The sequence below is a fragment of the Flavobacterium sp. UBA5153 genome (assembly GCA_002413745.1).
Taxonomy (GTDB): Bacteria; Bacteroidota; Bacteroidia; order Flavobacteriales; family Flavobacteriaceae; genus Flavobacterium.
In genome coordinates, this window is record DHXP01000073.1 from 21204 (window position 1) to 70500 (window position 49297).

General features: G+C 35.0%; 32 protein-coding genes. 18 read left to right on the forward strand and 14 right to left on the reverse strand.

Annotated features, from left to right (window positions below):
* Positions 1-189: 189 nt before the first annotated feature.
* The 4 genes from B2145_RS14595 (at position 190) to B2145_RS14610 (ending at position 8511) form a co-directional block, all read left to right on the forward strand.
* Positions 190-900 carry an NUDIX hydrolase gene (locus B2145_RS14595; RefSeq protein ID WP_291103753.1) on the forward strand — a complete coding sequence of 237 codons (711 nt, stop codon included), beginning with the start codon at positions 190-192 and terminating at the stop codon, positions 898-900.
* Between the two features lie 959 nt (positions 901-1859).
* A complete protein-coding gene (locus B2145_RS14600) occupies positions 1860-4937 on the forward strand; it encodes a SusC/RagA family TonB-linked outer membrane protein (protein WP_291103756.1) in 3078 nt (1025 codons plus the stop codon).
* An 11-nt stretch (positions 4938-4948) separates the two neighbouring features.
* A complete protein-coding gene (locus tag B2145_RS14605; protein WP_291103759.1) occupies positions 4949-6880 on the forward strand; it encodes a RagB/SusD family nutrient uptake outer membrane protein in 1932 nt (643 codons plus the stop codon).
* Between the two features lie 332 nt (positions 6881-7212).
* A complete protein-coding gene (locus B2145_RS14610) occupies positions 7213-8511 on the forward strand; it encodes a glycoside hydrolase family 88/105 protein (protein ID WP_291103761.1) in 1299 nt (432 codons plus the stop codon).
* A gap of 434 nt (positions 8512-8945) precedes the next feature.
* Here the strand turns inward: B2145_RS14610 and galB are convergent, their stop codons facing one another.
* From galB to B2145_RS14660, 10 genes are all read right to left on the reverse strand, one after another.
* The gene (gene galB / locus B2145_RS14615; RefSeq protein WP_291103763.1) at positions 8946-11720 is read right to left on the reverse strand and encodes a beta-galactosidase GalB; all 2775 of its coding nucleotides are present in this window, start codon (positions 11718-11720) and stop codon (positions 8946-8948) included.
* A 354-nt stretch (positions 11721-12074) separates the two neighbouring features.
* On the reverse strand, positions 12075-13301 hold the full coding sequence (locus tag B2145_RS14620) for a glycoside hydrolase family 30 beta sandwich domain-containing protein (RefSeq protein WP_291103765.1): 1227 nt from the start codon (positions 13299-13301) through the stop codon (positions 12075-12077).
* A gap of 103 nt (positions 13302-13404) precedes the next feature.
* Entirely contained in the window at positions 13405-14424 is a 1020-nt protein-coding gene (locus B2145_RS14625) for a glycoside hydrolase family 43 protein (protein ID WP_291103768.1), read from the reverse strand.
* Positions 14425-14458: 34 nt separating this feature from the next.
* Entirely contained in the window at positions 14459-15940 is a 1482-nt protein-coding gene (locus tag B2145_RS14630) for an MFS transporter (RefSeq protein ID WP_291103771.1), read from the reverse strand.
* 270 nt (positions 15941-16210) lie between these two features.
* Entirely contained in the window at positions 16211-17338 is a 1128-nt protein-coding gene (locus B2145_RS14635; RefSeq protein WP_291103774.1) for an endo-1,4-beta-xylanase, read from the reverse strand.
* A 53-nt stretch (positions 17339-17391) separates the two neighbouring features.
* Entirely contained in the window at positions 17392-18498 is a 1107-nt protein-coding gene (locus B2145_RS14640; protein ID WP_291103777.1) for an endo-1,4-beta-xylanase, read from the reverse strand.
* Between the two features lie 33 nt (positions 18499-18531).
* A complete protein-coding gene (locus B2145_RS14645; protein WP_291103780.1) occupies positions 18532-21411 on the reverse strand; it encodes a glycosyl hydrolase 115 family protein in 2880 nt (959 codons plus the stop codon).
* A gap of 83 nt (positions 21412-21494) precedes the next feature.
* Positions 21495-22661 carry a mannonate dehydratase gene (gene uxuA, locus B2145_RS14650; protein ID WP_291104498.1) on the reverse strand — a complete coding sequence of 389 codons (1167 nt, stop codon included), beginning with the start codon at positions 22659-22661 and terminating at the stop codon, positions 21495-21497.
* 21 nt (positions 22662-22682) lie between these two features.
* Entirely contained in the window at positions 22683-23420 is a 738-nt protein-coding gene (locus B2145_RS14655) for an SDR family NAD(P)-dependent oxidoreductase (protein WP_291103783.1), read from the reverse strand.
* A 29-nt stretch (positions 23421-23449) separates the two neighbouring features.
* The gene (locus tag B2145_RS14660; protein ID WP_291103786.1) at positions 23450-25615 is read right to left on the reverse strand and encodes an alpha-glucuronidase family glycosyl hydrolase; all 2166 of its coding nucleotides are present in this window, start codon (positions 25613-25615) and stop codon (positions 23450-23452) included.
* Between the two features lie 236 nt (positions 25616-25851).
* Between B2145_RS14660 and B2145_RS14665 the strand changes: the two genes are divergently transcribed.
* From B2145_RS14665 to B2145_RS14675, 3 genes are all read left to right on the forward strand, one after another.
* A complete protein-coding gene (locus tag B2145_RS14665; protein ID WP_291103789.1) occupies positions 25852-28089 on the forward strand; it encodes a glycoside hydrolase family 3 N-terminal domain-containing protein in 2238 nt (745 codons plus the stop codon).
* 22 nt (positions 28090-28111) lie between these two features.
* Positions 28112-29521 (forward strand): glucuronate isomerase, encoded by a 1410-nt coding sequence (gene uxaC, locus B2145_RS14670; protein WP_291103793.1) that lies wholly within the window; start codon positions 28112-28114, stop codon positions 29519-29521.
* Positions 29522-29889: 368 nt separating this feature from the next.
* Complete coding sequence (locus B2145_RS14675) at positions 29890-31827, forward strand: sialate O-acetylesterase (protein WP_291103796.1); 1938 nt, start codon at positions 29890-29892, stop codon at positions 31825-31827.
* Between the two features lie 34 nt (positions 31828-31861).
* On the opposite strand, the gene B2145_RS14680 is transcribed toward B2145_RS14675, so the two are convergent.
* Entirely contained in the window at positions 31862-32890 is a 1029-nt protein-coding gene (locus B2145_RS14680) for a LacI family DNA-binding transcriptional regulator (protein WP_291103799.1), read from the reverse strand.
* 201 nt (positions 32891-33091) lie between these two features.
* Here B2145_RS14680 and B2145_RS14685 point away from each other — a divergent pair, with 201 nt between their 5' ends.
* The 6 genes from B2145_RS14685 to kdsB all read left to right on the forward strand — a co-directional run bounded on the left by B2145_RS14685 (position 33092) and on the right by kdsB (position 41399).
* Positions 33092-34840, forward strand: a complete 1749-nt coding sequence (locus tag B2145_RS14685) for a glycoside hydrolase family 43 protein (protein WP_291103802.1) — start codon at positions 33092-33094, stop codon at positions 34838-34840.
* 98 nt (positions 34841-34938) lie between these two features.
* Positions 34939-35940 (forward strand): GntR family transcriptional regulator, encoded by a 1002-nt coding sequence (locus B2145_RS14690; RefSeq protein ID WP_291103805.1) that lies wholly within the window; start codon positions 34939-34941, stop codon positions 35938-35940.
* A gap of 3 nt (positions 35941-35943) precedes the next feature.
* Positions 35944-37428, forward strand: a complete 1485-nt coding sequence (locus B2145_RS14695; RefSeq protein WP_291103809.1) for a xylulokinase — start codon at positions 35944-35946, stop codon at positions 37426-37428.
* A gap of 7 nt (positions 37429-37435) precedes the next feature.
* Positions 37436-38761 (forward strand): xylose isomerase, encoded by a 1326-nt coding sequence (gene xylA, locus B2145_RS14700; protein WP_291103811.1) that lies wholly within the window; start codon positions 37436-37438, stop codon positions 38759-38761.
* A gap of 1018 nt (positions 38762-39779) precedes the next feature.
* A complete protein-coding gene (locus tag B2145_RS14705) occupies positions 39780-40280 on the forward strand; it encodes a CAP domain-containing protein (RefSeq protein ID WP_291103814.1) in 501 nt (166 codons plus the stop codon).
* A gap of 393 nt (positions 40281-40673) precedes the next feature.
* Complete coding sequence (gene kdsB / locus B2145_RS14710; protein ID WP_291103817.1) at positions 40674-41399, forward strand: 3-deoxy-manno-octulosonate cytidylyltransferase; 726 nt, start codon at positions 40674-40676, stop codon at positions 41397-41399.
* 2 nt (positions 41400-41401) lie between these two features.
* Here kdsB and B2145_RS14715 read toward each other — a convergent pair whose 3' ends face one another.
* Together B2145_RS14715 and B2145_RS14720 are read right to left on the reverse strand one after the other, a co-directional pair.
* Positions 41402-42112, reverse strand: coding sequence for a potassium channel family protein (locus tag B2145_RS14715; RefSeq protein ID WP_291103820.1), 711 nt, complete (start codon positions 42110-42112; stop codon positions 41402-41404).
* A gap of 79 nt (positions 42113-42191) precedes the next feature.
* Complete coding sequence (locus B2145_RS14720) at positions 42192-42857, reverse strand: spermidine synthase (protein WP_291103823.1); 666 nt, start codon at positions 42855-42857, stop codon at positions 42192-42194.
* A 61-nt stretch (positions 42858-42918) separates the two neighbouring features.
* Here B2145_RS14720 and B2145_RS14725 point away from each other — a divergent pair, with 61 nt between their 5' ends.
* Entirely contained in the window at positions 42919-43476 is a 558-nt protein-coding gene (locus B2145_RS14725; RefSeq protein WP_291103825.1) for a 1-acyl-sn-glycerol-3-phosphate acyltransferase, read from the forward strand.
* Here the strand turns inward: B2145_RS14725 and B2145_RS14730 are convergent, their stop codons facing one another.
* Positions 43477-43956, reverse strand: a complete 480-nt coding sequence (locus tag B2145_RS14730) for a helix-turn-helix domain-containing protein (RefSeq protein WP_291103827.1) — start codon at positions 43954-43956, stop codon at positions 43477-43479.
* 311 nt (positions 43957-44267) lie between these two features.
* Here B2145_RS14730 and B2145_RS14735 point away from each other — a divergent pair, with 311 nt between their 5' ends.
* The 4 genes from B2145_RS14735 to B2145_RS14750 all read left to right on the forward strand — a co-directional run bounded on the left by B2145_RS14735 (position 44268) and on the right by B2145_RS14750 (position 49175).
* Positions 44268-45422, forward strand: coding sequence for a M14 family metallopeptidase (locus B2145_RS14735; protein WP_291103830.1), 1155 nt, complete (start codon positions 44268-44270; stop codon positions 45420-45422).
* A gap of 63 nt (positions 45423-45485) precedes the next feature.
* Entirely contained in the window at positions 45486-45965 is a 480-nt protein-coding gene (locus B2145_RS14740; protein ID WP_073371425.1) for an Lrp/AsnC family transcriptional regulator, read from the forward strand.
* 98 nt (positions 45966-46063) lie between these two features.
* Positions 46064-48649 carry a phosphoenolpyruvate carboxylase gene (locus B2145_RS14745; protein WP_291103835.1) on the forward strand — a complete coding sequence of 862 codons (2586 nt, stop codon included), beginning with the start codon at positions 46064-46066 and terminating at the stop codon, positions 48647-48649.
* A gap of 10 nt (positions 48650-48659) precedes the next feature.
* Entirely contained in the window at positions 48660-49175 is a 516-nt protein-coding gene (locus B2145_RS14750) for a DinB family protein (protein ID WP_291103838.1), read from the forward strand.
* The last annotated feature ends 122 nt before the right edge of the window (positions 49176-49297 follow it).

Here is a 49297-nt window from a genome sequence, read left to right on the forward strand (position 1 = left end):
AAACATATTAACCAATGGTATTATTTAATTGGCAATCAATTGCTTGAATTCGTTAAAATTTTAAAATTCAAATTTTTTCAAAAAAAAATGTAATTACCTGATTGTTATAGTTGTGTTTAAAAATATCGTGATTTAGTTACAGAGTCGTTTTTAAAAATTTGTCTATTTTTGTCCAAATTTTGTGTTGTTATGATTAATAAAGAATCAGTTAAAATAGTAGAGGACACATCAGTCATGGATGCGTTTAGTATTGACTGTGTAGTATTTGGTTTTGATAACGGAATTCTTGAAGTGCTTTTAGTGCAGCATGGCGAAGGAATAAGTGAAGGAAAATGGGCACTTCCTGGTGGTTGGATTAAAAAAACGGAAAGTGCAGATAATGCTGCACATCGACTATTAGGGGAGCTTACGGGATTGGATAACATATATTTAGAGCAGTTGAAAGCTTTTGGAGAACCTGATCGTTTCCCATTGAGGAGGGTTATTACCATTGGTTATTATGCTTTATTGAAACGAGAAGACTTTAATGTAAAAGCCGGTTTCACAGCTTCGGATGCAAAGTGGTATAAAATTAATGATATCCCTAATTTAATTTACGATCACAATGAAATTTTAGCGTTTAGCATAAAACAATTACGCAACCGTGTTCGTCAGGCTCCTGTAGGTTTCAATCTTTTACCTGAAAAGTTTACGTTGTTACAGTTAATGCATCTCTATGAAGAGATTTTAGGTATAGAGATGGATAAATCAAATTTCCGTAGAAAGATATTGCACATGAAGTTATTGCTTGCCCTGAATGAAAAACAACAGGATGTTTCCCATAGAGCCGCAAAGTTGTATAAATTTGATTCTAAAATTTATGAAAAACTTACTCAAAAAGGATTTAATTTTGAGTTTTGACATCCCCGAGGTTTTTACATTTTGATGAATAAAAAAGCGCTATTAGGCTATTAAATGGATTTATGCGGTGGTGCAAATTGTTTAAAACGCTTTTTTTTGGATTTTGCCCTGAAGACCTCCCATCAGAAAAAAGTGCGCAATCGATTGTTATTTCATTAGGTTATTTACGTAAACAAAGTCTTTTCTTTTCCTTTATTATATTTAGATGAATATGCTTTTCATAGAGCAAGTCACATCGAGAAAGTATCTAGTATGGTTGTAAGAGAATCTTTCACTAGGATTTATTGCTCTCAAAAATAGTTTAAAACTATGCGCTTTAGCGCATTTACCTTCCAGGTTCTAAAAATTTAAACACGAATTTCACTAATTCTCACGAATTGATTTGTGTAAATGGGTGAAATTTGTGTTAAACGTATAGCACCTTGCAGACTCTTAGTCTGCAAAACTAAATCTATGAACTTTTATTCCATAGTGGTTTAGTTCTCCATATACGGTGTCAGTCAAAGCTCTTGCTGCTTAATTATGAAAAACAACAAAATAGCTAGAACTAACTTCGTATTTGTTTACCCGCTTTAATTTAAATTTTACATTCTTTTATTGGCTCTACATTTATATTAGCTTCATTATAATTGTTAGTGGAGTAATCATCGTGTTTTTGAAAGAAAAACAATAAAGAATGGAAATTTACATAAAAACCATAAAAAAACGAACTCTTATTAGTTTGAATTGTAGATTTAGTAACGAATTACATATTTGACATTTATATATAATGCAATATAAATTCAATATTTTTTTTGATTTAAAAAAAAAATACGCAACCGATTGTGTATTGTGTTATTTTTTATATATTTGTGATATTAAATTATTGATAAAACCATTATCATCTATTCGAGCGGTGGATTAAAAATTTTTAAACATAATTTAATACAAAACTAATTAACCAATTAAATCAATTATTTATGACTAACTTTTTCTTTGTTAAAAGTAAATCAAAACATTTTAAGCATTTAGGATTTCTGATACTGATGTTTATGTTTTCTGCGGGGGCAAATGCCCAAATAACAGTTTCTGGAACTGTTTCTGATGCGTCTGGGCCAATTCCTGGAGCCAATGTGTCTTTAAAAGGCGCAAAGAATGGAATAACTACAAATATGGATGGCGGTTATTCAATTAGTAATGTGCCATCGAAGGGTGGCGTATTAGTGTATAGCTTCATAGGTTATGCAACTAAAGAAGTGGCCGTAAACGGTCAAACTAAAATAAATGTAAAACTTGAAGACGAATCAAGTGCTTTGAAAGAAGTAGTGGTAATTGGTTACGGTACCCAACGAAAAGAAGCTGTGACAGGTTCAGTTGCTTCAATTAAAGGGGACGTGATGCGCGAGGTGCCATCATCTAATATTACACAGGCCTTACAAGGACGTGTGGCAGGGGTGCAGATGTCACAAACATCATCCAAGCCGGGTGCCACAATGCAAATCCGTATTCGTGGTACTCGCTCATTATCGGCAAGTAATGACCCGTTGGTGGTTCTAGATGGTGTGCCTTTTGCGGGGTCAATCGGCGACATCAGCCCCGACAATATCAAAAGTGTTGATATATTAAAAGATGCCTCATCAACAGCTATTTACGGATCGCGTGGTGCCAATGGTGTAATATTAATAACAACAAACAAGGGACAAAAAGGACAAAAAGCAAAATTCACTTACAATGCATATAATGGATTGAAAAATATTTTTGCCCAATACCCAATGATGAACGGACCTGAATTTGTTGCGCTACGTAAAGCAGCCGGTCAGTACACAAACGGTATTGATGAAGCGGATAATGTAAATACTAATTGGCAAGATTTGTTTTATAGAGCCGGTGTGGTAACAAGCCATGACATAGGTGTTTCCAATGGTACCGAAAATGGCAACTACAACTTCGGCGTTAGTTACTATAAAGAAGAAGCGGTGGTACCTGGACAGGACTTTACCCGTGTGTCGTTGCGTGGTGCTGTTGACCAGGCAGTAGGGGAGTATTTTCGATTCGGCTTCACTTCAAATAACAATTACTCCATTAATAACGGTAATAATATGGGGCTGTATGGTAGTTTAAGCAGTTCGCCTATAGCTAATCCGTATAATGCAGATGGCACGTTGAAAAGAACAGTGAAAATGCCATTAGATGAAAACTGGGTGTATACAAGAGAGTCTGTAAATGGTTTGGGCGATAAATGGATAGATAAAACGAAGGCTTATGGTTCCTATAACACCCTGTATGGCGAGGTAAAAATACCAGGTGTAGAGGGCTTAAAGTATCGCATGAACCTTGGAGGTAACTTCCGTACTAGTACTGGTGGTAGTTACACAGGAGAGGGAGTATTTAATATTAATCCTACAACAGTTTCAACAGCTTCTATCAGCAACTCGCTTTCTACCAACTGGACAATTGAAAACTTGTTGACCTATGACCACAGCTTTGGTAAACATCAGGTAAATGCAGTAGCAATGTACTCTGCAGAGGAATCCAAATACAATAGTTCATATATTTCAGCAAAAGATATCCCTGCCGATGCCTTCCAATTCTACAATCTAGGTACCGCAGCTGGAGAAATCAATGTAAATCCAGCATACCAGGGGTATTCTGTAAGCGGGTTGGTGTCGTATATGGCACGCGCAATGTATTCTTATGACAACCGTTATATGCTGACAGCTACTGTGCGTTCTGACGCCTCTTCAAGGCTGGCAGTTGGACATCAATGGCATACCTATCCTGCTGTATCGGCTGGATGGAATGTTAAAAATGAATCATTTATGAAAGACGTTAACTGGCTAGATCAGTTGAAGCTACGTGTGGGTTATGGAGAAACTTCTAATCAAGCTGTTGCTCCTTATTCAACACTTGGAAGTTTGGCTACAAGACCATACAATTTTGGGACTACATACGCCACGGGTTACTATGTTTCTACATTGCCTAATCCTAATTTAGGTTGGGAATACTCTAGCACAGTCAACTACGGTATAGACTTCGCTTTGTTGAAAAATCGTTTATCAGGTTCCGTAGAATATTATGTTACAGATACGAAAGATATTCTACTAGGAGTAGGTTTACCTGCAACTTCAGGAGTGGGCAGTTACACGGCAAATATTGGACAGACTCAAAATAAAGGGATGGAAATTTCGCTAAATGGTACTATAATAGACAATCCTAATGGATGGTCATGGGATGTAGGTGCTAACTTTTATTCCAACAAAAACAAGTTGGTAGCACTTGATTCGGGACAGCAAAGGGACGTAAATAACTGGTGGTTTGTAGGTCATCCAATTGATGCAATCTTTGACTATAAAAAAATTGGACTTTGGCAAGAGGGAGACGCGAATCTACAAAAATATGAAGTGGGTGGAAATGTCGGTATGATTAAGGTACAATATACTGGTGATTTCAACGCAGATGGAACACCGACAAGAGCGATAGGAGCTGACGATAGACAAATTATAGATGTAAATCCCGATTTTCAAGGGGGATTCAATACACGCTTAGCCTATAAAGACTTTGACTTGAGTGCTGTAGGTGCCTTTCAAAGCGGAGGAGTCCTTATTAGTACTCTATATTCATCAGCAGGTTACCTCAATATGTTGAGCGGACGTAGAGGGAACGTAAAGGTAGACTACTGGACACCAGAAAACACGGACGCCAATTATCCAAAACCAGGTGGTTTAGCTAGCGGCGACAATCCAAAATATGGTTCTACCTTGGGGTACTTCGATGCATCCTATGTGAAAATTCGTGCCATTACACTGGGCTATAATGTAAACCAAAAATTTATGAAAGATGCCGGTATTGATAAATTTCGTCTTTACTGCACCGTACAGAACCCATTTGTAATTTACTCTCCATACTACAAGCAAACAGGTATGGATCCTGAAACCAACTCATATGGTAACGAAAATGCAGCAGTACCATATTCTTCAAACTTAAAACGTTTGCTGACTTTGGGTACTAACACACCTTCAACGCGCAGCTTCCTGATTGGTCTTAATTTAACATTTTAAAAAAGATAAAAATGAAACGTATACAAATAAAAACTTTTATAGTGACAGCTTTGATAATGCTGTTCTTGGGGTCGTGTTCTAATGTTTTAGAAGAACAGCCACGTAGTACTTTTACTCCCGAATATTTTAAAACCGAAAAAGGGGTAATTGGAGGAGTAACGTCAATGTATGCTCATTTGAGATATATTTATGGAAATGCCTACTACTATAATACATGTCTTACAGGAACTGATGAAGTGACCTATGCACAGAGTGCGGACGGAAACTTTAAGGACATGGATCTTTCCGGCGTGGGATCGGTTACTCCTACCTCAAGCCGTACCGATGCTTTGTGGGGAACAGCTTTCATTAATATTAACACCGCCAGCGGTGTTATTGAAAATGCAAGCGCAGTAAAAACTATACCAAATTCAATGATTGCAGAAGCTAGATTCTTCCGTGCTTTTGATTACTTTTTACTGGTTCAAACTTTCGGCGGAGTACCTTTGGATTTGGGTTCGGGAGAACTTAAATTCAACACCACTCCCATCAGATTCTCTGTGCGGAATACCGTACCGCAAGTATATACTAAGGGAGTATTCCCAGACCTGTTAGCGGCTGTAAATGATTTACCAGATGGAGGACGAGTAAAAGGAGGGGTAACCAAAACGGCTGCCAGACTTTTTTTAGCAAAAGCATACCTGACCTATGCTTGGTGGCTAAAAAACCCAAACAACATTCCAACTTATCCAGAAAGTACTCGTGTAGATCCAGACGGACATGATGCAGCATGGTATTTTCAGCAAGCCTATAACGTGGCCGCAACAGGAATTGACAGTCACGGATCTTTTGCCTTACAACCCTCTTTCTATGATGTTAGCCTAGGTCAAAATGACCGCAATAGTGAAATATTATTGTATGCCGACCACACTGAGACAAGCGAATTTTATAATGCAGGTAGCCTTACTTATGGTGGTGGTGGTTCCCCGGATAATTTTGCTGGTTGGATGATGCAATGGAACTATACAAACATTAGAAGTTCTGGTGTAAGTTCAGTACAACGTGAAGCAGAACAACACTTGGGACGTCCATGGACCCGTATGTGTCCAACTATCGGTGCAATTGTAAACACCTTTGCAGACAAAACGAATGATTCTCGATATGATGGTACCTTTGTATCCGTTTACCGTGCTAACTGGCCTAAAGGATACAACCCACCGTCAAGTGCGCCTGCGTCTCTGAATAATGCAAACGGCTTGCCAGTTGCTCCAGGGGGGGCGATACTTACTTTCTTGAATGATGAAAATTCATCTATTGTTTACGCTTCTTCAACTGCAAATATTGGTGCAGGAGTATTAGCAGGAAGATCGGATTTTGTGATAGCACCAAGTGGTATAAGTAGAATAGTATATCCAGGGCTTTGGAAACTTGGTACTTACCGCACGGATAATGGTACAGGATTGGGTCAACCAAATGCGGCCAGCACCCGACCTTTTAATATTGCCAAATTATCGGAACTTTATTTTATAGCCGCAGAAGCAGCTGTAATGGGAGCAACTATACAAGGAGGTAAAAGTGCTAGAGAATTAATTAATGTTATTCGTGCTCGTGCCGGAAAATGGCGCTTTGACAACAACGGAAATGTAGCCAAAGTTGCAGATAATAGTGCTGCTATGATCGCTGCCACTCCAGCAACTATAGATATTAACTATATTTTAGCAGAACGTTCACGTGAATATTATGGTGAAGGTTATCGTTGGTTCGATTTAGTGCGTACCCAAAAATGGGCAGAATTGTCAAGCTCTTATCAAATTGGTGGTAGTAACTATGGAAACCATACTCCGATAACGGTATCTAGAGATGTTAAACCATATCTCTATCTGCGCCCGATTCCTCAAGGACAACTAGACGCTATGGTAATGACCAGCGATGAAAAAGCTACTTATCAGAATCCTGGTTATTAATTAAATATTAAACACCCATAAATAATTAGTTTTAGCTATGGGTGTTCTTAAAGCTAATTATTTTGTTGATCTTATTATATTAATTGCCCAATAGGGCACCAAAAGAAATAAAATTCTGGTGAAAAGATTGACCTTTTGAATTTATTAATTAATTCAAAATTTTTACCATTATTGTTTTGGTTAGTAGTTTGTTTTACATAAAAAAGTCGAGAGCTGGTTACTCTCGGCTTTTTTGGTTTTAAAATCTACTCAAGATAATTAGAAATCTATTAAACTTCAAAGGCATTATATCGGTTTTAAATATCTCTTTGAATTAAATAAAGTAAATAGAAATGAATATTTCACCAAAAACAGTAGTTCTTTCAATTGCATTATTTACAATACAATTTGGCTTTTGTCGAAATCAAATTCCTGCTCTTCAAAAAAAAGGAAATACAACACAATTAGTTGTGGAAGGCAAGCCTTTTTTTATTTTTGGCGGAGAATTGGGGAATTATTCAACAACAACTATGGAGAATAAGCAACCAATTTGGCCAAAAACCTGTCAAACGAATGAGCAAAAATATCCCAGAGACAATAATGTTGAATTTCTAACCAAATCCCAAAAAGATAAACTAGTTAAAGAACTAAACCAAACTGCTCTGAAACTATCCAACCATCTTTTAAGCAGTCCTAAATACATGAAATATGAAACCAGTTTTTTAAATTCGATTCATTACGCAGAGGTATGTGCGGCTTACGGAGTGTCAAAATTTGCTCAACAAACATATAATACATCACTAATGCTTAAATTATTGGAGCGTTATAAACCGTTGCAAAAAGACTCAATAGCATGGAGAACAAATCACGTAGACGGGAATGTGTATGGTGTTTTACCACTTCAATTTTATCAATATACCAAAGACAAAAACTATTTGGAACACGGTCTCTTTATGGCCAACAGTCAGTGGAAAGACACACTGCCGGACGGGATGACCAGTCAAACAAGATATTGGATTGACGATGTATTTATGGTTTCTTCGTTGCAAATAAATGCTTACCAAGCAACCAAAAATCAAAAATATTTGGACAATGCTGCGCTTTTCACGGCAAAATATATTGATAGTTTACAGCAAAAAAACGGGCTGTTTTTTCATGGGCCAAAAGCTCCAATCCATTGGGGACGTGGTAACGGCTGGATGGCTGCTGGTATGGCTATAACACTTTCAGAACTAAATAAAAATCATAAATACTATCCAACCATCCTAAAGGGCTATAAAAACATGATGGAAACTTTAGTAAATTATCAAAATACAAATGGCATGTGGAAACAAATTGTGGATATGCCAAATTCTTGGGATGAATCCTCTTGTACGGCAATGTTTGCGTATGCCAGATCAACAGGAATCAATAAAGGCATTTTGACGGACAAAAAATACAAAGAAGCGGTATTAAAAGCGTGGAATGCGTTAAAAGTAAAAATAAATGAAAAGGGGGAGTTGTCGGATGTTTGTGTGGGAACAGGTCAATCATCCGATGTAAACTATTACCTCAATCGACCAAAAACCAGCGGTGATTTTCACGGGCAAGCCCCTTTGCTTTGGTTGATTGGGAGTATGCTACAAGACGCCCCCTTAGTCTATTTTTTTTAACAATAATTACATCAAACGTTAGGTGGAAGTAATTTACTCCTCATCGTTTTAAATTAAATGGTAATGAATATTTCATCAAAAATAAAAGTTCTTTTAATTGCATTGTTCGCAATACAATTCGGCTTTTGTCAAAATCAAATTCCTGCTCTTCAAAAAAAATGAAAAACAACTAAAAAATTTTATCTAATACCAATTCGATTTGTAAATCAGTCCAATTGTCAGTTCGAGCGCAGTCGAGAACCATTATTTCATCTCGACTGCGCTCGATGTGACAAAAAAATATTAGACTAATATATATTAGCAGTTGGTATAATTTACCATCAGAAATCATAACAAAAAACTGTTCAGTTTGTCCCGGAATTAGGTGTACAGTTTCGCCGGAATAAGCAATCTGCAAATCTGTGGTTTATTTTTTAATTTATTGCAATTAGAAATCAATTACTTCGGATATTTATTGCTGTATTCTCCAATCCATCAGAGGTTATAACCAATTTCATCGTGCCCTTACTTCCTTTATTGGCACGAACAATCACCAGTACCTCGCCGTTGTACGCCTCACGCTCATGCGATGCAAAAGACACTAAACTGGCAGGGTCTCCATTATCGGTGGCAACTATTTCTCCCAAACCTTCTAAACTAAAACTGACTTTATTGTTGGCATCGGGTACCATCAACCCATTTTTATCCGTAATTTTTACCGTTATAAAAGCAAGGTCTTCTCCATCGGAATTTATTTCTGAGCGGTCAGCTGTGGCCAATAATTTTGCGGCTTTTCCGGTAGTTTTTAAAACTTCTTCAGCCCAAAATTTACCGTTTTTATAGGCTATGACCTTCAATTCGCCGGCTTGATATTTTACCTCATCCCAACGAATGCGGTACTCAAATTTCCCTTTCTTTTTTCTGCCAAGAGATTGCCCATTTAAGAACAATTCCGCTTCATCGCCTGATGTAAATACGTGTACAGGAGTGATTTCACCCACACGATTCGGCCAGTTCCAGTGTGGTAAAATGTGAACCATAGGCAAATTGGGTCTCCAACGAGATTGATACAAATAGAATCGGTCTTTTTTGAAGCCTGCCAAGTCGATAATCCCGCAATAGGAACTACGGGCTGAGTAGTACGGTGTGGGTTCTCCTAGATAATCCCAGCCACTCCATACAAACTCACCGGCTACATAGGGATGCTGGTCTTGGGAAGCAAAAACTTTGTCAGGCGAAGCCCCAAACGGTGCAGTATAAAGCTCATAAGCACTTACCTCTTTGGTTATTGGATTTCCTCCTGTTTCATTACTTACGGGTGCTGAATTCACTTCTGTCACAGGAAAAATATAAGATCCTCGGGTGCTTAATGTCGAAGCAGTCTCGCTACTTACAATCATCTTATATGGAAAAGCTTTCTGAAACTCGGGATACAGAGGTAAAGTTCGGATTCCTTTTAGATGCGAATAAGCTGGTGCATCTCTGATGCCTTCGCCTTGGTAATTAAGACTCATAAAGTCCATTACCTTAGAAAATGGCATGTCTGGTTTTGCGTAATTTTGTGATGCCGAAGCAGGTCTTGTAGGATCTTCGTCATGCACAATGTCGTGCAGTTTTTGGGCAATAACTGCTCCATCAGCATCAGTATATTGTTCGCCAACTTCGTTGCCAAAACTCCATGCAATTACAGAAGGGTGGTTGCGATCCCGACGGATGAAAGAGCGTGTGTCTGGTTCATACCAATCAGGAAAAATTAAATGAAAATCGTGTGGTGTTTTTTTGCGCTCCCAACTGTCAAATACTTCATCTATTACCAAAAATCCCATTCGGTCGGTCAAATCAAGTAATTCTGGTGCTGGGGGATTATGTGACAAACGGATGGCATTGCAACTCAATTCACGCAGCATTTCAAGTTGGCGCTGTGCTGCTCTCACGTTAAATGCCGCTCCCAACGCTCCTAAATCGTGGTGCTGGTTTACACCTTGTATTTTTATTTTCGTACCGTTTACTAGTAATCCCTGAGTTGGGTTAAATTCAATTTTGCGAATTCCAAACGGAGTATCATACTCATCTACTTGCTTTCCGGTAATAAAAATTCGGGTTCGTGCAATGTATAGATTTTGCTTTTGCGATGGATAGGCTCCCCATAGTTTTGGATTCTTTAGTTTTATTTGGCTTTCCTTAATTTGTTTTTCATCGGCATTCAAAATAATTGTTTCGGCAGGAAAAATAGTTATTGGTTTTCCTTTGGCTTTGCCAAAATCATCAATGGCATAGAGTTGTGTTTTTGCTTCAACAGTTTGTTGTGAATTTGTTTTATTTTCTATTTTTAAAGAAAGATTGATAGTGGCTTCTTTAGCAGAAACTTCGGGTGTGCTTATGAATGTTCCCCATTGGGCTACATGAACAGGAGCCACTTTGGTAAGCCAAACATTACGATAAATTCCGCCGCCAGGATACCATCTTGCCGAATTGTTTGGGTTGTCAACTCTGATAGCTAATTGATTTACTCCTCCAAAATTTAAGTATGGAGTCAGGTCTAATCGAAAAGAGTTATAACCATAAGGCCAGCCACCTACCAAATGACCATTGAGCCAAACCATAGCATAAGACATGGCTCCGTCAATATCCAAATAGATAATTTTTCCTTGATCTGTTGTTGAAATAGTTAATTTTTTACGATACCAAGCTACCCCTTGGCTTGGTAACCTTCCCATTCCGCCTCCTACTTCAGGTGTATTACCTGTATAAAAAGGACCTTTGATGGCCCAATCGTGGGGTAAGTTTACTCGCTCCCATGTTTTATCTTGAAAATCTGCTTTTACAAACGGAAAATCTGATCCTGGATCACCTTCAGGACGAATATGTCTTTTAGATGGATCTTTAATAAATTCATTACCAGAAGGAAGAATCCAATTTTTCAAAACTGCCTCCTTTGTTTCTACTTTTACTGCTTCGGTAGGCTTTGAGTCGGCAACTTTGCTGTCGTTAACTTCTTTAATTTCGGGACGAACATCATAAATAAGATTATCTGGATTATCGTTATAGCGCATAAATTGCCAATCTTCATTGAGTTTAATGCGTTCTCTTTTAAAGGATTGACCGGTAGGGGAGTTGTGTTTTAGATTTTGACTCCATCCTTTTGTTATACTCAATGTGAATAAAATAACGATAAAGAAACCAAGTTTTTTTGTTTTAAAAAAAATACTGTTCAGTAAATCTATGTTCATTGTTTGTGTTTTTTGATATTTCTTTGAATGCATTCTATTTATATTCTTGATTACTATGCACTTATGTTTGTTTTCTAAAATTTGAAATAATAGAACTGGATATTCAAATAAAAACTACATATTAATTTAAGCTACATTTTTATTCTTAATGAGAATCAAGGGTTGTGAAAAAAAAATGAGAATCAAATAGTTACACCTCACAGGTTTTTAAAACCTGTGAGGTGTTTTCTAAATATCAATATATTAGGGTCTCAATCCCTGATTCGCATTCTTAACTTTTTGTGCCGGATAAGTTAGCATATCCACTATAAATAAACACTAAAACAGTACACACAATTGAATGCAAGTTTCTAATTAATTACTCTCAAATGTTATGATACTTTTACCCGGTAATGAATAGGAAAAAGCTCCAATAGATGCATTTACAGTTACATTCGCTTGTTTCACAAGATTATTAGTTTCTGAAGTTAAATAGGGCGTTACAGATGTAATAGTTGCGTTTTTAAAAGCAAATTGTTGGTTAAGAGTTGAAGATCCAGTATTAATAGCAACAATCACTGTTTTGCCATTTCCTTTATAGGCACTAACAAATACGTCTGTTTTTGGGTTTACCGTTGCTCCCACCCTAAGATAACCAGGTCTAATAAATTTAGCAAAGTTTGACATAACATAACCTCGTTTAGTAACAATTCCATCCTCGCCAAGCGGACCATAAAAACGTTTGGCATACCAAGTAATATAAGCGTTAAAATTACCAGTTGTCAAACAATCGTGTATTTCTTTTCCTGTAGCAAAAACAGCATCCCATGTAATATTAGTATCTAAATGTTCTGTCATCCACAATTCTTTTCCTTTATTTCTGGCTAAAGGATAATCAGCCAAACCACTACCATAAATATGACCACCGATTATAGAAACGTTAGCTGCTGCAACAGCATCATTAAGTATGGGATCCGTCATATTGTGATTAAAATTAAATGACTCATCTGCAATTACTTTTGTATCAGAAATTGCTGCACCATTATTTTTCAAAAAATCTGTCATTTGTGTGGAAGTCCAATCACAAGATTCATAAGTTACTGTAATATCAGGTTCGTTTTGTATAGAAATAGCATATAAACCGGCATTATTGTCTCTCATATATTTAGAAAAATCATTTAAATACGTTGCATATGCCGCATAAGAATTTGGATCTAATGAACCTCCTATAAGATTATTGTTCGTTTTCATTCTTGCTGGCGGACTCCAAGGTGATGCAATAACGATAGCTCCTCGTGCTTTTGCTCCTAACGCATGATTCAATTCGATACTTCTTGCGGAAGCATCGTCGTCACTTGCTACTCTTATTCGTAAAATGGAAAGCCCAATTTGGCCTTGATTATTTCCAAAAAGTAAATCTTGATCGGTATTACTTAATGGTGTATCAAGACGAAATACGGTTGCTGCTCCAAATCCTCTAATGACTTGTTGATCATTGCTAACATCAATAAGGGAGGCATCTGCTCTGATAACTTCGTCTATTGGTTTAGGAGTAGGGGAATCTCCACCGCTACTACAACTAATTGTAGCTGTAATCGCCAATAGTATTAAAAATACTTTTGTAATCTTTGTTGAAAAAAGGTTTTGCGTTTTTTGAGGTTTCATAATCTCTAAATGTTTTTTGCTTCTAAAATAGTAATCTAATTTAGTCATTGTACGGATTAATGGTAACTATAGAACCATCTTCATTGTAAGTAATTTCGGTTACTTTAACGGATCTCAAATGCGTTATGCCTTTTGATAGACTTGAATCATGATAAAATAAAAACCATTTTCCTTCGATTTCACAAATAGAATGATGGGAAGTCCAACCAATTACTGGATTTAGAATTCTTCCTTGGTAGGTAAAAGGGCCATAGGGATTATCTCCAGTGGCATAACAAATAAAATGGGTGTCGCCTGTTGAATAGGAAAAATAATATTTACCATTGTATTTATGCATCCACGAGGCTTCAAAAAACCTACGATTGTTATCTTCTGCCAATAAAACCTTTCCATTTTTATCCAGAATTTTGATTTCTTTTGGTTCTTCGGCAAATTCCTTCATGTCATCTGTAAGTAGAGCTACAATAGGTCCTAAAGCGGGTTCGTTTTCTAAAGGCTCTTCATTTTCTTCAGCATATTTGTTGTTTCTGTATTTTTGAAGTTGTCCACCCCAAATTCCGCCAAAATACATATAGTATTTCCCGTCTTCATCCTCAAAAACCGCCGGGTCAATAGTATAACTTCCCTTGATAGCTTCCGGTTCTGGAATAAAGGGTCCTACCGGAGAATCACTTACTGCCACGCCTATTTGAAAAATTCCATTATCACGCTTTGCAGGAAAATATAAATAGTATTTCCCCTTTTTATGTGCGGCGTCAGGAGCCCACATTTGTCGTTCAGCCCATGGAACATCTTTTACGTGTAGCGCAACTCCATTGTCGATCGTAATGCCGTTTGGACTATCCATAGAAAGTACGTGATAATCTTCCATACCAAAATGCCCCCCATTATCATCAAAAGGAATCCCTGCATCAATATCATGAGAGGGGTAAATATAAATTTTCCCATTAAAAACATGTGCTGATGGATCAGCGGTATAGATGTGTGAAACCAATGGCTGAGAGATGGCTTTTTTATTTATCTCGTCAAAATCAATTTGTTCAATACTATCTTCAGGCATAATTGTATTATTTTTTTGTTTTAGGTTTTAAAAACTATTTTGTTTTCTCAGCTTTTTTTCTTCTTTGATTCAAGTCACTTTCGATTTGAAGTTCCATTTTTTTGTTTATTTCATAAAAGAAAAGACATCCAATTCCAATTAAAAATGTTATTCCAGGAAAAATACTTACCGATAATTTAATTCCGTTAATGGTATCTGCCGCTTGCGAGACGAGATCTACATTATATTCAAAGTGGGCTAATATCCCGGCAACTAGGGCACCTCCAATGCTAAGACCAGCTTTTAAGCCAAAAATCATGGCAGAGAAAATAATAGCGGTCGCCCTACGATTATTTTTCCACTCAGAATAATCGGCAACATCAGCAATCATGGCCCATAATAATGGGATTGTGATTCCGTAAAAGAATCCATGTAAAATTTGAGTCACAAAAACAATTGCAATCGATTCCGGTGAGTAAAAATAAAATGCCATAAGAAAAACGGTGGCTAAAAATAATCCTGCTCCAAAGACATCTCTTTTTCCAAATTTATCAGCCAATGGTTTTGAGAACATAATACCCACAATCATAAAAATGATTCCCCCGGCATTGAACAAACTGAATGCCGAAGTAGCAGCATCTTTTGGCCACTGAAATTCCGTTAAACCGATACTCATTAAAAAATTATTTAAACCGGCAATAAAGTTATTAAAACCGATGTTTTCTAAAAAGGCGGCAAGTTGCGGTTCACTTAAATAGTTTTCAAAATAGTAGATATACATTCCCCCTTTTAGTGCTAATGTTATAAAAATCAAAATGGTTAAAAATAACATGGCAACCCACGGTTTGTTCTTAATTAAATCTTTTAGATCTTGTTTTACACTCGATTTTTGTTCTTGGGTTGGAACGATTCTTTCCTTAGTGGTTAAAAATGTTATGATAAGAAAGATGGATCCCACAATAGCAAAAATGGTCATTGTAGTTTTAAAACCCACAGCTTTATCACCATCACCAAAAATTAAAACTAGGGGAAGAAGTAATACTTGAATTATAAATTGAGCCACCATAACCGCTACAAAACGATAGGATGACAAACTGTTTCGTTCTGCCATATCACCTGTCAAAACACCACTCAAAGCAGAATATGGCAAGTTGCTTGCAGAATATACAATAACAAGTAAAAAATAGGTGACAAAAGCATAAATTATCTTGCCGTTTTCACTAAAATTTGGAGTACTAAAGGCCAATAACGCCATTACACCAAAAGGAACGGCAGTCCATAGAACCCAAGGTCTGAATTTTCCCCATTTTGTTTCGGTTCTATCTGCGATTATTCCCATAATTGGGTTAAAAGACGCGCCTAGAAGTCCGCCAACAAAAATTATGGTAGCAGCAGTTCCCGCAGGAATTTTATATACATCAGTATAGAAAAATGCCAAAAAAGTCATTAAGGTTTGAAATACTAAGTTGGCGGCAAGGTCACCTAAGCTATATCCAATTTTTTCTTTTATGGATAATTTTTGAGAAGTAGAATTCATTTTTTTTTGGTTATATATTTAGTTAATTAGAAACCTTAATAAAATAAGTCTTTATTTTAGGTTTGATCAAATAAAGGATTAAAAATAGGGTTAATGGACTTATTTACTACCGACTACAATTACAACAATCGGTTGTGTAAATGTATATAAAACTTTGTAAAAAACAAGAGTGTCTCTAATTAATAACTAAATATTTTTTTGGAATTATAGTGGTGTCTTAAAATTGTTAGGTATAAAAAAGGGCCGCCATTTAGCAACCCTCTTTTCAATTTATTTTTTTTCTTCTTTGAGTCCTATTACGCTGTTATAGGCTTTTTTGTGTTTAAATTCCCGATCAAATAGTAGCGGGTAGTTAGTTCTGCCTTTTATAGGCCAATCATTAAGCCAAGATTGTCCGTCATTTGCGCCCCAGAAAGTAACTCTGCTAATTTTGTCTTGGTGTTTTAAGAACAACTTAAAAATAGCTGAATAGCGTTGCGCTAATTGGGTTTGAATTGCTTCTGGCAGCATTTTTGGATAAGGATTCATCATTTCACTTCCTTCAAAGTTTTGATTTACATCGGCACCTTTTAAATCCCAAGGGTTTGGCAATACGGTAATGTCTAATTCTGTGAATGCCACTTTTACCCCAAGGGCAGAATAATCCAAAATACTTTTTTCAATTTCTTCTATAGAAGGACTGTCTAATTTCCAATGCCCTTGTATGCCTATTCCGTCAATTTTAGCTCCATTTTTTTGGAGGTTTTTAACTAAGGCAATAACTCCATTCCTTTTTGCGGGTACACAAATGCTGTAATCATTATAGTACAAGTCGGCTTTAGGGTCTGCCTTGGCAGCCAATTTGAAGGCTAGTGTTAAATAATCTTTTCCGTAGGTATCCAAAAACACGGATTTTCTTAAAGTTCCATCTTCATTTAAAGCCTCATTGACTACATCCCAGGAATTAATTCTTCCCTTGTATTTCCCAACAATGGTACTGATGTGTTTTGTCATGGCGTCGGCCATAGTGGTACTATCTTTTATTTGTGCCATCCAAGGTGCCAATTGACTGTGCCATATTAAAGTATGCCCGTGTATAAACATGTGGTGTCTTTCGCCATAAGCAACATATTTATCGGCCATGTTAAAATCGAATTTGTTTTTTTCGGGATGAATAAACATTGATTTCATACAGTTTTCAGGAGAAATACTATTAAATTCTTTTGAAATAAAGGCTGTTACCGTTGGATCACTTTCTTTTATTTGATTGGTATCCAAAGCTGTTCCAATATAGAAATCATTTTTAAAAGCATTTTTTAAAGAGGAAACATTTGCTTCAGGTTTTTCGTGTATTTTGTTGCAACTACTTACTAAAAGTATTGTTGTCAATAATAATAAAAATGGTTTTGTTGATTTCATTGTTTTGTTTTTTAAAGTTTATGTTTTTTAATTTTTTTTAATGTTTATCTTTTTTATTGTAATCCTTCAAGAAATCCTGTGTATGCCGCTTTATATCCGTAATTTGAATCAAATAACAGAGGCCATTCATTTTGATTGCCGTAGAAGCTTAATAACCAACTGTCATTATCTCTCAATCCCCAAATTGTGATTCCGTATTTTTGTGCGGCGGGGATTGTTTTATACAAAGTTGTTATTTCTTTGTATTTTGCTTTTTGGGCATTGGCTCTATCTTGACTTAAACTAGTTAAAGCTTTGTCTTTATTTACAGTCATGTCTAATTCAGAAAAATGTATTAAAAGTCCAGTGTTTTGTATGGTTAACAAATTGGTTGTTAATATAGTCAAACTTGGTGCTGCATAATCAACATGCATTTGCATCCCTATTCCGTCAATAGGAATTGAATTTGCTTTAAAAGTATTAACCATATCTACCACACTACTCGCCTTAGATCCCTGGCTTTCCAAATTGTAATCGTTGTAAAATAACTTCACATTTGGGTCTGCCTGCCTTGCCCATGTAAAACATTTGGAAACATAATCAACCCCAATTCTTCTGTAAAAAATGGCGGCATATGCACCATCAGTAAAAGCTTCATTGACCACATCCCAACTTTCAACTATTGATTTTCCGCTAGAATTTTTCTCGATTGCAAAATGGGCAACTGTTGCTTGAATATACCCTTTTACTTGAGCTTCAAATTCGGCATCAGTCGCAGCATAGTTTTGCAACCAATTGGGTATTGAATTATGCCAAACCAAAGCATGTCCATGAACTCTCATTCCATTTGCTTTAGCATAAGCAACGATTGCATCACCTTTGCTAAAATCATAAGTGTTTGGTCCAGTAAACATTGCGGCCATTTTCATGTCGTTTTCGGCAGTGACACTATTAAACTCTTTATTTAATATTGTTCTGAAATTAGTGTCAGATCCCGCTAATCTACTGGCTGAAACAATCATTCCTATAGGAAAACCAGCAGCTTCTTTTAATGTTTTTGCCGTTGGTGTTGGTGTTGGTGTCGGAGTTGGTGTAGGCGTAGGATTTGGTCCATTATCTGCTCCTCCACAGCTTATTAAGGTCGCTGTGATAATTATTGCTAAAAGGTTGTTAAGTTTCATAACCTATAATTTGATTATTGTCTGATTTACGAATTATTTTTTAATTTTAAAACTTTCGGGAGGGCCAAGATAGGTTTGTTTTAATTCCCCTTTTTCTGTTTCTATAACTATTTTTTGCAAGACCAAGCCGCTGTCTAGCCCATAAAATTTCAAGGTGTGTTTTCCCGGTTTTTCAATGGCGTGGTTTGATGTAAGTATTTTAATATTATTGGCCACTGAAGTATTCCAATTACTATCGGAACTGTCTTTGTGAACGTTTATAATTTGAGGGGCTTCATCATCTAATGAAATGCCGTATTTCAATCCATCGCGCACCGTATAGTTAATGGTTGGCGAAAAATAAGCGTGAACTTTGATATTGCCTTGTTCAAAAAAGTACGTATCAAATTCTAGCCTAGGAGATGTTTCAGAAATTTCCAAGGGACCCATATAAGAGGGCAGTAGATTTACTCCTGAAGAGGTGCGCCCCAGATTGGGAATAGTAACCCATTCATAAGGTTGAGCGGCAACTGCTCTTGTGTAGTCCTTAGCTTCCATAGAAATGTATCCGTTACTTTCAATAAAACCTTCCGCATTTTTTAAATCAACCATTTTTGACTGAACAAAAACAGGAATAGATTTTTTATTTGCCGAGATAATAAAGGATGTTTTGTAATCTCCTTTTGGTGCTTTTTGCCAATCTATTTGTATCGTTATTCTTTCTTCTTTGTCAATATCGCCCTTTGTTTTAGAAAATTTTATCCAATCTGATTTTGAGGTTATTTTGAATTTAAATGGTTTAGTTCCCCTGTTAAAAACATCAAAATAATAGGTCTGGTTTTCGAAAGAATTAAAGGTTGGTAAAATTGCTTCTTCCGCGGAGTTTGGCCACCAATTTGCAGCACCTTCAACAGCAATACCAAGTTCTGCGTTACTTTGTGGAATAATGGTTTTGGTTTCCGGAATAGTATTTTCTTTTGGTTGTTGCCAGTAGGTATACCCAATATGCGTCTGTGACATCATGTGGTTCCACTTGCCATTTGCCATTTTTTTATGATAGTAATCAGTGAGTTCGGCATCTTTTTTAAACAACTCTTTTACCTTTTCCGCATAATCATTTGCCGAGGCTCTTCCCTGATCGGCATATAAATGATTTTTTGCTGCCGTAACATATAACTCGTTTAGATTGGCACTTGCCAATACAGGATAAAGTATCAATTGATAATATGCATCTTTGTATTCCGGTTTAAGTTGGTCATTAATTTTTTGAGCTTTTTGAGCTAAATCATTATATTCTTTTACAACATTTTCAGCTTCATTATAATTGATTAAACTGTAGGTTGTAGGATCTAATAGTTCCGGTTTTCTACGGGCATTGTATTTGGTATACATTTTCAAAATGTCTGCAATACCTTCGGTATATTGTCCATCAAAATTTTCTTTAGACCATTGGTAATAATAGTCATCCAAATTATTTGCATTCCAAATATCTGGATTCCAAGCATAATCTAAAAAGAACTCTGTAGGAAACTCCATTGGCTTAATGTCGCCAACATTTACAATCCACACCCGGTCTACGCCATATTGATAAGCCAAATGCATTTGTTCCCAAGTGCGTTCAATTTGGTTCGTGTTAATCCATTTATAGTTTCTGGGGCCGCCCACGTAATCATAATGATAGTAAATGCCATAACCACCTTTGCGAGGTTTGGCATTTAGATTTGGCAATTTTCGAATGTTCCCCCAGTTATCGTCACACAACAAAAGGGTAACATCGTCCGGCACCCGCATGCCTTTGTCATAATAATCCTGAACTTCTTTGTATAGAGCCCACATTTGAGGCGTTTTTTCAATTGGTTTTTTGGTGATATTACTAATAATTTCGCGTTGTGTTTTAACGATATTTTCCAAAAGATCTATCGCTGTGCCCTGCGTCATAGGTTCGTCACCGTCACCGCGCATGCCTATAGAAACGATAGTTTCGGTATTTCCCATTCGTTTCATTCCTTCTGTCCAGAATTTTTTCAGGTTTTCTGAATTAGTATTGAAATCCCATTTTCCCAAAGCTGATTTTTCCCATTCTGCATGAGCACGTGTTAAGGGTTCATGGTGCGAAGTTCCCATTACAATTCCATATTCGTCTGCCAAAACTGCGTTTTGGGGATCATCCACATAAAACATCCTTCCCCACATGGCCGGCCACAAGTAATTCCCTTTCATCCTAAGAATTAATTCAAAAACCTTGTCATAGAATTTAGCGTTGAAACCGCCATAATTTTCATAAGCCCAACCAGTAAGGGCGGGAGCTTCATCGTTTATGAATATTCCCCTGTATTTAACTTTTGGTTCCCCCAAGGAGTGAACTCCGGGAAGTATGTGTAATTCCGACTGTTTTTTCACGGGAACATCCGCCCAAAAGACCCAAGGAGAAACTCCAATCTGGTTGGAAAGATCATAAATACCATAAATTGTCCCTCGCTTATCAGACCCTGCTATAACCAAGGCTCTTTCAACTCCCGCAATTGGATTTTCGACAATTTGAGTGGTAAATTTTTCCCATTTTCCTTGAAGTCCAGTTGCGTCAATTTTACCCTCGCTTGCCAATTTATCGATGATTGGGCTTTTGCCCAAAGTGCCAATAATTACCACATAGCTTGAAGTTTCTATCTGATCTTTAAAAAGCATGGGCATTTTGCCCGTAACACTATTTATGTCGTTTTGAAGGTGTCCAACAACCCGCAATACACCCAAAAAATCATTACTGCTTACCATTATAGGGGCAACTTTCCCTTTTGACGCCAAAGGAAAACTTTCAAGCGAAGCTTCGTTTGTTACATATTTTTCAGGGTTTATGGCATAACAATTTACTGTTGTTACAAATAGGAACAATAGTGTAGTTAAAACGAATGGGTGTTTTTTTATTGGGTGCATCATAAAATTATTTGGCAATCATAATTACTCATTTTTGATTTTAATATATAGAACTTCTTTCAAAAGATTAACTTTATGAAGCTATTTTATCTTTGTTCTAATTTATAAATTATTCCCTTCTCCAAACCTCGTAATTCTGCCAATCCTTTAAGCCTTCCAATCAAAGAATAGCCTGGATATTGTTCTTTTCCTTCCTCTATTGAATGGAGAAAACCGTGGTCGGGACGCATTGGCAAACTGACACCCCTCGAATTCATCAGTACAATCAATTTTTCCATGATACTTTCCATAGGATTATCTCCATTGAGGTGTTCTGATTCTCTAAAAACACTTTCATTATCTCTAATAACGTTTCTCAAGTGTAGAAAATGAATTCTATCTCCAAAATCATCTATTATTTTAACTAAGTCATTGGAAGGGTTTGCACCCAATGAACCGGTGCAATAACACAATCCGTTCGCATTTACCGGAACGGCCTCAAAAATCTTTTTGATATCCTCTTCAGTACAAACCACTCTAGGCAATCCTAAAACCGAAAAGGGCGGATCATCCGGATGTATGGCTAATTTTACACCCAATTCTTCTGCAACAGGAGCAACTTCGGATAAAAAATGAATCAGGTTCTCCCTCAATTTATCATTGTCAATGTCCTTGTAATTGTCAAGTAACGCCAAAATTTGTTCTGCCGTAAAATTCACTTTACTCCCGGGCAATCCAAGAAGCACATTTTTAAATAATAACTGTTTTTCTGCTTCGGAAAGCGTATTTCCGTAGGCTAAAGCGATTTGTTTTTCCTCATCCGAATAATCATTTTCGACATTGGGTCTTTTTAATAAAAAGAGATCAAAATAGTTAAAAGCAACTTGGTTATAAAGTAGTGCTTTGGAGCCGTCCGGATTTTCAAAAGCGTGATCCGTTCGTACCCAATCCAGAATAGGCATAAAATTATAGGTAACCACCTTGATGCCACAATCAGCTACATTTTTTAAACTAATTTTATAGTTTTCAATGTATTGTAAGTATTGTCCATTTGCCTTTTTAATATCTTCATGTACGGGTAAGCTTTCAATCACTGTCCATTCCATTCCCGCATTTCGGACTATTTGTTGTCTTTCTTTAATGTCTTCAACTGTCCAAACATCACCCACAGGTATTTGGTGCAATGCCGTTACAATTCCCGTTACACCACATTGTCTAATATCTCTTAAAGAGATTGTATCGTTTGGACCAAACCAACGCATTGTTTGTTGCATTCTTCTCATTTTATTCATCTTTTAAAATCCGATACTGTTTCCGCCATCAACAGGGAGTATTGTTCCCGTTGTAAATTTAGATTCACTGGTAGCAAAATAATAAACAGCGTCAGCAATATCCGAAGGCTCTCCTAAAATACCCATTGGGGTTCTCGAAAGGACTTTGTTTTTTCTTTCTGGATCACTGTCTAGGGCTTTTGCCGACATTTTTGTTTTTATAAATCCTGGAGCAACACAGTTTGTACGAATTCCAAATTGCGCCAATTCAACTGCCATTGCTCTAGTCATCGCTTCAATCGCACCCTTACTTGCTGAATAAGCAATTACTTTTGGGATGCCATATTGGGATGCCATAGAACTAATATTGATAATACTTCCTCCTCCGTGATTTTTCATTACTTTTACAACTTCTCGGCTCACAGCAAAAACACTCAAAACATTGGTGTGAATAATGGATAGAAAATCCTCGTCAGTTACTTCAAGAAAATCTTTTTTAAGATTGATTCCGGCATTATTAACCAAAATATCTATGTTGCCATCTTTAGCAACCTCTTTAATCATAGCGGGAATCCCTTCTAAATTATTCAAATCAAAAATTACAGGTATTGCGTTTGGACCTATTTCGGCACAGGCCTCTTCCGTTTTATCTTTAGATCTTCCTATGATAAAAGTCTTGATGCCGTTATCACATAATTTTTTTGCCGTTGCAAAACCTAAACCGGAATTACCTCCCGTAACAATTGCTATTTTAGTATTCATATTACTTTTTGATTATTTTTTGTAATTAATTATCTTCCTGGGGCGAATGGAAATTTCAAGGATTGAAAATATTCTAAAGTTTGCGTTGGTTTTTCAACGCCTTTTGGCAATTCTTTTCCTGAAAATTGTTGAAAATATAACAGGCAAGCATCCCGCCACCATTTTGCCTCTTTGTACTGTATGTTTAGTAGCATTTGAACTTCTTTGAATCTTGGTTCATCTACATAGTTGCCCATTTTATTCCAAGTGGAATTCATTGTTGCCACTTCATCAACACCTTGTTGGTATTTCAGCGCCATCCCGTCCCAAAGTGTCCGACCATTTTTCAGTTTGTAATCCCAAGACAAATGGTGAAACCATAAAAGATCTTTTTCCGGGCAGGTGGCAACATTGTCAAACACCTTTGCAATTTCTGGAGCATATTGTCCGGTTGCATTACTTCCTGTTTTAGATCGGTCAAATCCTATTCCGTTTTTATCGGCTTTATGATAATAAACAGGATTCCACTCCGGTCTTGAGAGGTTACTAACCCACGGTCCTGGTCCATAATGATGACCCGTATCCATAATATGATGCAATCCCAGAGGCGTCATATAATTGACAACCGCTTCTCTTGATTGTAGCATCATTTCTTTAATTGGATTAACGAAATTGATATCATTAGAAAAAGTCATTCGCAACCATTCATCAGCTATAACTTCAGAATCTAAATAGGGATTCCAAGCCAGTCTGCCAAAGCCGTACCAATTGGCCTGCGCAAAAGGATGGCCTGTCCAATTGATATCATTGCCAATATTGGAGACTCCCGCTATTCCAGTAATTTTATGATTATCTAAGGATCCATCAATCACTTTGGCAACTGTTGAGCCTTTTCCTTTTCTATAAGTATCGGATTCTAAAACTTCTTGATATAATTTTGGAAGGTATACCAAGTGGGTACTGAAACCCAAATATTCCTGGGTAATTTGGAATTCCATCATCAAGGGAGTTTTAGGCATAGCCCCAAACATTGGATGAAAGGGTTCTCTTGGTTGAAAATCAATTGCGCCATTTTTTACCTGAACAATCACATTATTTCTAAATTGCCCATCATAGGGTACAAATTCGCTATAAGCCTGTTTCGCTCTGTCAGAAACATCATGCTCAGAATAGACAAATGCTCTCCACATCACTATTCCGCCGAAAGGTGCGACAGCATCTGCTAACATATTTGCGCCATCAACGTGGTTTCTGCCATAATTTTGTGGACCTGGTTGTCCTTCGGAATTTGCTTTTACCAAGAATCCGCCAAAATCTGGAATCCTCGCATAAATTTCCTTTGCTTTTTCTTTCCACCAATTAATAACTTCAGCATCATAAGGATCAGCGGTTTTTAACCCGCCTATTTCCATTGGAGCCGAAAATCGAGCGGTCAAATACACCTTTAATCCATAAGGTCTGAAAACTTTTGCCAAGGCTTCGACTTTTTCTAAATACTGTGGTGTTAATATTAATGCATTGGCATTCACATTTGTCAAGACCGTACCATTGATTCCAATTGAAGCATTTGCACGGGCATAATCAATGTAGCGTTGATCTATAAAATCGGGTAATTTTTGCCAATTCCAAAGCGAAAAACCGGCATATCCACGCTCTACGGTTCGGTCTAAATTATCCCAATGATTCAGCATTCGAATATTTATTTTTGGAGAATCGACGATATTTAAATTTTCAATGGGTTTATTTGTTTGAAGGAGTCTTAAAAAATTAAAAACACCATATAAAACACCTACGTCGGTTTTGCCTGTAATTAGGATGTGATTTTTGTCTTTTAGTTTAATTGTTTTAATGATGAATCCTTCCTCATTTATTTGATTAAACTCGTTTTTTAGATTTTTTAGGATACCATCATTTAGAGAAGATTTAGAGCCAAAAATCAATACGTTTTCTCCATCCACATTTCGCTGCGTTGAAATTTGATTTCCTAATAAACCGGATAGCCCGAGTTGCATTTCTTTTAATGATACTTGAATAGTTTCAGAATCACCCAAGGCAACAATTCCACGAATTTTGGACGTGTATTCCAACACTAATTTAGGATCCTGGACTTTCTCATACTGAAGCCATAATTTATAATCCTCTTGAGCTGATGCGGTACTGTAGAAGCCAAAAAGGAAAAGCAGTAGAGGTATAGATTGTTTTATAAGGTATTTCATAAAATTCATTGTCATTTCGTTATCTTGGTTCTAATAATGAGATATTTAACATTAAAAACAAAATAATTTGGAGCTGCACACTAAAAACGTTGTGTTTTTAGGATTTGTAAAATATTTTATTTTATATTTGCAATCGGTTGCGTAAATGTAAAACATTGAAGTTTAAGAAAAAAATTTTCGTGTATTTTTTTTAAATCTTTGTAAACTCCTCAATATAAACTTACAGATTAATACTTATGAAAACAATTTCAAGAAAATTATTCCACCTACTATTATTGTTAGTAATTATTCCATGCAAGGGTCAAACAATTGATAAAAAACACGGCTCCCTGCCTTTTTATAATCCTGCCCTGTCGATTGATATAAGAATTCAAGATTTAATTTCAAGATTGACATTAGAAGAAAAAGCAGATCAAATGATGCATAATACTTCTGCGATTGAGCGTTTGGGAATTCCTCCTTATAGTTATTGGAATGAAGCGCTTCATGGCGTGGGTCGCTCGGGAGTTGCAACTGTTTTTCCTCAAGCTATCGGGCTTGGAGCTACCTTTGACGGGGATTTAGCCTATAGGGTTTCTTCGGCAATTTCTGATGAGGCTCGAGCAATGCATAATGCGGCAAAAGCCAAAGGTTATAATAAGCAATATGGCGGATTAACCTTTTGGACTCCTAATATTAATATATTTAGAGATCCCCGTTGGGGGCGTGGTCAGGAAACCTATGGTGAAGATCCTTTCTTGACGGCTACAATAGGAACTGCATTTGTAAAAGGTTTACAGGGCGATAATCCAAAATATTTAAAAACAGCTGCTTGCGCCAAGCACTTTGCGGTACATAGTGGTCCTGAAAAATTGAGGCATGAATTTAATGCCGAAGTGACACAGAAAGATCTATGGGAAACCTATTTGCCGGCTTTTCAGGCATTGGTAGAGGCTAAAGTTGAAGCAGTGATGTGCGCTTATAACAGCACTAATGGAGAACCTTGTTGTGCAAATAAATACTTAATTACCGATGTTTTAAGAAAGCAATGGCATTTTAAAGGGCATGTGCTAACTGATTGTGGGGCGATAGACGATTTTTATACTCCAAAAGGAAAAGGAGGACACGGAGTAGTGGAAACGCAAGCAGAAGCGGCTGCTCTAGTTCTAAAAAGCGGAGTAAGTCTAAATTGCGGAGATTCATATACGGCATTACCGGAAGCTGTTAAAAAAGGCTTGATTACAGAAAAAGAAATCGATGATCAATTGGCTATTTTATTAAGAACCAGATTCAAACTTGGCTTATTTGATCCAATGGGGAGTAACCCTTATGATGCCATTTCAGCAGATGTTGTGGACAGTAAGGAGCATAGAGCATTGGCAAAAGAAGTTGCAGAAAAAGGAATCGTACTATTAAAAAACAATGGCATTTTACCTCTAAAAAATGACCTTTCAAAATATTTTGTCACTGGGCCAAATTCTGCCAATACAGAAATACTTTTAGGAAATTATTATGGAGTAAATCCTAATATGGTAACTATTTTAGAAGGTATTGCCGCGGCTGTAAATCCTGCAAGTCAACTACAATATAGATTGGGAGCAATGCTTAACCAAGCCGCCGTGAATCCTATTGATTGGGCCAGCGGAAATGCCTCAAATAGTGATGTGACTATTGCAGTATTGGGAATTTCCAGCTTATTAGAAGGGGAAGAAGGAGAATCATTAGCTTCGCCAACGGCAGGTGACAGATTAGATTATAATTTGCCTCAAAGCCAAATCGATTATCTCAGGAATTTAAGAAAAGCTGCCGACAAAAACCCAGTGAATAAAAAACCAATTGTAGCTATTATCACTGGCGGAAGCCCAATGAATCTAGCCGAAGTTCAAGAGTTGGCAGATGCGGTATTGTTGGTTTGGTATCCGGGTGAAGAAGGAGGAACTGCCGTAGCAGATATTCTTTTCGGAAAAATATCGCCTTCCGGGAAGTTACCCATTACATTTCCTAAATCGTTGGATCAATTACCTCCTTATGAAGATTACTCCATGAAAGGCAGAACGTATAAGTATATGAATGTAGATCCATTATATCCATTTGGGTTTGGATTAAGTTATACTAACTTTACTTATGGTGAAGCAAAACTGTCTTCAAAAAGTATTTCCAAAAAAGAGAATCTTGTCGTTTCTGTCAAGGTCACCAATTCAGGCAAAGTAAAATCGGACGAAGTGGTGCAGTTGTATGTTTCGGATTTGGTCGCCTCCGTTGAGGTGCCTAATTTTCAATTGACGAATATGGGGCGAATCACTTTAGAGCCTGGAGAAACTACAGAGGTTTCATTTCGTTTGACTCCAAAAGCATTCGAAATAGTAAAGAATGACGGTTCACGTAGTATTGAATCAGGGGAATTCAAAATTTATGTAGGTGGTTCCAGTCCTATGAAAAGAAGCTTCGAACTTGGGGCACCTAAAATGGCAGAGGCTTTAATCACCGTAAAATAGTTATTAAAAAAATAAAAAATTAATGAAGAATTTTATTGATAATAACTTCCTATTGGAAACTGAATTTGCTCAAGAGCTTTATCACGAGTATGCCAAAGATTTACCTATTATAGATTATCATAACCATTTGCCTCCGAATGAGATTGCCGCTAACCGAAGTTTTGAAAACATGACAAAACTTTGGCTGGAAGGGGATCATTATAAATGGCGGGCGATGCGTGGTTTGGGTATCGCCGAGAAATACATAACTGGTAAAAGTTCTGACGAAGAAAAGTTTGATAAATGGGCTTCCACCGTTCCTTATACGTTACGAAACCCTTTGTATCATTGGTCTCATTTGGAACTTCAAAGATACTTTGGAATTGAAGAAATCTTAAATCCCACTACATCATCAGCAATTTATAATCAATGTAATGAGTTATTGAAGAAACCGGAATTTTCAACACAAGGACTTTTAAAAAGTATGAATGTTGAAGTTATTTGTACAACTGATGACCCATTGGATGATTTATCACATCATCAAAAAATTTCCAATTCGGAATTTGAAACCAGAGTTTTGCCTACGTTTCGGCCTGATAGGATTGTTGATATAGATAAAAAAGATTTTGTCGGTTATTTGGAAAATCTTTCAAAGATAACTGATATCAAAATATTCAATCTTGAATCACTTTTAACGGCTGCAAAAAGCAGAGTTGACTATTTCCATGAAAATGGATGCAGACTGTCGGATCACGGATTACCTCATGCATACGGGTATGATTTTGATGAAAAAGAAGCAGATGTTATTTTAAAGAATAGATTAGCGGAAAAAACAATTACCGAAGCGGAAATATTAAAATTTAAATCTGCCATTTTATTTTATTTGGGAACGTTCTATGCAGAAAAAAAATGGACGATGCAATTGCATTTAGGGCCTTTGCGAGATACAAACAAGTCATTGTTAGAAAAGATTGGGATTAATGCTGGGGTTGACAGTATTGGTGATTTTCAACATGCAATACATCTTGCCAATTTTTTAAATCGATTAAATGAGAAAGGAAGTCTTCCCAAAACGATCTTGTACAATTCAAATCCAGCTGACAATGAAGTTTTTGCAACCATGGCGGGGAACTTTAGTGAGGACGGAATAAAAGGAAAAGTACAATTTGGTGCCGCCTGGTGGTTTTTAGACCAAAAAGAAGGCATTACAAAACAAATAAATTCTTTGTCAAATACGGGGCTTTTGAGCAGTTCTTTAGGAATGCTGACGGATAGTCGCAGTTTTTTATCTTTTCCAAGACATGAATACTATAGGCGTATTTTATGTAATATCTTTGGCAATGACATTAAAAACGGAGAATTACCCAATGATATTAAATGGATTGGAAAGATTGTACAAGATATTTGTTACAACAACGCAAAAGATTATTTTAACTTTCCTAATTTAGGATAGACAACTATTAAAAGAATAACTAATTGATTTAGTGAAGTCTTGCTTAGACTTTCAACAAAAGAATATTTAATATTTTCATAGGCAACAAGCTGCAATGCTGATTACGGAGGAAGAGAACTCAATGTAGAGAACTCTTTGGTGAAATTTGGAGTGGATGCCAAATTTGTGTTCATGAAATTTTTAATGAATTGGGAAAGTATTGTGTTATCGAATGTCCGGATATGATTTTAGGAGTTGGGTCAAAAAAACAGGTTCGTTTATTACACCCGAATTGGACAAATGAAAAAAGTTGAATAGTAGAATTTTAGACACAAAGTGTTAAAACTTTATTTTTAAGTGGTTAATAGTAAATTTAAAAAAAACTGTAAATGAACAAATTCAAAATAGTATTATTGGTTCTTTTTTTCTTTCAGTCTGTGAATTTGATATGTCAAATTAGATTGCCAAGATTAATTAGCGATGGGGTTATATTGCAAAGAAATACAGAAATTAAAATCTGGGGATGGGCATCACCAAATGAAAAAGTTGTATTGGCATTCAAAGAAAAAACATATAAAACACAAGCTGACCCATACGGTAATTGGAAAATTATGTTGCCTGCTCAAAATGCTGGTGGACCCTATGAAATGACATTTGAAGCTAGTAATGAAATAAAAATTCAAGACGTGCTGTTTGGGGATGTTTGGATATGTTCTGGACAATCCAATATGGAACTCCCAATGGAACGGGTTAAAGAAAAGTATGGCGAAGTCATCAAAAAATCCAAAAATTCCAATATTAGACAATTTTTAGTGGCGGATAGATATGATTTCAAAAAAGAACAGGACGATTTAGAATCAGGGAATTGGATAGCTGCTAATCCCGAAAGTGTGCTTAATTTTTCTGCTGTTGCTTACTTCTTTGCCAAAGAAATTTATGAAAAAAACCACGTTCCTATAGGTCTAATTAACACAGCATTGGGAGGTTCACCTGTGGAAGCTTGGATGAGCGAAGATGCATTGGTAGCGTTTCCAAAAGCTTATGATGAGGCACAAAAGTTTAAAAATGATGAGCTAATTAAGCAAATAGAAACTAGTGACAAAAAAAGAAGTGATGACTGGTATAATGAACTAAATGCTAATGACAAAGGGATTTCAGAAAACAAACTAAATTGGAGTCAACCCGATATTGATGATAGTGATTGGGATCTAATGGAAATTCCAGGGTTTTGGGCTAATCAATCCATTGGAAATGTAAACGGCGTCGTTTGGTTTAGAAAAGAAATAGAAGTTCCTAAATCAATGGTTGGTAAACCTGCAAAATTATATATGGGTCGTATTGTTGACCAAGATTTTGTTTATGTAAATGGTGAATTGATAGGCACTACAGGTTATCAATATCCACCGCGTAGATATGAAGTAAAACCAACAATTTTAAAAGAAGGAAAAAACACAATCACGGTTAGAGTAATCAATAATTCAGGTAATGGTGGATTTGTTTTAGATAAACCCTATTACTTGGCAGTGGGTAACGATACTATAGATTTAAAAGGCAAATGGAAATATAAGTTGGGAACAACCATGAAACCATTAGACGGACCAACTTTTATTCGCTGGAAACCGGAAGGATTATATAATGGGATGATTTCTCCTCTAATTAATTTTACTATCAAAGGGGCTTTATGGTACCAAGGGGAATCAAACACGTCCAATCCAAGTGAATATGCCAAAACATTTCCTGCACTTATAAATGATTGGAGACAGAAATGGAATCAGGGCGATTTTCCGTTTCTTTTTGTACAATTGCCTAACTTTATGGAAGCTTATCCGGAACCAAGAGAAAGCAATTGGGCAGCTTTAAGACAATCTCAATTAGAAACACTTAGTGTTACGAATACAGGGATGGCTGTTGCAATAGATTTAGGCGAATGGAATGACATTCACCCTTTAAACAAAGAAGCCGTTAGTAATCGTTTAGCTTTATTAGCACGTAAAATTGCTTATGGAGAAAACAATATTTATGCATCTAGTCCAATACCAAGTAATTCAAAATTTAAAAAAAACAAAGTGATCATTTCGTTTGAGAATGTTGGTGGCGGATTAATAGTAAAAAAGGGAAGTGACTTAAAGAGTTTCTCAATTTCGAATGACGGCAAAAATTTTGTTTGGGCAAAAGCCAAAATTATAGGTAATAAAGTTGAAGTTTGGAATGAAAATATAGTTAATCCAACCGTGGTTCGATATGCTTGGGATAATAATCCTTCGGACGCAAATCTATTTACAAATGAAGGTTTGCCTTCAACGCCTTTTGAACTGAAAAAGAAATAAAAAAGCGTTTCTACTTCATCATAAGGGTTTTTCCTTATTTTCTTTTTGATGATTCCCTTACCAACACTTCAGTGTTTAAAAAGGTGATTTCGGTGAGGTTATCTTTTTTTGATGATTTTAAATGGCTTAAAATTTTCTTGGCAGAGGTCTGTCCCATTTTCACGGCTGGATGGGTAATGGTGGATAATCCAGGGTCAATAATTGAAGCTATTGGATCATCATTAAAACCTATAATGGCAACATCTTGAGGTATTTTTAATCCTCTCTTTTTGGCACATTGAATTGCACTGACGGCAGCGGTATCATTCGAAGAAAAAATACCATCTGGAGGGTTTGCTAAATCAAACAAATAATTACTTGCCTTTTCTCCTTCTTCATAACTCATCGTGGTAAAGTTGATTATCAAATCTTCATCAACCGGCAAATTATATTCTATTAAAGCATCGACATAGCCTCTTTTCCGTTCGCTATAAGTATTTCTGTGTTGCGACCCGGCGAAATGCGCAATGCGCTTACAACCTTGTTCAATCAAATGTTTTGTTGCTTTATAACCCGCAGAATAATTATCGATCATTACACGGTAGGTGTTAAATTCTTTAGGAACCCTGTCAACAAAAACTAATGGAATATTTTTATCCATAAACTGTTGAAAATGGGATGTGTCACGGGTTTCCATCGCCAAGGAACATATTATACCGCTAACTCTACTGCTATATAAGGCTTTTGCCAAATCGACTTCATCCGTGTAGGAATCGTGGCTTTGAGTTATAATAACATTATATCCTGCTTTCTGCGCGGTTTCTTCGATGCCGCTAATTAATGAAGATATGAAGGGTCTATTAATTCGAGATATTAATACACCAATTGTTTTAGTTTTGTTACCGCGTAAACCAGCAGCCAAAGTATTAGGTCGATAGCCCATTTCATCGGCCATCTTCTTTACTTTTTTTATTGTTTTTGCGCTTATTGTATGATGATCTTTTAAAGCTCTTGAAATTGTTGAGGTTGCAAGGTTTAATCTTTCAGCAATGTCATAGATGGTAACATCTTTAGTTTCTTTCATAAATTAAAAAAGTGGTTCAAATACAAATATACAGTTTTTAAATAAATTTTATTTGGACAAATATTTTTATTTGCATACCCATACATTGGGTAATATAAATTCAAGAATAATCTTTATTTTTTAAAAAATAAAGATTATATTTAAACAATTTAAATGTGGATTATTTTTTAATTCAAACTCACCTTTTAGTAAACAATTTGTATGTCATTATTTAATCCAAAATTTCTTAGAATATCATTTTTTGCATTATTGTTGGTTTCAACTTTTTCATGTAAAAAAATTTTCCAAAAAACACAACCGATTGCGTATTCGAATTATGCTGCTTTTGATTGGTTTGATTATCAAGGAAAAGACGACATCTACAAAACTATTTCAAAATCTGATGATGAATACTTAAATCCGATTTTGGCAGGATTTTATCCAGACCCAAGTATTTGTAGAGTAGGAGAAAAGTTTTATTTAGTAAACTCTTCATTTGTATATTTTCCTGGATTGCCCATTTTTGAAAGTACTGATATGGTCAATTGGAAACAAATTGGGAATATAATTGACCGAAAAGAACAAGCTGATTTTTCCGGAGCAGGTGTTTCTCGTGGAATGTACGCCCCTACGATTAGATACAATAAAGGTATCTTTTATGTTATTTGTACCAATGTTTCCAGTGGAGGAAATTTCATTGTTACTGCTAAAAATCCACAAGGACCTTGGTCAAATCCCGTATGGATTCCTGGAGTTAACGGTATTGATCCCGATCTTTTCTTTGATGAAGATGGTAAAGTTTATATTACTCATAATGGACCACCGCCAAATAATATTTCGTTACATAACGGACATAGGGCAATTTATACATTTGAATATGATATTGAAAATCATAAAATTGTAAGTGAATCAAAACTTATTGTTAATGGAGGAACAGATATGGCTAAAAAACCCGTTTGGATTGAAGCTCCACATATATTTAAAAAAGAGGGGTTTTATTATTTGATTTGTGCTCAGGGCGGAACAGGTTACAATCACTCTGAAGTTGTCTTTAGGAGTAAAAATGTTTATGGACCTTACGAAAGTTATGAAAACAATCCTATAATGACCCAAACCTTTTTAGATCGAGACAGAAAAAATGAAATTTCTACTTCTGGTCATGCTGATTTTGTTCAATTATCCAATGGTGATTGGTGGGCGGTTTTTTTGGCTTGTAGGCCTTACGGCATGGAATTATATAATACGGGAAGAGAAACTTTTATGATGCCCGTCGAATGGAAATACGGTTGGCCAACCATTGTTGACGGAAATAAACCTCTGCCTTTTGTAAACAAAAAACCAAACTTAGCTGCTTCAAAAGAGAAAATGGCTGCCATGAATGGAAATTTTGTTTCTCGGGATGATTTTAATAAAGACAAGCTTGATTTTAAATGGAATTTTATAAGAACTCCATTGGAAAAATGGTATGAATTAAATGGAGGTAAACTTTACATCAAACCTCGAAAGGAATCCATTCACACGGAAACAAATTTTTCTTTCATTGGCAGGAGACAACAGCATTTGCAATTTGAAGCTTCTACAAAGTTAAATTATACATTGACTAATACTTTACAAACAGCTGGATTGGTGGCTTTTCAAAACGAAAAGCAGTATTTATTGCTGGGGAAACGTTTCAATTCTAATGGTAAAACAGAAGTTTATCTTGAAGAAACTGCAGCAACTGTAAATAATGGAACACCAACCATTCTTGCGAAAAATGAATTAAGCGATAATTCAAAAGACCTGTATTTAAAGATTGAAGGAAAAAAACGTTATTATGATTTTTATTATAAAACTTCTGAAAAAGAGGATTGGAAACTATTAGCAAAAGACATAGATGCTATTATATTGAGCACGAAAGAAGCAAAAGGTTTTGTAGGTACTTATTTGGCAATGTATGCATCAGCAAACCATTTTGAAAATAAAAATTAAGAGACAATCTAAAAATAATAAAAAAATATTTTTAATTATTTTTTTATTCTAAAAAATATAATTAATTTAGCGTACCGGAACAGAACAGTACGCTAATTATGAATGAAAAGAATTTTGCTTTTATTATTAATCACGATAGTGATGTCCCTAAATATCAGCAATTGGTTAATTCCATTAATAATGCTATAGCTGAAAATATTCTAGATAAGGGCGATTTGTTGCCTTCGGTGAATAGCATTTGTAAAACAAATCATTTGTCAAGAGACACTGTTTTTAAGGCTTATTCGATTTTAAAAGATCAAAGGGTTATTGAATCTGTTCCAAACAAAGGATATTATGTAGCGGGTGAAACCAGGAAAGTACTTTTAGTACTAGATACATTTAAGGCGTATAAAGAAGTTTTATACCATTCATTTGTGAATAATTTGCCTGATAATATTATTACTGATGTGCAGTTTCATCATTATAACATAGACAATTTTAAAACCATCATTAACAACAGCATTGGGAAATATTATAAATATGTCGTGATGAATTTTGATCATAAAGAAGTAGCTTCTGTCTTGTCCAATATTGCAAATGACAAACTATTATTGATTGATTGGAATATACATTCCAAACCTAAAAATAATTATGTTTTTCAAGATTTTGGAAAAGCATTTTATGAATCTTTAAAAGGAGCCATTGATTTATTTAGAAAATATAAGGAAATTGATTTTGTATACCCAACTTATACGAATCATCCAACAGAGACGGTTGATTTTTTCAAAAAGTTTTGTGAAGAATTTAATTTTAATTATAAAATTATTACCAATCCCAACGACTTCAATATAGAAAAAAATAAGGCATATATAAGTGTAAGCGACAGAATTCTCGGAATATTCTTAGAGCAATGTCGAGAAAAGGACTTTGAACCCGGAAAGGATGTGGGCTTCTTGTCCTACAATGAAACTCCCATGAAAAAATTCATTTATAAGGGGATTTCAGTAATATCTACTGATTTTAAAGAATTAGGGACCAAAGGAGCTGAATTTATTACAAAAGACGAACCGATGCAGTATTATGTATCAACAAATTTAATATTAAGAGAATCATTATAAATTATGTATTATATAGGATATGACATAGGAAGTTCTTCGGTCAAGGTAGCCTTGGTTGAAGCATCAACAGGAGAAAAAATAATTGCAATCCATGAGCCACAGGATGAAATGGCAATTATTGCTTATCACAAAGATTGGGCAGAACAAGATCCCGAGATTTGGTGGCAACATATATGTGTCGCCACGAAAAGGGCAATCAAAGAAGCAAATATTGATGCATCCAAGATTACAGGTATAGGGATATCATACCAGATGCATGGATTGGTTGTGGTTGATAAAGAAGGGAACTCTTTACGCAACTCCATAATTTGGTGTGATAGTAGGGCAATAGAAATTGGAGATAAAGCCTTTGCGGAATTAGGAGAAGAAAAATGCGCAACTCATTTATTGAATTCGCCAGGTAATTTCACAGCTTCTAAATTAAAATGGGTAAAAGAAAATGAGCCGGCTATTTATGAAAAAATTTATAAATATATGTTACCGGGAGATTTTATTGCCTATAAACTGACCGGAGAAATAACAACCACCAAAAATGGTTTGTCTGAAGGTATGCTTTGGGACTATAAAGAAAATAAAGTGGCCAATTGGTTATTGGATTATTACGGAATAGATCAATCATTAACACCTACAATTGTTGAAAATTTCACTAATCAAGGTATATTGAATGCACAAGCATCTAAAGAAGTAGGTCTTCCTATTGGCATTCCAGTGGTTTACAGAGCGGGAGATCAACCTAACAATGCGTTGTCGTTAAATATATTTAAACCTGGGGAAGTAGCAGCTACTGGCGGGACTTCTGGAGTTATATATGCCGTTACCGACAAGTTAAAATCTAAAGAAACTTCGAGAATAAACAGCTTTGTGCATGTTAATTATACAGATGAAAATCCAACAGTAGGAAAGTTATTATGTATCAATGGAGCAGGAATTCAATACAGATGGTTACGAAATCATAGTGCTGTAGATTCTTACGAAAATATGAACAGAAAAGCGTCAAAAGTTCCCGTAGGTTCAGATGGTGTAGTAGTAATTCCTTTTGGAAATGGGGCAGAGCGCATGTTGAATAATAAAAATATAGACAGCCATATTTTGAATCTGAATTTCAATAAACACAGCCATGGACATTTATATAGAGCGGCATTGGAAGGCATTGCTTTTTCATTTGTTTACGGGATGGAGATTTTAAAAAATGATGATGCCGAAATAACGGTAATAAGAGCCGGAAACGACAATTTGTTTCGTTCAGAAATTTTTTCGAATACAGTAGCAACGCTTATTGGTCACGAAATAGAAATCTATAACACGACTGGATCTGTTGGTGCAGCCAGAGCAGTTGGACTCATTGATGGTGATTTCGAAAAATTTGGAGAAAACATTATTAAGAATGACCATGTAATGACCTATTTGCCTTTAAAAAATAATGAACCTTACATAGAAGCATACGAACACTGGAAAAAAGAATTAGAATTAATATTAACAAATAAATAATAAAAAAATGATAGTTTTAGGGAATAAAGAATATTACAAAGGAATTGGTCAAATTCAATTCGAAGGGAAAGAGTCGGATAATCCGTTAGCCTTTAAATACTACAACCCGGAGCAGGTAGTGGCCGGTAAAACAATGCGCGAGCATTTCAAATTTGCGATTGCATACTGGCATACATTCTGCGGGCAAGGTGGAGATCCATTTGGACCAGGAACACAAAATTTTCCTTGGGATCAATCGAATGATCCAATTCAAGCTGCAAAAGATAAAGCAGATGCAGCTTTTGAATTCGTTACTAAAATGGGTTTTGGTCATTACTGTTTTCATGATAATGATTTGATTCAAGAAGGAGCAACTTTTGGAGAATCTGAAAGTAGATTGGCTACAATCACAGATTATTTGAAAGAAAAACAAGCCGCATCTGGAGTAAAATTGCTTTGGGGAACTGCAAACTGTTTTTCTAACCCACGCTATATGAATGGTGCAGCGACTAATCCAGATTTTAATGTATTGGCAAGAGCTGGTGGTCAAATAAAATTAGCTTTGGACGCTACCATTGCATTAGGTGGTGAGAACTATGTGTTTTGGGGAGGTCGTGAAGGTTATATGTCTTTGCTAAATACAGATATGGGAAGAGAATTAGACCATATGGGACAATTTTTGGCCATGTGTAGGGATTATGCTAGAGCCCAGGGGTTTAAAGGTAATTTCTTTATTGAACCAAAACCAATGGAACCGATGAAACATCAATATGATTTTGATTCAGCCACAGCTATTGGATTTTTGCGTCAATATGGATTGGATAAAGATTTTAAAATGAATATCGAAGTAAATCACGCTACTTTAGCGCAACATACATTCCAACACGAAATTGAAACTGCCGCAAAAGCGGGAATGTTAGGAAGTTTAGATGCTAACAGAGGCGATTATCAAAATGGTTGGGATACAGATCAATTTCCAAATAACATACAAGAAACTACCGAAGCAATGCTTGTTTTCTTAAAAGCGGGTGGTTTACAGGGTGGAGGTGTTAATTTTGATGCAAAAATCAGAAGAAACTCTACAGATATGGAGGATGTTTTCCATGCACACATTGGCGGTGCTGATACTTTTGCTAGAGCATTACTTACGGCTGATAAAATTATCACTTCTTCATCTTATGATGCTTTAAGAAAACAACGTTACAGTTCATTTGATTCAGGAAAAGGAAAAGATTTTGAACAAGGAAAATTAAATCTAAAAGATTTGTATTCAATTGCTCAAGAAAACGGTGAATTGAATTTACAAAGTGGAAAACAAGAGCTTTTCGAAAATATTATTAATCAATACATTTAATATACAATTTTCAGAACGTTGAATATTAAACAAAACTGAAGCGAACTCTGCTGGAGAGCAACTTGATTAGGGATATAATTTGATGTTCAACGAAAATATCAATCAAAGGGAATTTTACGATTCCCTTTGATATTTTATGAGGATCTTATACCTTTAAAAACTCATCTATAAATTTCATTTTTCGTTTTAATGACAATTCATTATGGGTATTATGCAATTTGGTTTTTTAAATCTGAAAAATGCCTATCTATGCATTTGTTATATTTGGGATTTTTGGTGGAGTAAACATTAATACCCAGAAAAAAGCCAAGGAAAATTGTTTTTCAAACTATTCATTAAATCAACGACTTATTCCATTACAAACAATTGTCAAAACAGTAAAAACTTGCTTTTTAGATCTTCAATTCCTTGAATGTAAGCTAAATTAGTTTCATATTTAACGTAATATTTCAAGAGATTTTCTTTTATAATGTTGTCTTTAAAAAGCATTACACCAAATTTTCTACCGATAAGTTGTATCCATTAATACGATAACTTCTCTTTATTTTAGCCTGTCAAATCTAATAATATGTTTGTATGTTCTTCTTTGAATTGTTTTTATTGAACATTCCCATTTGATGGATAATTGCAAATAAGTTTGCTCTCCTTTGAAAAATTTATCCCAAAGTAGAATACTCCAGACATCGCGTTCGGTTGTCAACTTTCTAACCAATCTAATTGCGGAATGATAGCTTACCATTTCTTACAAAAAAACTTCTCTTAGGTATGAAACCTTCAAAACCAATCAATTATGATATTTTATTAATTGAGTTCAGGTTATTAACTAAAGAATAAAATTATTTTACATAACATGTAAGAAATATATAGGCTAAATATTTTATTTTGTGTAGTTTGTCGATTTTATTCGTCACTTAAACGATTTTATTTGTATATTTACATAACAATTAAACAAGTTCTTTCAATTATAACCCTAAAGAAGTTTGCCCCACAATCTACTTTAAACTTAACAACCTTTATTATGAAAGCAAAATTACTTCGAGTACTATTGCTAGTTGCAATTGTATTCACCATGAACTCTTGTTCTACAAATAATTCAGAAACACCTGTTGCCGCAGTTTCCTTACTAAAAACCGTAAGTTATACATATAGTACATCTGAATTAGAGACAATGGCTTTGATAAACACTTATAGAGCTAGCGTTGGATTAAGTGAATTGAAACAAATCAATTATATTTCATATAAATCAGAAGAACATGACAACTATATGATAACGAATAATGTAGTTAATCATGATGATTTTGTTGCACGTTCAGAAGACATCATTAAAGTCTTGGGAGCAAAAACAGTAGGTGAAAATATCGCTTATAATTATAACACTCCGCAAGCTGCTTTAGACGCTTGGTTGAATAGCCCAACACATAAAGAAAACATTCTAGGTGATTTTACTAATTTTGGTATTTCCATAAGAGTAAATTCAGAAGGTAAAAAATATTACACTAATATCTTTGTAAAAATATAAGTAAAGTTTGTTTTTGGTTTAGAAACTGTCCTCGAAAGGACGGTTTTTTTGTTTTAATTCTACTGAATCACCCTAAAAATAAGAAGAAAATAAACCATCTAATTTATTGAACCACTAGAAAATAACCATGGAAGAATAATTTTCGGTTCTTAATACTTCTATTTCATATCTTTGCTCTAACGTTAAATGGTTCATACTCTTGCAAATTTTGGTCGGGGAGTCAGTAAGATAAATTTAATCATTTAGCAAAGGAGAAAGAATTTATTTTTCTGTTCTCTTTTCTAAAAAGATATTTTATCATATTACAACTTTCAAAAGTTGCATTTATATGTTGAATCCAATACCCAACAAACATACTAACTTAGCGTCTTAGTTTCTAAGCAACTCAATTAAATGAAAATAATAGCAGTTATTCCCGCCCGTTACGCCTCTACACGATTTCCCGCTAAATTAATGCAGGACTTGGGAGGAAAAACGGTGATTTTAAGAACCTACGAAGCGGCGAAAAAATCCAATCTTTTTGACGATGTTTTTGTAGTTACCGATTCCGATTTGATTTTTAATGAAATTGTTTCCCATGATGGAAAAGCCATAATGAGTGTCAAGGAACACGAAAGCGGAAGTGATCGTATTGCCGAAGCCATTGAAAATCATGATGTGGACATTGTCATAAATGTGCAAGGTGACGAGCCTTTTATCAATACTGTTGCTTTAGAAAAACTGATTCAAGTTTTTAAAAACGATACCGAAAGGAAAATTGATTTGGCCTCGTTAATGTGTGAAATCACCGATGAAGACGAAATCAACAATCCAAATAATGTGAAAGTTGTGGTGGATCAAAACGGTTTTGCCTTGTATTTTTCGCGTTCTGTAATTCCGTATCCAAGAGAGAGAAATGCAGGAGTTCGTTATTTTCAACATATTGGAATTTATGCTTTCAGAAAACAAGCTTTGTTGGATTTTTATGGTTTACCAATGAAATCACTGGAAGCTTCCGAAAAACTGGAACAACTTCGCTATTTAGAATTTGGAAAACGCATCAAAATGGTCGAAACCGCAAATGCGGGAATTGGCATAGACACGCCTGAAGACTTGGAAAAGGCGAGGAGGATGTTGTAAAATTAATCTTCATTTTCAAGGTCAAAATATCCTTTGGCTTTTATTTTGGTAGAGAAAAAATTTAAAAACAACACAACAAAAAACAGGAACAACAAGGCTTGTGTACTTACCAACATTTTTCCGATGGTGGTTACTGGATAAAAATCGCCATATCCTATGGAGGATGAAGTAATTGTGCTGAAATATATTGCATCAAACCAATTAGCAAATGGTTTATTCAAATAACTATCGCAGGAATATAAAACGCCAAAAGCAAATACAATTTCTATATAATTAAGGAAAAGCAAGAGCATAGACCTTTTATAAGAACGCGGTTTTGAAAATAAATCCGAAGCAAAAATCAATGTGGGTATATACAAGACAGTTTCCAGTAAAACATAAAGCATTATCCAAATAACAAAACCATTATTTTGCCATTGATTAACCAAAATCAATAAAGGAAATGCCACTTTAAGCAAAATATAAAAATCTAATGCTATATCTTGATATTCATAACCTTTTTTACAGGCCAAATATTTGATATAAATTCCGGGAAAAAACAATTGGGAGGAAGAAAGAAACAACCTAACAATTTTTTCTATTCCGTTATCATCCTGATGATCGTTGTTCCAAATAGATTTAATGTTCTGTATGCGTCTTCGAACAGGATTTAATTTTGGTTTTTGAATCTTGGAGACATTTCCCAATAAAAGTTTTTTAATAATTGATTTCATATAATTATACGATTGGAATAGGTCTTCTAATTTACTAAATAATTGCTTTACTTTTTTAAATGAACAAAATAATAGGATTTCAGGATTTTTTTTCAACAAGAATCAATTCATTATATTCTTCCTGTTTACGGATTTTTGTCACCACATATTTATTTGAATCGAAATTATTCTCATAATTCAAATTGAGCTGTTTTTGTTTCTCGTTTAACAACATGGTATTAAAAAGGATAAAGCTCTTTGGATTTATTAAGTGGCAAATTCTGTCGATGAAAAATGTTTCAAACAAAAAATTAGGCATTTTTGTGTCTTGAAAAACATCGATTATGATTAAGTCATATTTATCCTTGGTTTTTAAGACGAATTCAAAGGCATCATCGATAATTATTTCCAGATTTTGAATTTTGTTGAGTTGAAAATATTTATTTGCAATTTCAATCACGGCTTTGTCAATTTCGACACCTGTAATTTTTCCTTTATAATTAATTTCGTCAACCAAAGTTTTTATTACGCTGCCACCAGCCACTCCCAAAACAAGAATATTGTCCATTGTTTTTATTTTTTCGAAACCGATGGTTTTCAATCCCTTTCTTAAAATGCGTTGCAAACTTCCATAGGAATAATTGGTGTTATTACTGTCCAAAACCAATTTGCCATTTGTCCAAGTGACTTCCAAAGTTTGACTAATAACAGATTTTTGTTTGAAAATATTGAGTGGAATAATATAACTGAACAGTCTTTTGAACATTTGAAATGATTTTTGTCAAAAATAAGAGATTAATGCTAAATTTACTCAAAATAGTTTTCAAATGAAACGGAGTACCTACAAATTTATTTTCTTTCGATTAATGGGCTGGAAAATCGAGGGGGCTTTTGACGGAAACATCAAGAAGTGCGTTCTAATGGTTATTCCACACACCAGTTGGCATGATTTCTATTTAGGGATATTTACACGGGGAATTACGGGTATAGAAATGAATTTTATTGCAAAAAAAGAGTTGTTTCGTTTTCCTTTTGGATATTATTTCCATTGGATGGGTGGCACACCAATAGATAGAACGGGAAGTTTGAACAAAGTGGACGCTATTGCAACTATATTTGAAAAACATACGGAGTTTAGACTTGCCATTGCACCCGAAGGAACCAGAAAAAAAGTTAATGGAGTAAAAACCGGATTTTATTATATTGCTTTGAAAGCGAATGTTCCCATAGTTCCCATTGCATTTGATTTTGGCAATAAGATGGTAAATATTGGCAAACCATTTCATCCTACTTCAAATTATGAAACTGATTTAAAAAATTTGCTTAAACATTTTGAAGGTGTAATCGGAAAAGTTCCAGAATACGGTTTTATGCCAGAAAAATAATTATTCTGGGGAGTAGTGTTTAAAAGTTCCATTTTTATAGAAAATCACAATTCGGTCAATTTCTGAACTGTTTTTCTGAATCGCCGAGTTTTGCGTATTTGGAATAGTATTTGCAAAATTTTCTTCTGCACGATTTTTTTTGCTTGGCAATTCTTCGGAAAACAAATCGGGTTGGTTTTCAATTTTATTTTCCAAAGTTTGATTGTTGATTGTTGGAGTAGGAGTTACAATAGTAGCATCACTTTTATTTTCCGACTTTGGAAAATTTCCTTTGCCATTCAAAATCCAGTACAAATCGACCTCGGGAAAAACCTCAATAATTTTTAAAATAAAATCTAAGCTTGGTTTGTTTCTGCCTGAAAGTAGGTGAGACAAACTTGAACGCTGTACCCCAATTTTATCAGCAAAGGAAGAAGCATTTAGACTGTAATAATCAAGTATAATTTCTAATCTTTTTATAAAATCCTCTATGTTTACCATTGTAAATCAGTGTTTAAAACAATTGATTTACAAATGTAATTAAAAAGAATGAAAGCGCCAAAATTACAACTGTAAAACGCTTTAAATTCAATAATTAACTGGAATAAAAACATAAATTAAAGTACTGCAATTAACTGATATACAATAATATAAATATTGAATATTATTAGATAAACAAATGTCAACTTTCGATATAAAACAGGCCACATTATAGGAGAGAATCTTGTTTACATATTTAAATAAGGATGATTTTTAATTGTTTACAAATGTAAATATAAAGATGTTTACTTTTGTGAATTAAATAATATACCATGAATTCAGAACAATTATTCAATCAATATAAAGAACAATCATTGCAGGGGCGTTATATTACTTTGGAATCAATTGAGCCATTATTAAAAAATTTTGACACCAATAATCAAGTGAGAATTATTGGAAAATCGGTACTCGATAACCCAATTTATGCCTACCAAATTGGGTATGGTAAAACTAAAATTTTGCTTTGGTCCCAAATGCATGGAAATGAAAGCACAACAACAAAAGCCCTTTTTGATTTTTTAAATGTGCTAAATGGCGATTCTAAACTAGCCAATCAATTACTAGCCACATTTACTTTTTGTTGTATACCAATGTTGAATCCCGATGGAGCAAAACTATATACACGTGAAAACGCCAATAAAGTTGACTTAAATCGGGATTCTCAAAATCTATCACAACCGGAGAGTAAGGCACTGAGAGAAACTTTTGAAAGTTTTAAGCCGGATTACTGTTTTAACCTCCACGATCAGCGTACTATTTTTGGTGTGGGAAATACCGGCAAACCGGCAACCTTGTCCTTTTTGGCGCCAGCCTATAATGAAGCTCGGGAAATAAATGAATCACGACTGAAAGCGATCAATTTAATTGCCGAAATAAATGCTGTTTTGCAGCAATATATTCCCAACCAAATAGGCCGTTTTGATGATTCGTTCAATATAGACTGCATTGGAGATACTTTTCAATCGTTGGGAGTGCCTACGGTATTGATTGAAGCAGGACATTTTGCAAACGATTATCTTAGGGAAGAAACGCGTAAATATGTTTTTATAGCCTTTATTTCGGCGTTTAGAATACTAAGCGAAAACGATATAGTTGTCAATAAATTTGATAATTATTTGAGTATTCCTCAAAATAAAGTTGTTTTTTATGATTTTATATATAAAAATATCAAAATAAATTATGATAGTATTGAAATAATCACGAATTTTGCTGCGCAATACAAAGAAGAACTAATAGAAGGTAAGCTTTGTTTTAATGCTTATATTGTCAAGATAGGAGAATTAGATAATTATTTTGGACATTTTGAATATAATGCGAATGAAGCACGATACAAAGATGAATATGATAATGTTCCTAAATTAGGTCAAACAGCTGATTTTTATTTAGATAACAATGTAAAGTTTGTTAATGGTTCGATGAAGGCATAAAATTTAAATTACTTTTTATGTAAAATTTTTGTAATTGCAACTAATAATATTAATTTGAGAATTATGAGTAAGTTTCGTTTAGATGAAGTAGATCACCAAATTTTGGACATGTTGATAGACAACACAAGGATTCCATTTACAGATATAGCAAAGAAATTATTGATTTCTGCAGGAACTGTACATGTTAGAGTGAAAAAGATGGAAGATGCAGGAATCATAATGGGTTCTTCGTTAGTCCTTGATTATGATAAATTGGGCTATTCCTTTATTGCCTACGTTGGCGTTTTTCTTAATAACACATCACAAACAAAGTTTGTTTTGCAACGAATTAACGAGATTCCATTTGTAACGGTAGCTTCTGTAACCACTGGAAAATTCAATATCTTTTGTAAGATAAGAGCGAAGGACACTAAACATGCAAAAGATGTGATATTCATGATTGATGATATAGAAGGTGTTTATAGAACAGAAACTATGATTTCACTTGAGGAAAGTATAAACGACAAAAAGCGTTTGATGCATACTATTTTTAAAAATATGTAATTCACTTGAAAGCTATTTATTAAATACAACCTCAAGTGAATTCTTGAGGTTTTTTTTTTTGATTAACTATTACCAACTATAATAAAATTTAAGACAATATGTATACGCTTCCAAAAATTGAACGTTTCAACCAAGAAGTTCTTTCTAAATATCATATTTACAACAGTGTTTTTATCACATTACCCTTTCATTCCATAGATAATACCGGAGTTTTACTTCCATTGTTTGCAGATGTTTGTGACAATGGTTTCAAAAAGCAAGAAACTCCCAAAGAAATTGTTGATTTTTTTGCCAAGAAATATCTACACAACGCTTCAGAATCAGAAAAAATAGATTTAATGTTTCGTTTTATTCAATATATAGAACGTCAAGTTGTTCTTTTTGATGCTATTGAAGATGCCGCCTTTCCTGTTGTAAATAATATGGAGGGTAGGGGTTCGTTGCGTGATATTAAAGAACAATCAGATGCTAAGAACAGGAAAGAAGAGTTAATTGATTTCTTGGAAAATTTCAATGTAAGAACAGTTTTAACAGCTCATCCAACACAGTTTTACCCTGGCTCTGTTCTCGGTATTATCAATGATTTGACTTATGCCATCCGAAAAAATAATTTGCTTGACATTAAACAATTGTTGGCTCAACTGGGAAAAACTCCTTTTATCCAAACCGAAAAACCCAATCCGTTTGATGAAGCGGTAAGTTTGATTTGGTATCTCGAAAACGTATTTTATGAAACTTCGGGAGAAATGGTTCATTACCTCCAAAAAAATATATTCGATGGGAACTCAATTCAAAATCCATTAATAAAACTTGGTTTTTGGCCAGGAGGAGACCGTGATGGAAACCCTTTTGTGACAACTGAAATTACGCTGAAAGTAGCAGAGCGACTTCGAATTTCGATATTAAAATGTTATTATATCGAAATGAGAAATTTAAAAAGAAAGCTAACGTTCTATGAAGTAGACGTTTTAGTTGCGGAACTTGAATTTAAATTATATCGTTCTGTTTTTTATTCAGAAGGCGAAATTCACATCACTTTAAATGAGTTTAAAATACAATTAAATAAAATTAAAACCATAATAATTGAAAGACACCAATCTTTGTATTTGGATGAATTGGATGCGCTTTTGATTAAAGTAAATTTGTTTGGATTTCATTTTGCCACTTTAGATATTCGTCAAAACAGCAGAGTTCATGATTCAGTATTTAAGGATGTGGTTGATTATTTCGTGAATTCAAATTCAAATATTTTTCCAAAGAATTATTTTCAATTGTCAGAAGAGGAGAAGATTGAAGTCCTTTCCAATGCCTCGGGAAATATTGATCCAAATACCTTTGAAAATGAAATAACAAAATCGACTATCGAGTCTATACAGGCCATCAAACAAATTCAGGCAAAAAATGGTGAATTTGGTGCAAATCGCTATATCATTAGTAATAATGAAAGTGCGCTTAATGTAATGGAAACTTTTGCGCTTATCCGATTAAACGATTGGGAAAATCCATTGGTCGACATTATTCCGCTATTTGAATCGGTTGATGATTTGCAAAATGCACATGAAGTTATGGAAAAATTGTACACCAATCCTGCTTATGCCAATCACTTACAAAACAGAAATAAAAAGCAAACGATAATGCTTGGTTTTTCTGATGGTACAAAGGACGGTGGATATTTAATGGCTAATTGGAGTATTTATAAAGCGAAGGAAGAACTTACTGCCATTTCCAGAAAGTACGGAATTAAAGTTATTTTCTTTGATGGTCGTGGTGGTCCACCTGCGCGTGGTGGTGGAAAAACACATAAATTCTACGCTTCTTTGGGGCCAAATATCGAAAACAACGAGATTCAGGTTACAGTTCAGGGACAAACCATAAGTTCTAATTTTGGAACTTTGGATTCATGTCGAAATAATTTGGAAAATTTATTGAGTGCCGGGGTTACTAACCAAATTTTTAGCAAGGGTGAAAATGAGTTGAGCACCAGTGAAAAAGAGGTGTTGGACCAATTGGCAGAATTGGGATACCAGAAATATTTGGATTTTAAGAATCATCCAAAATTCATTCCTTATTTAGAACAAATGAGTACTATAAAGTATTATGCCAAAACAAATATAGGAAGTCGTCCTTCAAAAAGAAACAAGTCTGATGAATTGAATTTCAAGGATTTAAGAGCTATCCCGTTTGTGGGTTCCTGGAGCCAACTGAAACAAAATGTGCCCGGTTTTTTTGGAGTGGGTTTCGCATTAAGACACTTTGAAGAAAATGACCAATGGGAAAAGGTTCAGGATTTATACAATAATTCATTGTTCTTTAAAACATTGTTGGAAAACAGTATGATGTCTTTGGCCAAGTCATTTTTTCCATTGACTGCTTATATGAAAAACGACCCTGAGTTTGGTTCTTTTTGGCAAATTATCTATGATGAATTTTTGGAAACAAAAAGATTATTATTGAAAATTGCAGGACATAAGGAACTAATGGAAAACTATCCTGATGGCAAAGCTTCAATTGACATAAGAGAACGTATCGTATTGCCATTATTGACGATACAACAATATGCTTTGTTGAAAATTAATGAACTAAACAAAGAAAAAGACCCTGATCTGAACTTGATAAAAACATACGAAAAGATAGTTACCCGTTCGCTTTTTGGAAACACTAACGCCAGTAGAAACTCAGCTTAATTCCTATTTTATGAAACTGAACGAATTGTCAAAAACCGAATATTCTTCTTTTAATGCAACATACATCAATGCGCTGGAAGATATAAGTCTAATCGAAGGATTGGAAAATGGGTTGGATAAAATGGTTTCTTTTATTTCAACCATTCCAGTTGAAAAATTGGAATATCGTTATGCAGAAGATAAATGGACAATCAAGGATATTTTGCTTCACCTTATTGATGCCGAACGTATTTTTGCTTATAGAGCATTAAGAATTGGGCGTGGAGATAAAACTCCTTTAGCAGGATTTGAAGAAAATGATTATGTTCCTAATGCTTTGGCAAATAGTAGAACCTTGGAGAGTCTATTGACTGAATTTCGATATGTCAGAAAGTCAACATTATGTTTGTTCAAAAATTTTTCCGCTGAACAACTTGCTAATTTAGGGACGGCTTCGGATAATGTAATTTCTGTTCGAGCGATAGGTTTTCTAATTTCAGGACATCAAAATCATCATTTGAGAATAATTAGGGAGCGTTATTTGTAATATTTTGGAGGGACATCTTTTTGAGAAAATATTTCTATCAATTTAGATTTATTTTTCAGTTTGAATCAAGAATAAATCCTAATTTTATTAAAACAAGACATTTAACAAAACAAAAAAGGAAC

Excerpts from the sequence above, each read along its gene's own strand:
- B2145_RS14635 (WP_291103774.1), bottom strand. The coding sequence starts at position 17,338 with ATGAAATCAACAAAACCATTTTTATTATTATTGACAACAATACTTTTA.
- B2145_RS14680 (WP_291103799.1), bottom strand. The coding sequence starts at position 32,890 with ATGAAAGAAACTAAAGATGTTACCATCTATGACATTGCTGAAAGATTA.
- B2145_RS14725 (WP_291103825.1), top strand. The coding sequence starts at position 42,919 with ATGAAACGGAGTACCTACAAATTTATTTTCTTTCGATTAATGGGCTGG.
- B2145_RS14605 (WP_291103759.1), top strand. The coding sequence starts at position 4,949 with ATGAAACGTATACAAATAAAAACTTTTATAGTGACAGCTTTGATAATG.
- B2145_RS14660 (WP_291103786.1), bottom strand. The coding sequence starts at position 25,615 with ATGAAATACCTTATAAAACAATCTATACCTCTACTGCTTTTCCTTTTT.
- uxaC (WP_291103793.1), top strand. The coding sequence starts at position 28,112 with ATGAAGAATTTTATTGATAATAACTTCCTATTGGAAACTGAATTTGCT.
- B2145_RS14595 (WP_291103753.1), top strand. The coding sequence starts at position 190 with ATGATTAATAAAGAATCAGTTAAAATAGTAGAGGACACATCAGTCATG.
- kdsB (WP_291103817.1), top strand. The coding sequence starts at position 40,674 with ATGAAAATAATAGCAGTTATTCCCGCCCGTTACGCCTCTACACGATTT.
- B2145_RS14705 (WP_291103814.1), top strand. The coding sequence starts at position 39,780 with ATGAAAGCAAAATTACTTCGAGTACTATTGCTAGTTGCAATTGTATTC.
- B2145_RS14610 (WP_291103761.1), top strand. The coding sequence starts at position 7,213 with ATGAATATTTCACCAAAAACAGTAGTTCTTTCAATTGCATTATTTACA.
- B2145_RS14600 (WP_291103756.1), top strand. The coding sequence starts at position 1,860 with ATGACTAACTTTTTCTTTGTTAAAAGTAAATCAAAACATTTTAAGCAT.
- B2145_RS14735 (WP_291103830.1), top strand. The coding sequence starts at position 44,268 with ATGAATTCAGAACAATTATTCAATCAATATAAAGAACAATCATTGCAG.
- B2145_RS14750 (WP_291103838.1), top strand. The coding sequence starts at position 48,660 with ATGAAACTGAACGAATTGTCAAAAACCGAATATTCTTCTTTTAATGCA.
- B2145_RS14745 (WP_291103835.1), top strand. The coding sequence starts at position 46,064 with ATGTATACGCTTCCAAAAATTGAACGTTTCAACCAAGAAGTTCTTTCT.
- B2145_RS14655 (WP_291103783.1), bottom strand. The coding sequence starts at position 23,420 with ATGAATACTAAAATAGCAATTGTTACGGGAGGTAATTCCGGTTTAGGT.
- galB (WP_291103763.1), bottom strand. The coding sequence starts at position 11,720 with ATGAACATAGATTTACTGAACAGTATTTTTTTTAAAACAAAAAAACTT.
- B2145_RS14730 (WP_291103827.1), bottom strand. The coding sequence starts at position 43,956 with ATGGTAAACATAGAGGATTTTATAAAAAGATTAGAAATTATACTTGAT.
- B2145_RS14720 (WP_291103823.1), bottom strand. The coding sequence starts at position 42,857 with ATGTTCAAAAGACTGTTCAGTTATATTATTCCACTCAATATTTTCAAA.
- B2145_RS14645 (WP_291103780.1), bottom strand. The coding sequence starts at position 21,411 with ATGATGCACCCAATAAAAAAACACCCATTCGTTTTAACTACACTATTG.
- B2145_RS14665 (WP_291103789.1), top strand. The coding sequence starts at position 25,852 with ATGAAAACAATTTCAAGAAAATTATTCCACCTACTATTATTGTTAGTA.
- B2145_RS14715 (WP_291103820.1), bottom strand. The coding sequence starts at position 42,112 with ATGAAATCAATTATTAAAAAACTTTTATTGGGAAATGTCTCCAAGATT.
- B2145_RS14625 (WP_291103768.1), bottom strand. The coding sequence starts at position 14,424 with ATGCCTGAAGATAGTATTGAACAAATTGATTTTGACGAGATAAATAAA.
- xylA (WP_291103811.1), top strand. The coding sequence starts at position 37,436 with ATGATAGTTTTAGGGAATAAAGAATATTACAAAGGAATTGGTCAAATT.
- B2145_RS14675 (WP_291103796.1), top strand. The coding sequence starts at position 29,890 with ATGAACAAATTCAAAATAGTATTATTGGTTCTTTTTTTCTTTCAGTCT.
- B2145_RS14740 (WP_073371425.1), top strand. The coding sequence starts at position 45,486 with ATGAGTAAGTTTCGTTTAGATGAAGTAGATCACCAAATTTTGGACATG.
- B2145_RS14690 (WP_291103805.1), top strand. The coding sequence starts at position 34,939 with ATGAATGAAAAGAATTTTGCTTTTATTATTAATCACGATAGTGATGTC.
- B2145_RS14685 (WP_291103802.1), top strand. The coding sequence starts at position 33,092 with ATGTCATTATTTAATCCAAAATTTCTTAGAATATCATTTTTTGCATTA.
- B2145_RS14695 (WP_291103809.1), top strand. The coding sequence starts at position 35,944 with ATGTATTATATAGGATATGACATAGGAAGTTCTTCGGTCAAGGTAGCC.
- B2145_RS14640 (WP_291103777.1), bottom strand. The coding sequence starts at position 18,498 with ATGAAACTTAACAACCTTTTAGCAATAATTATCACAGCGACCTTAATA.
- B2145_RS14630 (WP_291103771.1), bottom strand. The coding sequence starts at position 15,940 with ATGAATTCTACTTCTCAAAAATTATCCATAAAAGAAAAAATTGGATAT.
- uxuA (WP_291104498.1), bottom strand. The coding sequence starts at position 22,661 with ATGCAACAAACAATGCGTTGGTTTGGTCCAAACGATACAATCTCTTTA.